This window comes from Virgisporangium aurantiacum, from assembly GCF_016863635.1.
In the GTDB taxonomy this organism is placed as follows: Bacteria; Actinomycetota; Actinomycetes; order Mycobacteriales; family Micromonosporaceae; genus Virgisporangium; species Virgisporangium aurantiacum.
In genome coordinates, this window is the sequence record NZ_BOPG01000033.1 from 229,850 (window position 1) to 286,324 (window position 56,475).

52 protein-coding genes (2 of these 52 only partly in view) are annotated in these 56,475 nt (G+C 72.5%); 31 read left to right on the forward strand and 21 right to left on the reverse strand.

Features of this window, described 5'->3' with window-relative positions; genetic code table 11:
• On the reverse strand, positions 1–298 hold the start of the coding sequence (locus Vau01_RS26680; protein WP_203997632.1) for an Lrp/AsnC family transcriptional regulator. 659 nt of this gene lie to the left of the window's left edge; the window shows 298 of its 957 coding nt (coding positions 1–298); the start codon lies at positions 296–298; the stop codon falls past the left edge of the window.
• Between the two features lie 86 nt (positions 299–384).
• On the opposite strand from Vau01_RS26680, the gene Vau01_RS26685 reads away from it, so the two are divergent.
• Together Vau01_RS26685 and Vau01_RS26690 are read left to right on the forward strand one after the other, a co-directional pair.
• Positions 385–1,782, forward strand: a complete 1,398-nt coding sequence (locus Vau01_RS26685; protein WP_203997635.1) for an MFS transporter — start codon at positions 385–387, stop codon at positions 1,780–1,782.
• A gap of 17 nt (positions 1,783–1,799) precedes the next feature.
• Positions 1,800–2,543 (forward strand): SDR family oxidoreductase, encoded by a 744-nt coding sequence (locus tag Vau01_RS26690; RefSeq protein WP_203997637.1) that lies wholly within the window; start codon positions 1,800–1,802, stop codon positions 2,541–2,543.
• Here the strand turns inward: Vau01_RS26690 and Vau01_RS26695 are convergent.
• A complete protein-coding gene (locus Vau01_RS26695) occupies positions 2,540–2,917 on the reverse strand; it encodes a VOC family protein (RefSeq protein ID WP_203997639.1) in 378 nt (125 codons plus the stop codon). The genes Vau01_RS26690 and Vau01_RS26695 overlap by 4 nt on opposite strands.
• A 53-nt stretch (positions 2,918–2,970) precedes the next feature.
• Between Vau01_RS26695 and Vau01_RS26700 the strand changes: the two genes are divergently transcribed.
• Positions 2,971–4,218, forward strand: coding sequence for a M48 family metallopeptidase (locus Vau01_RS26700; RefSeq protein WP_203997642.1), 1,248 nt, complete (start codon positions 2,971–2,973; stop codon positions 4,216–4,218).
• Here Vau01_RS26700 and Vau01_RS26705 read toward each other — a convergent pair.
• Complete coding sequence (locus Vau01_RS26705) at positions 4,157–4,933, reverse strand: class I SAM-dependent methyltransferase (protein WP_203997645.1); 777 nt, start codon at positions 4,931–4,933, stop codon at positions 4,157–4,159. The two genes, Vau01_RS26700 and Vau01_RS26705, sit on opposite strands and share 62 nt — an antisense overlap.
• A gap of 5 nt (positions 4,934–4,938) precedes the next feature.
• Positions 4,939–5,997: a hypothetical protein gene (locus Vau01_RS26710; protein ID WP_203997647.1), complete on the reverse strand. Its 1,059-nt coding sequence runs from the start codon at positions 5,995–5,997 to the stop codon at positions 4,939–4,941.
• A 207-nt stretch (positions 5,998–6,204) separates the two neighbouring features.
• On the opposite strand from Vau01_RS26710, the gene Vau01_RS26715 reads away from it, so the two are divergent.
• Together Vau01_RS26715 and Vau01_RS26720 are read left to right on the forward strand one after the other, a co-directional pair.
• On the forward strand, positions 6,205–7,017 hold the full coding sequence (locus tag Vau01_RS26715) for an SAM-dependent methyltransferase (protein ID WP_203997649.1): 813 nt from the start codon (positions 6,205–6,207) through the stop codon (positions 7,015–7,017).
• The gene (locus Vau01_RS26720) at positions 7,014–8,765 is read left to right on the forward strand and encodes a putative bifunctional diguanylate cyclase/phosphodiesterase (protein ID WP_203997652.1); all 1,752 of its coding nucleotides are present in this window, start codon (positions 7,014–7,016) and stop codon (positions 8,763–8,765) included. The genes Vau01_RS26715 and Vau01_RS26720 overlap by 4 nt, the downstream gene beginning before the upstream one ends.
• Here the strand turns inward: Vau01_RS26720 and Vau01_RS26725 are convergent.
• Positions 8,647–10,134: a serine hydrolase domain-containing protein gene (locus Vau01_RS26725; RefSeq protein ID WP_203997655.1), complete on the reverse strand. Its 1,488-nt coding sequence runs from the start codon at positions 10,132–10,134 to the stop codon at positions 8,647–8,649. The two genes, Vau01_RS26720 and Vau01_RS26725, sit on opposite strands and share 119 nt — an antisense overlap.
• Positions 10,135–10,213: 79 nt before the next feature.
• On the opposite strand from Vau01_RS26725, the gene Vau01_RS26730 reads away from it, so the two are divergent.
• The 4 genes from Vau01_RS26730 to Vau01_RS26745 all read left to right on the forward strand — a co-directional run bounded on the left by Vau01_RS26730 (position 10,214) and on the right by Vau01_RS26745 (position 13,591).
• Positions 10,214–10,849, forward strand: a complete 636-nt coding sequence (locus tag Vau01_RS26730) for a TetR/AcrR family transcriptional regulator (RefSeq protein WP_203997658.1) — start codon at positions 10,214–10,216, stop codon at positions 10,847–10,849.
• 73 nt (positions 10,850–10,922) lie between these two features.
• Positions 10,923–12,116 carry a tryptophan synthase subunit beta gene (gene trpB, locus Vau01_RS26735; RefSeq protein WP_203997661.1) on the forward strand — a complete coding sequence of 398 codons (1,194 nt, stop codon included), beginning with the start codon at positions 10,923–10,925 and terminating at the stop codon, positions 12,114–12,116.
• The gene (trpA, locus tag Vau01_RS26740) at positions 12,113–12,835 is read left to right on the forward strand and encodes a tryptophan synthase subunit alpha (protein WP_239151867.1); all 723 of its coding nucleotides are present in this window, start codon (positions 12,113–12,115) and stop codon (positions 12,833–12,835) included. Before trpB ends, trpA begins: the two co-directional genes overlap by 4 nt.
• An 18-nt stretch (positions 12,836–12,853) precedes the next feature.
• Positions 12,854–13,591, forward strand: a complete 738-nt coding sequence (locus Vau01_RS26745; protein WP_203997664.1) for a GntR family transcriptional regulator — start codon at positions 12,854–12,856, stop codon at positions 13,589–13,591.
• Here Vau01_RS26745 and Vau01_RS26750 read toward each other — a convergent pair.
• Positions 13,586–16,402 carry an AfsR/SARP family transcriptional regulator gene (locus Vau01_RS26750; RefSeq protein ID WP_203997667.1) on the reverse strand — a complete coding sequence of 939 codons (2,817 nt, stop codon included), beginning with the start codon at positions 16,400–16,402 and terminating at the stop codon, positions 13,586–13,588. The genes Vau01_RS26745 and Vau01_RS26750 overlap by 6 nt on opposite strands.
• Before the next feature lie 291 nt (positions 16,403–16,693).
• On the opposite strand from Vau01_RS26750, the gene Vau01_RS26755 reads away from it, so the two are divergent.
• From Vau01_RS26755 to Vau01_RS26785, 7 genes are all read left to right on the forward strand, one after another.
• Positions 16,694–18,541: an AfsR/SARP family transcriptional regulator gene (locus Vau01_RS26755; RefSeq protein ID WP_203997670.1), complete on the forward strand. Its 1,848-nt coding sequence runs from the start codon at positions 16,694–16,696 to the stop codon at positions 18,539–18,541.
• A 53-nt stretch (positions 18,542–18,594) separates the two neighbouring features.
• Positions 18,595–18,807, forward strand: coding sequence for a hypothetical protein (locus Vau01_RS26760; RefSeq protein WP_203997673.1), 213 nt, complete (start codon positions 18,595–18,597; stop codon positions 18,805–18,807).
• Positions 18,808–18,906: 99 nt separating this feature from the next.
• Complete coding sequence (locus Vau01_RS26765) at positions 18,907–19,116, forward strand: hypothetical protein (protein ID WP_203997676.1); 210 nt, start codon at positions 18,907–18,909, stop codon at positions 19,114–19,116.
• Positions 19,117–19,142: 26 nt separating this feature from the next.
• Positions 19,143–19,685, forward strand: coding sequence for a TlpA family protein disulfide reductase (locus tag Vau01_RS26770; RefSeq protein ID WP_203997679.1), 543 nt, complete (start codon positions 19,143–19,145; stop codon positions 19,683–19,685).
• The gene (locus Vau01_RS26775; protein WP_203997682.1) at positions 19,682–21,514 is read left to right on the forward strand and encodes an ABC transporter ATP-binding protein; all 1,833 of its coding nucleotides are present in this window, start codon (positions 19,682–19,684) and stop codon (positions 21,512–21,514) included. The genes Vau01_RS26770 and Vau01_RS26775 overlap by 4 nt, the downstream gene beginning before the upstream one ends.
• Complete coding sequence (locus tag Vau01_RS26780; protein ID WP_203997685.1) at positions 21,511–21,933, forward strand: S26 family signal peptidase; 423 nt, start codon at positions 21,511–21,513, stop codon at positions 21,931–21,933. The genes Vau01_RS26775 and Vau01_RS26780 overlap by 4 nt, the downstream gene beginning before the upstream one ends.
• Positions 21,934–22,156: 223 nt before the next feature.
• Entirely contained in the window at positions 22,157–24,049 is a 1,893-nt protein-coding gene (locus Vau01_RS26785) for a rhamnogalacturonan lyase (protein WP_203997687.1), read from the forward strand.
• A 78-nt stretch (positions 24,050–24,127) separates the two neighbouring features.
• Here the strand turns inward: Vau01_RS26785 and ku are convergent, their stop codons facing one another.
• Together ku and Vau01_RS26795 are read right to left on the reverse strand one after the other, a co-directional pair.
• The gene (ku, locus tag Vau01_RS26790; protein ID WP_203997690.1) at positions 24,128–24,994 is read right to left on the reverse strand and encodes a non-homologous end joining protein Ku; all 867 of its coding nucleotides are present in this window, start codon (positions 24,992–24,994) and stop codon (positions 24,128–24,130) included.
• A 9-nt stretch (positions 24,995–25,003) separates the two neighbouring features.
• Positions 25,004–25,825, reverse strand: coding sequence for a MerR family transcriptional regulator (locus Vau01_RS26795; protein ID WP_203997693.1), 822 nt, complete (start codon positions 25,823–25,825; stop codon positions 25,004–25,006).
• Positions 25,826–25,842: 17 nt separating this feature from the next.
• Here Vau01_RS26795 and Vau01_RS26800 point away from each other — a divergent pair, with 17 nt between their 5' ends.
• Positions 25,843–26,502, forward strand: a complete 660-nt coding sequence (locus Vau01_RS26800; protein WP_203997696.1) for a class I SAM-dependent methyltransferase — start codon at positions 25,843–25,845, stop codon at positions 26,500–26,502.
• Here Vau01_RS26800 and Vau01_RS26805 read toward each other — a convergent pair.
• A complete protein-coding gene (locus Vau01_RS26805) occupies positions 26,459–27,268 on the reverse strand; it encodes an MBL fold metallo-hydrolase (protein ID WP_203997699.1) in 810 nt (269 codons plus the stop codon). The genes Vau01_RS26800 and Vau01_RS26805 overlap by 44 nt on opposite strands.
• Positions 27,265–27,861 (reverse strand): hypothetical protein, encoded by a 597-nt coding sequence (locus Vau01_RS26810; RefSeq protein ID WP_203997702.1) that lies wholly within the window; start codon positions 27,859–27,861, stop codon positions 27,265–27,267. Before Vau01_RS26810 ends, Vau01_RS26805 begins: the two co-directional genes overlap by 4 nt.
• Positions 27,862–28,238: 377 nt before the next feature.
• Here Vau01_RS26810 and Vau01_RS26815 point away from each other — a divergent pair, with 377 nt between their 5' ends.
• Positions 28,239–29,093, forward strand: a complete 855-nt coding sequence (locus Vau01_RS26815) for a poly-gamma-glutamate hydrolase family protein (RefSeq protein WP_203997705.1) — start codon at positions 28,239–28,241, stop codon at positions 29,091–29,093.
• Positions 29,094–29,100: 7 nt separating this feature from the next.
• Positions 29,101–29,712: a TetR/AcrR family transcriptional regulator gene (locus tag Vau01_RS26820; protein ID WP_203997708.1), complete on the forward strand. Its 612-nt coding sequence runs from the start codon at positions 29,101–29,103 to the stop codon at positions 29,710–29,712.
• Between the two features lie 9 nt (positions 29,713–29,721).
• On the opposite strand, the gene Vau01_RS26825 is transcribed toward Vau01_RS26820, so the two are convergent.
• From Vau01_RS26825 to Vau01_RS26835, 3 genes are all read right to left on the reverse strand, one after another.
• A complete protein-coding gene (locus tag Vau01_RS26825; protein WP_203997710.1) occupies positions 29,722–30,819 on the reverse strand; it encodes a Gfo/Idh/MocA family protein in 1,098 nt (365 codons plus the stop codon).
• Positions 30,816–31,550, reverse strand: coding sequence for a sugar phosphate isomerase/epimerase family protein (locus tag Vau01_RS26830; RefSeq protein ID WP_203997713.1), 735 nt, complete (start codon positions 31,548–31,550; stop codon positions 30,816–30,818). Before Vau01_RS26830 ends, Vau01_RS26825 begins: the two co-directional genes overlap by 4 nt.
• Before the next feature lie 72 nt (positions 31,551–31,622).
• Positions 31,623–33,947: a transglutaminase TgpA family protein gene (locus Vau01_RS26835; protein ID WP_203997716.1), complete on the reverse strand. Its 2,325-nt coding sequence runs from the start codon at positions 33,945–33,947 to the stop codon at positions 31,623–31,625.
• Between the two features lie 153 nt (positions 33,948–34,100).
• On the opposite strand from Vau01_RS26835, the gene Vau01_RS26840 reads away from it, so the two are divergent.
• Positions 34,101–34,397 (forward strand): GlsB/YeaQ/YmgE family stress response membrane protein, encoded by a 297-nt coding sequence (locus Vau01_RS26840; RefSeq protein WP_203997719.1) that lies wholly within the window; start codon positions 34,101–34,103, stop codon positions 34,395–34,397.
• Positions 34,398–34,453: 56 nt separating this feature from the next.
• Here the strand turns inward: Vau01_RS26840 and Vau01_RS26845 are convergent, their stop codons facing one another.
• Together Vau01_RS26845 and Vau01_RS26850 are read right to left on the reverse strand one after the other, a co-directional pair.
• The gene (locus Vau01_RS26845; RefSeq protein ID WP_203997723.1) at positions 34,454–35,128 is read right to left on the reverse strand and encodes a DUF4386 domain-containing protein; all 675 of its coding nucleotides are present in this window, start codon (positions 35,126–35,128) and stop codon (positions 34,454–34,456) included.
• Positions 35,125–36,072: an NAD(P)-dependent alcohol dehydrogenase gene (locus Vau01_RS26850; protein ID WP_203997726.1), complete on the reverse strand. Its 948-nt coding sequence runs from the start codon at positions 36,070–36,072 to the stop codon at positions 35,125–35,127. The genes Vau01_RS26845 and Vau01_RS26850 overlap by 4 nt, the downstream gene beginning before the upstream one ends.
• Before the next feature lie 143 nt (positions 36,073–36,215).
• On the opposite strand from Vau01_RS26850, the gene Vau01_RS26855 reads away from it, so the two are divergent.
• Together Vau01_RS26855 and Vau01_RS26860 are read left to right on the forward strand one after the other, a co-directional pair.
• Positions 36,216–37,346 carry a sensor histidine kinase gene (locus tag Vau01_RS26855; RefSeq protein WP_203997728.1) on the forward strand — a complete coding sequence of 377 codons (1,131 nt, stop codon included), beginning with the start codon at positions 36,216–36,218 and terminating at the stop codon, positions 37,344–37,346.
• On the forward strand, positions 37,343–38,008 hold the full coding sequence (locus Vau01_RS26860) for a response regulator transcription factor (RefSeq protein ID WP_203997731.1): 666 nt from the start codon (positions 37,343–37,345) through the stop codon (positions 38,006–38,008). Before Vau01_RS26855 ends, Vau01_RS26860 begins: the two co-directional genes overlap by 4 nt.
• Here the strand turns inward: Vau01_RS26860 and Vau01_RS26865 are convergent.
• Entirely contained in the window at positions 38,005–40,737 is a 2,733-nt protein-coding gene (locus Vau01_RS26865) for an AfsR/SARP family transcriptional regulator (RefSeq protein ID WP_203997733.1), read from the reverse strand. The genes Vau01_RS26860 and Vau01_RS26865 overlap by 4 nt on opposite strands.
• Positions 40,738–40,914: 177 nt before the next feature.
• Between Vau01_RS26865 and Vau01_RS26870 the strand changes: the two genes are divergently transcribed.
• Positions 40,915–42,708, forward strand: a complete 1,794-nt coding sequence (locus Vau01_RS26870) for a carboxypeptidase-like regulatory domain-containing protein (protein ID WP_203997736.1) — start codon at positions 40,915–40,917, stop codon at positions 42,706–42,708.
• Positions 42,709–42,760: 52 nt separating this feature from the next.
• Entirely contained in the window at positions 42,761–43,288 is a 528-nt protein-coding gene (locus tag Vau01_RS26875; RefSeq protein ID WP_203997739.1) for a GrpB family protein, read from the forward strand.
• Here Vau01_RS26875 and Vau01_RS26880 read toward each other — a convergent pair whose 3' ends face one another.
• Positions 43,289–44,875 carry a glycoside hydrolase family 43 protein gene (locus Vau01_RS26880; RefSeq protein WP_203997742.1) on the reverse strand — a complete coding sequence of 529 codons (1,587 nt, stop codon included), beginning with the start codon at positions 44,873–44,875 and terminating at the stop codon, positions 43,289–43,291.
• A 208-nt stretch (positions 44,876–45,083) separates the two neighbouring features.
• Between Vau01_RS26880 and Vau01_RS26885 the strand changes: the two genes are divergently transcribed.
• The 6 genes from Vau01_RS26885 (at position 45,084) to Vau01_RS26910 (ending at position 51,096) form a co-directional block, all read left to right on the forward strand.
• On the forward strand, positions 45,084–46,382 hold the full coding sequence (locus Vau01_RS26885; protein WP_203997745.1) for an extracellular solute-binding protein: 1,299 nt from the start codon (positions 45,084–45,086) through the stop codon (positions 46,380–46,382).
• Positions 46,383–46,384: 2 nt separating this feature from the next.
• Positions 46,385–47,284, forward strand: coding sequence for a carbohydrate ABC transporter permease (locus Vau01_RS26890; protein ID WP_203997748.1), 900 nt, complete (start codon positions 46,385–46,387; stop codon positions 47,282–47,284).
• Between the two features lie 61 nt (positions 47,285–47,345).
• Positions 47,346–48,239, forward strand: a complete 894-nt coding sequence (locus tag Vau01_RS26895) for a carbohydrate ABC transporter permease (RefSeq protein WP_203997751.1) — start codon at positions 47,346–47,348, stop codon at positions 48,237–48,239.
• Between the two features lie 76 nt (positions 48,240–48,315).
• Positions 48,316–49,338, forward strand: a complete 1,023-nt coding sequence (locus Vau01_RS26900; protein WP_203997754.1) for a LacI family DNA-binding transcriptional regulator — start codon at positions 48,316–48,318, stop codon at positions 49,336–49,338.
• Positions 49,335–49,763, forward strand: a complete 429-nt coding sequence (locus Vau01_RS26905) for a GNAT family N-acetyltransferase (RefSeq protein WP_203997758.1) — start codon at positions 49,335–49,337, stop codon at positions 49,761–49,763. The genes Vau01_RS26900 and Vau01_RS26905 overlap by 4 nt, the downstream gene beginning before the upstream one ends.
• Positions 49,764–49,896: 133 nt before the next feature.
• Positions 49,897–51,096 (forward strand): Hsp70 family protein, encoded by a 1,200-nt coding sequence (locus Vau01_RS26910; protein WP_203997761.1) that lies wholly within the window; start codon positions 49,897–49,899, stop codon positions 51,094–51,096.
• A 206-nt stretch (positions 51,097–51,302) separates the two neighbouring features.
• On the opposite strand, the gene Vau01_RS26915 is transcribed toward Vau01_RS26910, so the two are convergent.
• Positions 51,303–52,802, reverse strand: a complete 1,500-nt coding sequence (locus Vau01_RS26915) for a diguanylate cyclase domain-containing protein (RefSeq protein WP_203997776.1) — start codon at positions 52,800–52,802, stop codon at positions 51,303–51,305.
• 67 nt (positions 52,803–52,869) lie between these two features.
• A complete protein-coding gene (locus Vau01_RS26920) occupies positions 52,870–53,907 on the reverse strand; it encodes an EamA family transporter (protein WP_203997779.1) in 1,038 nt (345 codons plus the stop codon).
• 83 nt (positions 53,908–53,990) lie between these two features.
• Here Vau01_RS26920 and Vau01_RS26925 point away from each other — a divergent pair, with 83 nt between their 5' ends.
• Positions 53,991–54,866, forward strand: coding sequence for a LysR family transcriptional regulator (locus tag Vau01_RS26925; protein WP_203997782.1), 876 nt, complete (start codon positions 53,991–53,993; stop codon positions 54,864–54,866).
• Here Vau01_RS26925 and Vau01_RS26930 read toward each other — a convergent pair.
• Together Vau01_RS26930 and Vau01_RS26935 are read right to left on the reverse strand one after the other, a co-directional pair.
• Positions 54,863–55,741 carry a Sco1979 family transcriptional regulator gene (locus tag Vau01_RS26930; RefSeq protein ID WP_373320318.1) on the reverse strand — a complete coding sequence of 293 codons (879 nt, stop codon included), beginning with the start codon at positions 55,739–55,741 and terminating at the stop codon, positions 54,863–54,865. The genes Vau01_RS26925 and Vau01_RS26930 overlap by 4 nt on opposite strands.
• Positions 55,742–55,874: 133 nt before the next feature.
• Positions 55,875–56,475, reverse strand: the 3' portion of a protein-coding gene (locus Vau01_RS26935) for an amidohydrolase family protein (protein ID WP_239151868.1). 269 nt of this gene lie beyond the right edge of the window; only the last 601 of its 870 coding nucleotides appear in the window; its start codon lies beyond the right edge, outside the window; it ends in the stop codon at positions 55,875–55,877.

The window sequence follows — 56,475 nt, forward strand, 5'->3', positions numbered from 1 at the left end:
CGGTGCCGGCCGACATGATGCTGACCCACGTGGTGTCCGGCCGGCGGGCCAGCGCGGCGGCGATCGGTTCGGCGGCGCCGGGCGCGGTGTGCAGGCGGATGATCCACCTCTCGTAGCCGAGCCGGATCGGGTCGGGTCGGGCCACCACCCGGACGCCGGCGCGCTCGCGCAGGGTCCGGTAGCGCCGGGCCACGGTCTGGTCGGAGACGCCCAGCACGGCGGCCATCTCCCGGAAACCGGCCCGCCCGTGCACCCGGAGGGCGTGGATGATGCGCCGGTCGAGCATGTCGATTTCCACCGCCCCAGCGTAGGCCGATGTCGAGATCCGCCGCTTAGGACCGGCGTCCATGGCGTCGGTGCCGGGCGCGACGCACCGTGGCGGTCATGCGTAAATGGTCACCGCTGATCGCGGTGTGTCTGGGAACCTTCCTGCTGCTCGTCGACGTCACGATCGTGGTGGTGGCGCTGCCGGCGCTCGCCGACGACCTCGACAGCTCGTTCGCCGACCTGCAGTGGGTGCTCGACGGCTACGCGCTCGCGCTGGCCGCCCTGCTGCTCGGCGCCGGGTCGCTCGCCGACCGCTACGGCCGGCGCCGCGCCTATCTCGTCGGGGTCGCGCTGTTCGGCGCGGCGTCGCTGGCCTGCGCCCTGGCGCCGAACGCGCCGTTCCTCATCGGGGCGCGGGTGGTGCAGGGCGTCGGCGGCGCGGCGATGTTCGCGACGACGGCCGCGATCCTCAACGTCACCTATTCCGGCCGCGACCGCGGCGTCGCGTTCGGCGTGTGGGGCGCGGTGAACGGCGCCGCGGCGGCGGCCGGCCCGATCGTCGGCGGGCTGCTCACCGAACACTTCGACTGGCGCTGGATCTTCCTCGTCAACCTGCCGGTCTGCGCGGCGGCGGCGTGGTACGCGGTGCGCGGCCTCACGGAATCGAAGGCGCCGCACCAGAAGAGCTTCGACCTGCCCGGCACGCTGACGTTCACGCTCGCCGCCGGCGCCGTCGTGTACGGGCTCATCCGCGCGACCGGCGACGGTTGGACCGACCGCTGGACGCTCACGTCGTTCGCCGTCGGCGTCGCCGCCTCCGTCGCTTTCGTCGTGGTGGAACGGCTTTCGGCGCACCCGATGCTCGACCTCGACCTGTTCCGCGGCGCGTCGTTCCGCGCGCTGATCCTCGCCGCGCTGCTCGCGCAGGCCGCCGCGTTCGCGTACCTGCCCTACACAACCGTGTGGCTGCAACAGGTTCTCGGGCACGGACCGGTCGACGCCGGTCTCCTCGGCGCGCTGCCGATGAGCGGCGCGGCGCTCGTCGTGGGCGCGCTCGCCGGCGGACCGTTGCAGCGGATCGCACCGAGAATCACCGTCGGGGTCGGGCTGGTTCTCATCGGCGCCGGCGCCGCGGCACAGGCGAATCTGGACGCGCACAGCGGCGGCGCCGCACTCATCCCCGGCCTGATCCTCACCGGCGTGGGGGTCGGCGCCGTGCTGCCGAACCTCGCGTCGGCGGTGCTGGCGGCGGTGCCGCGCGAGCGCAGCGGCATGGCCAGCGGCGCGCTGAACACGTTCCGCCAGTTGGGTTTCGCGCTCGGGGTCGCCGTGTTCGGTGCGCTGTTCCAGCATCAGGTCGACGAGCACGGCGGCGACGTGCGGGCCGGCTTCGCCGCCGGACTGAACGCCGCGCTGTGGTTGGCCGCGGCGCTGGCGTTGGTGGCGGCGGCGCTGGTGCTGGTGTCGGTGCGGCGGAACGCCGGGTCTGATCTCCGCCAGACAGCACCGCACTGACCGGCCAGGATTGCCTTATGAGCACAGCACTTCAGGACAAGGTGGCCCTGGTCACCGGCGGCAGCCGCGGGATTGGCGCGGCCATCGCGCTCCGGCTGGCGGCCGACGGCGCCGACGTGGCCTTCACCTACCAAAGCAATCACGACCGTGCGGCCGGCGTCGTCGAGAAGATCAAGGATTCGGGACGCCGGGCGGTCGCGATCGTCGCCGACAGCGCCGACCCGGTGGCCGTCCGCGCCGCGGTCGAGCAGGCGGTCGGTGCACTGGGCCGCCTGGACGTGCTGGTCAACAACGCCGGCGTCGGCATACTGAAGCCGTTCACCGACGCCGGCGTCGACGAGTTCGACCGCACGATGGCCGTCAACGTGCGGGCCGCGTTCGTCGCCGCGCAGGCGGCGGTGCCGCACATGTCGGCCGGTGGCCGGATCGTCAACATCGGCAGCAACGTCGCCGACCGCACGGTGTTTCCGGGTTTCTCCATGTACGCGACGAGCAAGGCGGCGCTGGTCGGCCTCACCAAGGCGCTGGGCCGGGAACTCGGCCCGCGGGCCATCACCGTGAACCTCGTGCAGCCGGGCGCCACCGACACCGACCTGAACCCGGCCGACGGCCCCGACGCACCGGCGCAGGTCGCCCTGACGGCGCTGGGCCGCTACGCGTCGCCGGCCGAGGTCGCCGCCATGGTGGCGTATCTGGCCGGCCCGGAGGCCGCGTACGTCACCGGCGCCGCCCTCACCGTCGACGGCGGGTTCAACGTCTAACCGTGGTGGACGGCCTCCACGTTGTGGCCGTCGGGGTCGCGGAGGAACACGCCGTAGTAGCCCGGGTGGTACTCCGGCCACTCCCGGGGAGCGTGCAGCACCTCGACGCCCGCCGCCACGGCGGCCGCGTGCACCGCGTCGACGGCGGCGCGGTCGGGCGCGGTGAACGCGACGTGCAACTCCCGGGTCTCGGCGCCGGCGGTGGGTCCGAGCCAGAAGTCGGGCTTCCCGTCGGCCAACGACAGCCCGACGACGAAGGTGTCGCCGGCCGGAAACCGCAGCGCCTCCCGAAACCCCAGCGGCGCGAAGACCCGCAGGTAGAACTCGACCGAGGCGGGCACGTCGGCAACCTGAATCCCCAGATGATCGATCATGCCCCGAACCTAACCCACCCCCTGAGCCCGGGCAGGCGATAGGCTTCCGCGGCGTGTCAACTAGTGCGGTGTGCGGGCGGTGCGGCGCGTCCATGGTTTCGCTGCACGGGGCGGAGCCGTGGTGCGCGGCGTGCGGGAACGGGCTCGAGCGGTTCGACCCGGAGGAGAACGAGGTCATCGGCTGGCGGTGGCTCGACCGCGGGCTCTACTCGCTCGCCTTCCGGGAAACGCACGAGGAGTTCGAGCTTCTCGCGAACCGGCCCGTCCCGGCGAAGGGCCCGGCCGGCACCCGGATCGGCGTGCTGGCGATCTCGGTGGCGTTGCACCTCACCGTGCTGGCGTGTCTCGTCGGCGGGCTCTGGTTGTGCGTCCAGGATTTTCCGTCCTTCTGGCTTCTTCCCGGCGGGATTCTGGTGCTGATCGCGATCGAGCTGCGGCCGCGGTTCGGCCGGATGCAGGGCAAGGCGGTCACGCGGAGCGAGGCACCGGCGCTCTACGCGTTGGTCGACCGGGTCGCGGCGGCGGTCGGCGCGCCGCCGCCGCACGCCATCGTCGTCGACGAGGACTTCAACGCCAGCGCGGGCACGGTCGGCATTCGCCGGCGGCGGGTGCTCACGCTCGGGCTGCCGTTGTGGGGGGCGCTCGATCCGCAGGGGCGGGTGGCGCTGCTCGGGCACGAACTCGGCCACTTCGTCAACGGCGACGTGCGGCGGACGCTGCTCACCCAGCCGGTCTACACCACCCTGCCGGCGGTGATGCACTTCCTCTCGCCGTCGCGCGGGTCCGGGGCCGAGGGGATCGTCTCCTGGCTCGGTGGCTGGGTGTGGCGGGTGGTGGCCGCGGCGCTGCGGTGGGTGGTCCAGGTCGCCTGGCTGACGCTGCTGCGGCTGGCCCAGCGCGACGCCCAGCGCGCCGAGTACCTCGCCGACTCGATGGCCGCGACCGTCGCCGGTTCCGACGCCGCCCTCCGCGTGCTCGACGTCCTCCAGCTCGACGAGCCGGTGCTGGTCGAACTGCGCCGGGCGGCGCGCCGCAAGGAGTCCGCGTCGGTGTGGCCGGCGCTCGCGGCCCGCGCGGTCGCCGACGCCGCCGACACGATGCCGCTGCGGCGTCAGCTCAGCATCCGCGCCGACGTCTCGCTCACGGCGTCGCACCCGCCGACCGCGCTCCGGTCGCGGCTCCTCGGCACGCGGCCGCCGCTCGGGGCCGAAGTTCCATTGGACGCCCACACAGCGGGCCTCATCGAGGCCGAACTCGCCACCCGCTACGAGAACTGCGTGCGGTCGCTGGCGCTCCAGTGAGCACGGTCGCCCGGTGCACCCGCGTGACGTGCGGCATCGGGAAGTGGTCCCGCCCGGCCAGGTCGGGCGTGGTGGTGAGGCGGCGCACGGCGTCGAGCAGGGTACGGCGGTCGGCCGCCGAACCGACCAGGTACGGCGAACGGGTCATGGTGAGGTTCACCAGGCCGTCGGGCGTCATGCGGATGTCGTGCCGGAACCCGGCGGTCGCGACCGGGCCGAACAGCGGGCCGAGGTCGACGGCCGGGCGGCCGGCCGTCACGGCGTCGGCGCCGTCGATGATCTCGACGAACCGCACCGTCCAGGGCACGCCGAGGTCGGCGTCGTTCCACAGCGCGGCGAACACGCCCTCGGGACGCAGGACGCGCGCGATCTCCGCGGGCGCCCGCTCGGGATCGAACCAGTGGAACGCCTGCCCGGCCACCACCGCGTCGACGGACGCGGCCGGCAGGGGGACCGCTTCGGCCGTCCCCGTCAGAACCTCGACGCCCGGGCTGGCCTCGGCCAGGCGGTGCCGCATGCGGTCGTCGGGTTCGACGGCGACCACGTCGTGCCCGAGGTCGCGGAGCAGGCGGCTCAGGATCCCGGTGCCGGCGCCCAGATCGGCGACGCGCAGCGGGCGCCGGCCCAGCGCCCAGCGCACCGCGTCCGGCGCGTAGCCGGGCCGGTAGGCGTCGTACCGCTCGGCCTCCGAGCCGAACGAACGGGCGTGCTCCATGACCCTCAGTCCACCATCAGAACCGAGAACTCCGAATCGGCGGGCAGGTCGGTGGTGCGGTCGAAACAGTTGACCGTCGCGTCGCCGGGTCCCCACCACGCGATGTGGCAGTAGGTCGACGGGTTGCCGCGGGACCCGGCGGTGGCGTGCCCGCCGCCCATGGCGAGCCCGGGGAACGTCACCCGGTAGTTTCCGATGCCCCAGCGGGTGAAGCCGGTGGCGCCGCCCGCGTTCCGGTACCCGGCGAGGTACCACGACGTGAGGTCGTCGCTGAAGTACGAGTAGTGCGCGTTCGCCGACGCCGCACCGGTACCGAGCGCGCTGACGCCGTGGGCGTAGGTCACCACGAACCGGGTGTCGACGGGCGCACCGGCCGCGTCGTGGCAGAAGACCGCGATCGGCGTGGGCGTCTCGTCGTTCTCGCCGTGCACCTCGCACCGCGCCGGCCCGCGGCCGTACGCCGTCACCTGGTACACGCCGTCGTGGTGGTCGACCGGGTAATGGCTGTCGACAGTGCCGACGATCATCATGTAGACGCCCACCGACTGCCGCCACACCTGCGGGGTGCCGCCGGTGGAGTCGTACCACGACTTCGGCTCGTACGGCACGCCCAGCGGCGGTGACGCCTTGCTGGCGAACAGGTACGCCAGCGTGCCCGGCAGCCCGGTGCGGTTGGTGAAGCCGGCGACGAACCGCGTGTCGGCCGCCGTACCCGCGGCGTCGAAGCAGTGGACGTCGACGACCTGATCGCTCCCGCCGGACCGCCATCCGGCGACGGTGCAGATCGCGGTGTTGCCCGACCCGTACGGCCGCGCGTGCGCGACCCCGCCGCTGCCGGCCATGCCCTCGAACGTCAGCCGGTACACGCCCGCCGACGGCCGGTGGACGGTGATGTCGCCGCCGGTCGAGTTGTGCCTCCATGCGTGCCCGACGGTGTAGTCCACAGTGGAGGGTTGGTCGACCCACACGTAGCCGTCGACCGCGCCCGGCCCGGCGAAGGCGGGGACCGGCGCGAACAGGATCACGAGCAGCGCCGCCGCGAGCGCAATCGGGTACCGCCTCATGGGCGGCAGCGTGCGGCCGGAGGGGGAGCCGGAGCCCGGGTGTGTCATCCACCCGACACCGGCCCTGGCCGATCGGTCGACCGCGACTCTCCGTGATTCTTTGCTGACAATTCCCAGCTCAGGCCACTCGAATGGGTATCGAGGGTCCAACGTCGGACAAGTTCATTGATAATGGTCAGCGGTCACTGGTTAGGAAGGATCACGGTTATGCAGCCGTCGCCACCCGCTCCTGAGGATCTTGACATCGACACCGAGCGGCCAACCGCCGCCCGCGCCTACGACTACCTGCTCGGCGGCGACCACAACTTCGCCTCCGACCGGGAGATGATCCGCCAGGCCATGGAGTTCATGCCTGACCTGCCCATCCAGGCACAGGCGAACCGGGCCTTCCTGCACCGCGCGGTGACCTACCTGGCCGGCGCCGGCGTGCGGCAGTTCCTCGACATCGGCTCCGGCATCCCCACCCGGGGCAATGTGCACGAGGTCGCCCAGCTGGCGGCACCCGACGCGAAGGTCGTCTACGTCGACATCGATCCGGTGGCGGTCAGTCACGGCCGTCAGCTGCTGGCGGGTGATCCCCACACGACCGTCATCCAGGAGGACGCGCGTAACGCCGCCGAGATCATCAACCACCCCGACGTCCGGTCGCTGCTCGACTTCACCCGCCCGGTCGCCGTGCTCATGGTGGCGCTGCTGCACGTCATCCCGGACAGCGACGATCCGTACGGCATGGTGACGACGGTGCGGTCGGTCCTGGCGCCCGGCAGCTACCTGGCCATCGCGCACGGCACCGGCGACGGCCGGAAGGACGCCGAGCGGCTGGTCGAGATCTCCCGCCAGACCCCCACCACGATGACGCTGCGCGACCGCGCCGGCGTCCTGCGCTTCTTCGACGGCTTCGAGCTGGTCGAGCCGGGGCTGGTCTGGGCGCCGGAGTGGCGGCCCGAGTCGCCCGACGACGTTCCCGCCGAGCCCGCGCGCACCAGCAGCAACTACGTCGGCGTCGGGCGCCTGACATGAGTGATGCGGGCTCGGGCCTCGACGCGTTCGTCCGGGCCTGGGCACGGGAGATCATCGGCACCTCGTACGTGCCGATGACGCGCGCGCAGACCGTCGATTTCCTGCGGGGGCGGGCCGACCTGCTGGTCGGGTCGCTCACCGCCGAGACGTTCGACGCCGGCGCCGGCTACGCCGTGGGCACGACGCTGGCGCGCGCCGATTTCACCGCGCCGGAGGCGTTGGGGCGGACGATCGCGCTGATGAAGGCGCGGTTCCTCGCCGACGTCGGCCTGAGCACCGCTGTGCCGACCGACGCGGACTCCGCCGCGGAGGCCGATCGGCGGCTCGCGGCGTTGATCGGCGCGCTGGCCGAGGGGTTCGCCCGGGCCGTGCGCGACCGCACCCTCGACGCGCAGGACGACATGCGCCGCGCGGCCCTCCGGGCGAAGGCGGCGGCCGAGCGCGCGGTGCGCGACAGCGAGGCACGCGTGCTGCACGCCGCGCTGCACGACCAGCTGACCGGGCTGCCCAACCGGGCCCTGTTCACCCAGGAACTGGCCCGCACGCTCGCCGCCCCGCCGGCGCCGCGGCTGGCCGTCTGCTTCGTCGGGCTCGACCGGTTCAAGCTCATCAACGGGACGTTCGGACCGGCGGTCGGCGACCGCGTGCTGGTCCTCGTCGCGGAGCAGTTGCGGGCGCTGGCCGACGAGCACGACTGCCTCGTTGCGCGCATCGGCGGCGACGAGTTCGCTTTCCTCGTCCCCGATACGACCTGTACCGACGACGCGCTGAAGTTCGCCGACCGCGCGTTGCGGCGCATCGCCGAACCGGTGTGTCTCGACGGCCGCGACGTGCCGCTGTCGGCGAGCGCCGGTGTGCTGGAACGGTCGGCCGACGGCGGTGATCCCGAGGACGTGATGCGGGCGGTGGGCGTCACCCTGCAGTGGGCCAAGGCCGACGGCCGGGCCCGGTGCGCGCAGTTCGACCCCGACCGCAACACCGGCGACGTCGCCCGGTACGCGCTGTCGGCGGCGATGCCGGCCGGGCTGCGCAACGACGAGTTCGTGCTGTTCTACCAACCGCTGGTCGAGCTGGTTTCCGGGCAACCGGTCGGGATGGAGGCGCTGGCGCGCTGGCGGCATCCGGTGCGGGGCCTGTTGAGCCCCAACGAGTTCATCGGGCTGGCCGAGGACAGCGGGCTGATCGTCGGCCTCGGCCTGCGGTTGCTGGAGAAGGCGTGCCGGCAGGCCGAGGCGTGGCGGTGGCGGGGTCCGGGCGCGCCGTTCGTGAGCGTGAACCTTGCGGTGCAACAGATCCGGGACCCGGGGCTGGTCGCACAGGTCGCCGATGTGCTCGACCGGGTGGGCCTGCCGCCCGAACTGCTGCAACTGGAGATCACCGAGAGCGCCGTGATGAGCATCGACGACCACTCGCTCGGCACGCTGCGTGCGTTGCGGCGCCTCGGTGTCCGGCTGGTCATCGACGACTTCGGTACCGGCTACGCCAACCTGTCGTACCTGTGCGACCTTCCGGTCGACGGGCTCAAGCTCGCCGCCACGTTCATGCAGGGGCTCGACGACGACCCGGACTGCAAGCGGTCGGCGTTGCTGGACGCGATGGTGGCGGTCGGGCACCGGGTCGGGCTGTCCGTCACCGCGGAGGGCGTGGAGACGCCGGCTCAGGCCGACCGGCTGCGTCGGCTGGGGTGCGACCTGGCGCAGGGGTGGCTGTTCGGCCGGCCGGTTCCGCCGGAGGAGCTGTTCTCCTGACGTAGCCCGACGCGGCCCGGCCGGCCCGGATCAGCCCGAGCGCACCGGCCAGCCCGGCCACGGCGACGGTCGTCCAGCCGAGGTCGGGCGTCCACAGGAGCACCTGCCGGAGACCCGCGCCGAACGCGGCCGGCACCGCGAAGAGCATGGCGGCCACGAGCGCGCCGCAGCCGAGGGACCAGGCGATGTTCGACCCGCCTCTTCCCGTGACAGCCAGGCCGATACCGGCGAGCAGCGCCACGGCCACGACCACCAGCGCGACCAGGACGATCGTGAGCAGCCCGTCGGCCTCGCCCGGGTCCGGCCGCCCGCCGCGCAGGATCGTGGCGACGTCGAACGCCGCGGCGGCCAGCGCCGGATCGAGCGCCGGACTGTACACATTGGACAGTACGACCACCCCGGTGCGGGTCGCCGGCATCAGCACGACGTGGCTGAAGTAGCCGGGCGTGGCACCCGCGTGCCACACCAGCCGCGTGCCGTCGTCGGCAGCGGTGTCGCGCCACCCGAAGCCGTAGGTGCCCGGGTGGGTGTCGACCCGGCCGGTGTGCATCTCGTCCAGGCTCTCCGTCGACAGGATCCCGCCGCCGTCCCACTGGGCCGCGACGAACCGGGCGGCGTCGTCGACGCTCGCGGCCAGGTAGCCGTACGGGGCGCCGGACATGTCGTACGGCGGGTCGAACGCTCGCGGTCGCCCGAACCACATCCGGTGCCCCGGCGGCAGGTTGATGGCGGCGGCCTCCGCCGCCGTGGCCGCCGACCGTCGCATGCCCAGCGGGTCGAGCACGTGCTCCCGGAGGTAGGCGCCGAACGGCTGCCCGCTGACCGCCGCGACGATCGCACCGAGCACCGCGTAGTTCGCGTCGCTGTACCCGTGCCGGCCCGCCGGTCCGAGGTCGAGCCCGGCCAGGTCGCGGACGGTCCGGTCGAGCCCGCCGGGTGAGTTGTCGAACCGGTCGGTGAGGCCGCGGGTCGCGATCTCGGGCAGTCCGCTGGTGTGCGTGAGCAGTTGCCGCACGGTGACGCGGGCGGCGGCCGTCTCGTCGCGCAGCCGGAACCACGGCAGGTACCGCCGGGCCGGCGCGTCGAGGTCGACCCGCTTGGCCTCGACGAGTTGCATCACCGCCAGCGCCGTGACCGGCTTCGACACCGAGCCGAGCAGGAAAGGCGTCTGTCCGGTGACGGCCGCACCGGCACCGTCGCGTCCGATGGTCTGGGTGTGGATCACCTGTCCGTCGCGGACGATCGCCGCCGCCAGGCCGGGAATGTGATTCCGCGCGGCGTGCCGGCGCAGGTAATCGGCGATGGCATCGGTCTCCGCCTGGGCCGGCGCCGCCGGTATCAGGACCACCGCTCCGACCACCAATGACATCAACCACCGCATGACCATCCCCCATAACCGTATCGCCGTATGGTTATGGAGGTATACCGTACCGCGATATGGTTACGCAATGCCGAGGATCGCCGACCATGACGCCCGCCGCCGCCAGGTCGCCGCCGCGGTCGCCGACCTCGTCGCGAGCGACGGGCTCGACGGGGTCACCGTCGCCCGGACCGCCGCGACGGCCGGCATCTCGGTCGGCCTGGTGCAGCACTACTTCAAGTCCAAGGACGACATGCTGCTGTTCGCGTTCACCCACGTCCGCGACCGGATCGACGCACGGGTCGCGGAGGGCGTGGCGGCCGGCGTGCGGTCCGGCGCCCGGATCGAGCACGTGCTGCTCGACGCGCTGGGCGAACTCCTCCCGCTCGACGAGCGCCGCCACCGCGAATGCCGGGTCACGCTCGCGTTCGCCGGCCGCACCGTCGACAACCCGCGCCTCGCCGAGGCGCTGAACGCCGGCGCCGAGGGCGTGCGGGCCCGGCTGGCCGAGGCGATCCACAACGGCAAGGAGTGCGGCGAGGTCCCGGTGGAGACCGACGACCGCCTGGAGGCCGTCCGCTTACTGTCCCTTGTGGACGGTCTGGCGCTGCACGCCTTCACCGGCCCCGGATCGGTGTCACCGGACGCGGCCAGGGCCGCGCTCGCCCGTCACCTCGGCACCCTGTTCCCGGGCCCCTGCCACCACCCCCGCCCGGCGAAATAGGCCTGGCGCGGCGGTCGCCGCTGTGCTTCACTCTGTTCAAACAGTTCTAGAACTCTTCGAGGAGATATAGAACATGAGCGAGGTCCAGATCCGGCCGCGTGCCGGGCTGATGAGCGAGCCGACCGGGCGCGGGCGGTTCGGCGAGTTCGGCGGCGGCTACGTGCCCGAGTCGCTGGTGCCGGTCTGCCGGGAGGTGGCGGAGGCGTTCCGCGACGCGTGGGCGGATCCCGGTTTCCGGGGCACGCTGGACACGTTGCTGGCCGTGCACGCCGGCCGGCCCACCCCGCTGACGCCGGCCTGGCGCCTGTCCGCCGAACTCGGCATAACCCTGCTGCTCAAGCGGGAAGACCTGACCCACACCGGCTCCCACAAGATCAACAACGTGCTGGGGCAGGCGTTGCTGGCCCGGCGGATGGGCCGCACCCGGCTCATCGCCGAGACGGGCGCCGGCCAGCACGGCGTCGCCACGGCGACGGCCGCCGCGCTGCTCGGCCTGCGGGCAACCGTGTTCATGGGCGAACGCGACGTCGAGCGGCAGGCGCTCAACGTGTTCCGGATGACGGTGCTGGGCGCCGAGGTGGTGCCGGTCACCACCGGTAGCCGCACGCTCAAGGACGCCACCAGCCAGGCGATGCGCCACTGGGTCGGCGTCACCGACGATTCGTACTACTGCGTGGGTTCGGTCGTGGGCCCGCATCCCTATCCGTGGATGGTGCGCGAGTTCCAGCGGGTCATTGGCGACGAGGCGCGAAGGCAGTGCGCGGCGGAACTGGCCAGCGGGGTGCCCGACCACGTGGTGGCGTGCGTCGGCGGCGGCTCCAACGCGGCGGGCACGTTCGCCGGGTTCGTCGACACGTCGGCCCGGCTGGTCGGCGTCGAGGCTCTGGGCGGCGCCGGCGCGAGCCTCGGGAAGGTCGGCGTGCTCCACGGCGCGCGTTCGCTGTTCCTGCAGAACGACGACGGCCAGATCAGCGAGGCGCACTCGGTGGCCGCCGGGCTCGACTATCCGGGCGTCGGGCCGGAACACGCCTACCTGCGCGACCTCGGCCGGGCCCGGTACGAGACGGTCACCGACGCCGCCGCGGTCGACGCCGCGGTGCGGCTGGCCCGGGCCGAGGGCATCATTCCGGCGCTGGAGTCGGCGCACGCCGTCGCCTGGGTGATCCGCGCCGCCGAGAGCGGCGAACTACCCGCGGGGACGACCGTGCTGCTGACCCTGTCCGGGCGCGGCGACAAGGACACCACGGCGTTGATGGAGTTGATGTGACCATCTTCCGGTCCACCGGCCGCAAGCTTCTGATGCCGTACCTCACCGGGTTCGTCACCGACGACTGGACCGACCACCTGCGCGCGTTCGCCGACGCGGGCGCCGACGCGATCGAGGTCGGCCTGCCGTTCTCCGACCCGACCCTCGACGGCGCCACCGTCCAGGAGGCCAACGAGGCCGCGCTGGCGCGGGGCGCGACCGCATCCGCGATCCTCGCCGAGCTGGCCCGGCTCGCCGCCGACCTCCCGCCGTTGGTCATCAGCACGTACGCCAACCTCGCGCTGCGGCTGGCGCCCGCCGATCTCGCCGCCGCGGGCATCGCCGGCCTGATCGTCCCCGACCTGCCGCTCGACGAGATCGACCAGCTCGACGGCATCGACCTGGCCCTGCTCGTGGCGCCGTCGACGCCCGACGGGCGGCTGGCGGAGATCTGCCGCCGCAGCCGCGGCTTCGTCTACGCCGTGTCGGTCATGGGGACCACCGGCGAGCGGACGGAACTGGCCGCCACCGCCACCGCCCTGGTCGAGCGGATCCGGCCGGTGACCACCCTCCCGGTGCTGGTCGGCTTCGGCGTCTCGACGCCCGGGCACGCGGCCGAGGCCGCCCGCAGCGCCGACGGCGTCATCGTCGGCGCGGCGGTGCTGCGCCGCGTCCTCGATGGGGCGACGCCGTCCGAGATCGGGGCATACCTCGCTAAGATGCGCCTCGCACTGGATTAGCTGAGGAGGACGGCCACCGTGACGAGGTACCGGGGCATCGCCGCTGACCTCGCCGCGAAGATCCGGGCCGGTGACTACGCACCGGGCGAGGCGCTGCCGGCCCAACGCGACCTGAGCGCCTCGTACGGGGTCACGTTGATGACGCTGCGGCAGGCGCTGCGGCAACTGAGCGACGACGGGCTGATCGTCCAGCAGCCCGGCCGTGGAACGTTCGTCGCGCCGCCACACCTGGCCTACCGGTCGGGTGCCCTCCAGAGCCTCGCCGACGACCTGCGGAAACAGGGCCACGACGTCCGCACCACCGTGCTGGCGCGCACGGTGCGCCGGGCGCCGGCGACCATCGTCACCCAGCTCCGGATCCGCCCCGGAGACGCCGCCCTGCGGCTGGAACGCCTGCGCGAGTTCGCCGGTCGCCCGGCGGTCCACCAGGTCTCCTGGATCCGCCAGCCGCACGCCGACCGGATCCGCGACCGCGACTTCGGGGCCGTCTCCCTGTACGGCGCCCTCGCCGACGCCGGCGTGGTCGTGGCCCGGGCCACGGAGACGATCCGTCCGGGCGTCCTGACGCAGGCCACCGCCCGCCATCTGCAGGAGCCGCCCGGCGCCCCGGTGCTCACCAGCGACCGCGTCACCTACACGCTCGACGGCACCGCGCTGGTCGCCGACCGCGCGACGATCCTCGGCAGCATGATGGAGATCCGCACGGAACGCGCCGCCACCGGGCTGACGCTGAACTGGGGCGCGCCCCGGTCATAGCGCGCGAAGCTTGGCGCGGACGTCGCCGGCCTCCGGCAGGTCGCTCTCCTCGATCGAGTCCAATGCCTGCTGCCAGGCCAGGCGGGCGGCGTCGGGATCGCCCATGGCGCGGTGCGCGTCGCCGAGATGGTCGAGCAGAGCGAACTCGAACGACCGGTTGCGCGCCTCGGCCGTCCGGCACAGGTGCAGCGCCCGGTGGAAGCAGGCGGCGGCCTCCCGGTGGTCGCCGAGGCCGTTGTGCGCGACCCCGATGCTGTCGAGCGTGCCGGCCTGGCTGTGCGGGTCGCCGACCTCCTCGGCGATCGCGAGCGCCTTCCGGCAGCCGGCCAGGGCCTGCTCGTACTCGCCCAGTTGGGCGTGCGACCAGCCGGCCAAGTTCAGCGCGTGGGCGTACCCGATCCGGTGCCCGGTGGACTCGTAGGCGTGCGCGGCCAGGCCGGCGTGCTCGATCGCGGCCCGGTGCTCGCCCTGCTGCTGCAGGCTCATGGCCAGGTTGTTGTGGACGCTGGCCAGCCCCACCTGATCGCCGAGGTCGGCGTACAACGACATGGCGTGCCGCAGGTGCCGATGGGCGTCCGGGAACCGGCCGAGTTCCTGGAAGGCCAGCGCGATGCTGCGGCGCACCCGGGCCTGGGTCGCGACGTCGCCCAGCCGTTCAGCCGCGTCGAGCGCCACGGCCTGCGTGGTGACGCGGTCGACCCGGTGCCCGAGCCGCTGGAGGTACTCGGTCAGCGTCCACGCCAGTTGCCACGTGTGCGCGTCCAGGCGCGACCGGTTGGCCTGCTCGACCGCGGCGACGAGCACCCGGTGCTCCGCGGTGAACCAGGCGAGCGCGTCGTCGGCGGTGTCGACGCGGGCGAGGTCCAGGCCGGCCGGTGCCGGTGGGAGCGTGATCCGGTCCCGGTGCGGGTTGACCGCCCGGGCCGCGGCGTGGGCGCTGTACAGGTAGTGATCGAGCAGCCGGCGCAGCGCCGCCCGGCGGTCGTCGGCCGGGTCGTCGGCGTCGGCGAGTTCGGCCGCGAAGGCGCGGAGCAGGTCGTGGAAGGCGTACCGGCCGGGGGTCCGCTGCGTCACCAGTTGGGTCCGCGTCAGCTCGCCCAGGAGCTGCCGGGCGTGCGCGGCGGTGGTGCCGGCCAGGCTCGCGGCGGCGGCGAGCGAGATGTCGGGCCCCGCGGGGACGCTCAGCAGCCGGAAGAGCCGCTTCGCGTCGGCGGTCAGCGTCCGGTACGACCACGAGAACACCTGCCGCACGCCCGGCGCGACGGTGCCGTCGTCGAGCCCGTCGAGCCCGGTGTCGCGCAGTTCGCGGGCCAGCGCGGTCAGGGACGCGTCCGGGTAGCTCGCCGCGCGCGCCGCGACGATCGCGAGCGCCAGCGGCAGTCCGGCGCAGCGGGCGACGATGTCGTCGACGGCGGCGGCCTCCCGCGCGGTCCGGTCGCGACCGAGGCGCCGTGCCAGCAGTTCCCGCGGTTCGTCGCCGGACATGAGGTCGAGGCTCAGCGGGGCCGCGCCCTCGGCGGCGACCAGTCCCAGCAACGGGTCGCGGCTGGTGATCAGCGCGGCGCACCCCGGCGAGCTGGGCAGCAGCGGCCGGACCTGCTCCTCGTCGCGCGCGTTGTCGAGCAGGATCAGCATCCGCCGTCCGGCGAGCGTGCTGCGGTAGAGCGCGGCCTGCGCGTCGAGGTCGGTCGGAACGCGGTGCGGCGCGACGCCGAGCGCGTCGAGCAGATTCCGGATCGCCTCGGCAGGTTCCGCCGCGAGGCCGAGTGGACCGAATCCGCGGAGCTGGACGTACAACTGCCCGTCCGGGAACCGCTCGGCCGCCCGGTGGGCCCAGTGCAACGCCAGCGTCGTCTTGCCGACGCCGGCCGTTCCGCTGATGACGGCGATCGCGGCGGTCGCGGCGGTCGCCGAACCCGCGTCCTGGTGTAGCGCCGCGTCCAGCCGGTGGAGCTGGTCGGTGCGGCCGACGAAGTGCCGGGTCACGGCCGGAAGCTGCGCCGGCCGGACCGCCCCGCCGGTGACGGTGACGGCGTCGGTGTCGTCGGCTTTCGCGACCGCCTCTGTGGGCGGTTCGCTGCGGAGGATGGCCTCGTAACGGTGCCGCAGCTCGGCTCCCGGATCGACGCCGAGCTCCTCGGCCAGCGTCGACGCCACCTGCCGGTACACGGCCAGCGCGTCGGCCTGGCGGCCGGCCCGGTACAGCGCGAGCATCAACGCCGCCGCCAGGCGCTCGCGGAGCGGGTACCCGGCGACCAGGCCCGTCAGTTCGGCGATCAGCCCGTGGTCGATCCCGCACTCCAGCTCGCACTCGACGCACTGCTCCAGCGCCGTCAGCCGCAGCTCGTCGAGCCGTTCCGCCGCGCGGGCCACCGCGTCACCGTCGAGGCCGGCGAACGCGGTCCCGCGCCACAGGGACAGCGCCGCGCGGAGGGACCGCGCGGCGTCGGCCGGTGCGTTCCCGCCGGCGAGCCGTCGCCCCTCGGCCAACAACGCCTCGAACCGGCGCAGGTCCAGTTGATGGTCCTCGACGCACAGCCGGTACCCGCCGGACTCGCTGCGGATCACACCGGCGCCGCCGTGCCCGGTGAACGTTCGCCGGAGCAGGGATACCGCCGTGTGCACCTGCCGCCGGGCCGTCTCCGGCGGATCGTCCCACACCGACGCGACGAGCTCGGTGGTCGGAACCGTCGTGTTCGCCCGGAGCAGCAGGGTGGCGAGGATGGTCTGCTGCCGTCGCCCGCCTATCGCAACGGATCGGCCGCGGGCCCGGACCTCCAGCGGACCGAGGACCAGGAACTCCAACGGCACGGCTCAATATAACAATCGCCATCGATTGGCAAGCGATCCGGCGATGCACTTTCGAGGCTTGTCGAGAACCGTGCGGGTCGACACTGGGCACCAGGACGACTGTCTGCCCGGTCCACGAATCGGGGATCGGGTGTCGTGATGCGGGGATCACAACGGGGGGTCAGTCATGTTCGTCCACAGTGGTGTGCGTGAACGACGGGGTTGCGTTCACGCCCGTTTGGCCGCCGCTCTTCCCGTCCTCGATTGACCCGATCCCCGTCTGTTGGCCGGGGCGGGACGGGCGGCGGCCGGATGGACCTGCGGCTGCTCGGTCCGGTGGAGGCGTACAACCGCCGCGGTGAACGTCTCGCGCTCGGGCCGCCGCAGCGCCGCGCCGTGCTCGCGGTCCTGGCCATCGACGCCAACCGGGTGGTCTCCACGGAGCGGCTGACCCGCCTGGTCTGGTCCGGCCAGCCGCCGCGGTCGGCGCGCAACGCCTTGCAGGTCAACGTCTCCCACCTGCGGCGGCTGCTCGCCGAGCACACCGACGCCGGTTCGGTGGCGACCCGTTCGTCGGGGTACGTGCTCGAGACCGATCCGCACAGCGTCGACCTGCACCGCTTCCGGTCCCTTGTGGACAGTGCGGCGGCCGCGTCCGACGACGCCGTGCGGGTCGACCGGCTCACCGCGGCCCTGCACCTCTGGCGCGGTGACCCGCTGTCCGACCTGCCCGGTGGCGACGCCGCGTACCTGTGCACCGGACTGCTGGAGCGGCGGTGGGTCGCCGTCGAGGACCGCGTCGCCGCGCAACTGCGGCTGGGCCGGCTGCGGACGGTCCTGGCGGAGCTGCCGGCGCTGATCGCCGAGGCGCCCCTCCGGGAACGGCTGGCGGGGCAGTACATGACCGCGCTGGTGCGCAGCGGCCGGTCCGCCGACGCCGTCGCGTGCTACCACGCCCTGCGCGAGCGGACCCTCGACGGGCTCGGTGTGGAGCCGGGCGCCGCGCTCCAGCGTCTGCTGATCCGGATCCTCCGCGCCGAACCGCTCGCGGAGCCCGGCCCGGAGCCTGGCCCGGAGCAAGGCCCGGCGCCCGGCCCGGCTCCGGCGCCGGAATCGGTGACCGGCGTGAGGCCGGCCCAACTGCCGGGTACGCCGACCCGCCTGATCGGATGCGCCGCCGAGTCGGACGCCCTGGACGGACTGCGGACCGAGGCCGGTCGCGGCGAACGGTCGGTCGTCGCCGCGCTGGTCGGACCGGGCGGCATCGGCAAGACCACGCTGGCCCTCGGCTGGGCGTGGCGCAACCTCGGCGCCTTTCCGGACGGCCAGCTCTTCGTCGACCTGCACGGCTACGGACCCGGCGATCCCGTCCCGCCGGACACCGCGCTCGTCGGGTTCCTGCGCGCGCTCGGCGTCACCGACGCGCACGTGCCGCACTCGCCGGCCGAGCGCGCCGCGCTCTACCGGTCCCGGCTCGCCGGCCGGCGGATGCTGGTGGTGATCGACAACGCGCGGTCCTCGGCGCAGGTCCGGCCGCTGCTGCCGGGTGCGCCGGGCTGCCTGACCATCGTCACCAGCCGCAACCGCCTGGACGGGCTGGCGGTCCGGGACGGCGCCCGGGTGCTGACGGTGCCGGCGTTCACCGACGAGCAGGCGCTGGCGCTGCTCGCGGACGCGGCCGGCGGGGAGCGGCTCGCCGCCGAACCCGGGCCGGCCCGGCGGCTCGCCCGGCTGTGCGGGTTCCTGCCGCTCGCGCTGCGGATCGCCGGGGTCCGGCTGGCCGCCGCGCCGACCGCGACGGTCACCGATCTCGCCGGCGAACTCGCCGACACCCGGCGGCGGTTGGCCGGCCTGTCGGTGGAGGACGACGACAGCGCGGTCGGGTCGACGCTGGCCGCCTCGTACCGCGTCCTGCCGGCCGGGGCGGCGCGGCTGCTGCGGGCTCTGGGCGGCGTCCGCGGCACGGATTTCGGCACGGATTTCGGCCCGCCCGCGGCGGCCGCGCTCACCGGTGTGACGACCGACGAGGCGCGGCTGCTGCTCGACGAACTGGCCGCCGAGCACCTCGTGACGGAGACGGGCGAGGGCCGGTACACCATGCCCGACCTGGTCCGGCTGAGCGTCCGCGACGGTAAGAGTTCGCTAAGCGACGGCACCTAGCGTCGGCGACGGCGGCGCACCGGGCGCCGCCGACAGAACCGGGGAAGGTACACATGACCCAATTGCTGGACAAGCTGCTCGGCCTGACCGCGAAGAAGGAGACGGTCAGCGCGAGCTGTCCGCCGGACACCTGGCTGGACGGCTGCTGGCACGTCTACTCCGGGGACGGGACTTTCCTCAGGCGCGAACGCAGGTGGGGCCACACCACCCCGCAGTGCGGGGCGTACTACACGTACGACAGCGCCTGCCTGTACTGCTGGCAATGACGCGGCGGCGGGCGATAAGCGTTCGCTAAGCGGGGGTGCCTAGCGTCGGCGGCGGCAGCGCGGGACCCGCCGCCGCCGACCGAAACCGGGAGGACGCACATGACCGAACTGCTGGACAAGCTGCTGGGCCTGGCCGCGACGAAGGAGACCGTCAGCGCGGCCTGCCCGCCGGACACCTGGCTCCACAGCTGCGAGAGCCTCGAACGGGACGGCCGGGTCGTCTGGGCCAAGTGGGTGTGGGCGCACCAGACCCCGCAGTGCGGCGTCACCTACACCACCAACTGGAACACCACGGCCTGCCCGGGCTGATCCGCCGGGCGCCGAGAGGAGACCGCATGCTGACCGGACTGACCGCCTCGGTGGTGCTGCTGGCACTGCTCACGGCCGTCAACCTCGCACTCGTCCTGCGCCTGGGCAAGCTGTTCCGGGAGCACACCGATTCGCAGGCGGCCGGCCCGGCGCCCACCGACTTCCCGGTCGGTGGCGAGCCGCCGGAGTTCACCGCCACCACGGTCGACGGTGCCGCGCTCACCGCCGCCGACCTGGCCGGCGGCCCGGTGCTGGTCGCGTTCCTGTCCACGACCTGCGTACCGTGCCACGACAGCCTGCCGCGGCTGGGGGAGACCGCCGGCGAGCTGGCCCGGGTCCACAATGGACGGACGATCGCCGTCGTGTCGTCGCCGCCGCACGTGGACCACGCCAGGATGCTCGCCGGGTTGCCGGCCGAGGCCGACGTGGTCACCTACACCGACTATCGGACGCCGGTGCACGAGGCGTTCAACGTCACCGCCTACCCCACGTACGTCATGTTCTCCGACGGCGTCGCGGTCTCGGTCTCGACCGACGTGCCGGCGGTCCCGGCCGCGGTGCCGGTGTGAAGCCCACCGCCACGCGTTGGCCCGGCTACCGGGAGACGGCCCGCCGGGCCGCCGATGTGGTGCGGCTCGGCGTCGTCGCGCATCCCTGGTGTGCGGCGGCCACGCTGGTCACCGGCGTGGTGGCCGGGGTGGCGACCGTGGCCACCGCCTGGTTGACCAAGCTGCTGCTCGACCGGCTGGCCACCGGCGGCGACCGGACCGCCGCGGTCTGGCTCGCGATCGCGCTCGCCGGGGTGGGTGCCATGGCGCTGGCGCTCCAGCACGTCGGTCAGTACGCCGCCCAGGTGCTCCAGCGCGCGGTCTCGGCCACCGTGCAGCGCCGGCTGTTCGCGGCGGTGTGCCGGTTCGTCGGGCTGCGGCCGCTGGAGGAACCGCGCCGGTACGACCAGTTGCGACTCGCCGAACACGCGGGCGAGCAGGCACCGCGGACCGTGACCAACGGCGCGGTGGGGCTGATCCGCTCGGTGGTCCAGGTGACCGGGTTCGTCACCGCGTTGTGGGTGCTGTGGCCGCCGATCCTGCTGTTCGCCGTCGCGGCCGCGGTGCCCGCTCTCGTCGCCGACCTGCGACTGGCCGGCGAACGCGCGGCGCTGCTCGAACACACCTCGCAGTCGGTGCGTCGTCGGCTGTTCTACCGCACGCTGCTCACCGACGCGTCCGCCGCACAGGAGATCCGGCTCTTCGGGACCGGCGACTTCCTGTTCCGCCGGATGGACGCGGTCACCCGTGCGGCGAACGACGCGGAGAACCGCCACGACGCGCGGCAGGTACGGATGATCGGCGGGCTGGGCCTGCTCGGCGCGCTGGCCGCCGGCGCGGGCCTGGTCGTGGCCGTCCTGCGCGCGGCGGCCGGCGACCTGAGCACCGGCGACGTGGTGCTCGTGGTGGCGGCCCTCGCCGGGGTGCAGACCGGCCTGACGGGCGTCGCGTCCGATCTGGCCGCGGGGTACGAGGCGCTGCTGACGTTCGGCAACTACCGCGCGGTGACGACCGCCCCGTCCGACCTGCCCACCGGTACCGCGCCGGCACCGCGGTTGAGCGGCGGCGTGGAGTTCCGCGACGTCTGGTTCCGCTATGCCGCCGACGGACCATGGGTGCTCCGCGGCGTGAGTTTCACCATCGCCCGCGGCAGTTCGGTCGGCCTCGTCGGCGAGAACGGTGCCGGCAAGAGCACCCTGGTGAAGCTGCTCTGCCGGTTCTACGACCCGGATCGCGGACAGATCCTCTGGGACGGCGTCGACATCCGCACGATCGATTCGGCCGCGCTGCGTGGCCGGATCGGCGCGGTGTTCCAGGACTTCACGCGCTACGACCTGACCGTGGCGGAGAACATCGCGCTCGGCTCGCTGGACGCGCTCGACGACCGCGACCGCATCACGCGCGCCGCGCGCCTGGTCGACCTCGACCGCCACCTGAGCACGCTGCCGCACGGGTACGACTCGCTGCTGAGCCGGGTCTTCTTCGTCGACGAGGAGGACGCGGCCGGCGGTGGCACGCTGCTGTCCGGCGGGCAGTGGCAGCGGCTGGCGGTGGCGCGGTCACTCGTCCGGGACGGCGCCGACCTGCTGATCCTCGACGAGGCCAGTGCGGGCCTGGACGCCAACGCCGAGCACCACCTGCACCGGGCCCTGCGCGAGCACTCCCGCGACCGGACCAACCTGCTCGTGTCCCACCGCCTCAGCACGATGCGCGACGCCGACCGGATCCTGGTACTCGACGGCGGGCACCTCGTCGAGCAGGGCGACCACGACGCCCTGATGGCCGCCGACGGCGTGTACGCGCGGCTGTTCACGCTCCAGGCCAGCGGCTACCAGGAACTGGTGGCATGATTCCGGCCGCCGTCGCGGTGCTCGTGGCGGTCGCGGTCGGGGTACTGGCCGTCCGCCGGCGGTACCTGCTCGTGACGGTCAGCGGTGCGAGCATGGCACCGACGTTGCGACCGGGTGAGCGGGTCCTCGTCGTCCGGCGGCGCTGGCGCCCGGCCGACCGCGGGGCGATCGTGGTTCTCGCCGCCCCGCCCACGGCGACGCACGGCCCGACGCTGAGCCGGTGGCGGGTCAAGCGCGTGGTGGCCGGCCCCGGCGATCCGGTGCCACCGGAGGTCGCCGGCCGTCTCGGTCTACCGGCCGGCAGCCTGGTGCCGCCGGCCCACCTGATGGTCATGGGCGACAACCCCCACAGCGAAGACAGCCGAACGTGGGGACCGGTCCCGCTCCACTCCGTCATCGGCCTGCTCCGGCAACATTGACCTGCGCCGCTTCTTCGACCACGTGAACACGTGGTCGGTGGGGGTGTCCGCTTTGGTCGGATTCAATGAGCGGGGAAGCGCGTCGCGGCGCTGAGGTGGTGGCGTGGCGGGGGCGGAGGAGATTGACCTGTGCCGATGTTTCCGTTACATTTCCGTGGCTAGGAAAGCGCTTTCCTCCCCGAAGTGCTCGGACCCGTGTGGAGAGGCTAAGGGCGGTGTCGGAATGAAACGTATCAACAGGGTCTTCGTGGTCGCGGCGGTCATGACCGTGGCGGTCGGAGCCGTCGCGGCGGGTGGACCGGCGGCGGCGGAGACCGTGGGCACGGGAAGCGCGGGCGCGGCGAGCGCTGGTGGCGGTGGCGCAGCAGCGGCGCAGCCGTTCGCCGTGCCGGCTGACGGGACCACCGAACGGCTCGACCGTGGCCTGATCAGTATCCGCAACGAGCGCGGCAACTTCGTCTCCTGGCGGTCGCTGACCTCGGACGCCCCCGGCACCGCGTTCAATGTCTACCGCAACGGATCCCGGGTCAACGCCGCCCCGATCACCACCGCCACCAGCTACCTCGACGCGGGCGGGCCCAAGGATGCGACCTACACGGTGCGTCCGGTCGTCGGGGGCGCGGAACAGGCCACGACAATGGCCGACACGCCCGTGACGCCGTTCGCCACCAGCCAGGACGTGCCGCTGCAGATCCCGCCGGGCGGCACCACACCGAGCGGCGAGGCGTACACGTACGTCGCGAACGACGCGAGTGTCGGCGACCTCGACGGCGACGGCCAGTACGAGATCGTGCTGAAGTGGGACCCGACCAACGCCAAGGACAACTCGCAGTCGGGCTACACGGGCAACGTCTACCTTGACGCGTACAAGCTCAACGGCACCCGGCTCTGGCGCATCGACCTCGGTCGCAACATTCGCGCCGGCGCGCACTACACGCAGTTCCAGGTCTTCGACTACGACGGCGACGGGCGCTCCGAGGTCGCGGTGAAGACCGCCGACGGGACGCGCAGCGGCACCGGCCAGGTGATCGGCTCGTCGAGCGCCGACTACCGCAACAGCTCCGGCTACGTCCTCAGTGGACCGGAGTTCCTGTCGGTCTTCCGGGGGACGGACGGAGCGGTGCTCGCCACCGCCGACTTCGTGCCCGCGCGGGGCACTGTGAGCAGTTGGGGCGACAGCTACGGTAACCGCGTCGACCGGTTCCTCGCCGGAACGGCCTATGTGGACGGTTCGCGGCCGAGCATCATCATGGCCCGCGGCTACTACACGCGCAGCGTCGTCTCCGCGTGGGACTTCCGCAACGGCGCCCTCACCAGACGGTGGACGTTCGACTCCAACTCGTCCACCAACGGCAGCGCGTGGACCGGCAAGGGCAACCACCAGCTGTCGGTGGCCGACGTCGACGGTGACGGCCGCGACGAGATCATGTACGGCTCGATGGCCATCGACGACAACGGCAACGGCCTGTGGCAGAACAGCACCCACCACGGCGACGCGTACCACGTCGGCGACTTCATCCCGTCGCGGGCCGGGCTCGAGGTGTTCAAGCCGTCGGAGAGCACCAGCGAGGTGGCGCACTGGATGGGCGACGCGCGCACCGGTCAGATCATCTGGAGCGCGCCGAGTTGCGGCTGTGACAACGGACGCGGCGTCGCCGCCGACATCTGGTCCGGCAACGCCGGGGCCGAGGTGTGGTCGTCGGCGGTCGCCGGACTGCGCAGCGCCACCAACGGAAACCAGGTGGCGAGCCGCAAGCCGGGCTCGACCAACTTCGTCATCTGGTGGGACGGCGACGCCCAGCGCGAACTCCTCGACGGCACCCACATCGACAAGTACGGCACCGGCGGCGACACCCGCCTGCTGACCGGTTCCGGTGTCGCGTCGAACAACGGCACCAAGTCGACGCCCGCGCTGTCGGCCGACATCCTCGGCGACTGGCGCGAGGAGGTCATCTGGCGCACGACCGACAACCGGGCGCTGCGCATCTACTCCACGACCGACTCGACCTCGATCGCGCGGCCCTCGCTGATGCAGAACCGCCAGTACCGGGTCGCGATCGCGTGGCAGAACACCGCCTACAACCAGCCGCCGCACCCCAGCTTCGCGACCCCGTAACGCGAAGCCGGGCCACCCCCAGCCGACCCCGGTGCCGTCCGTCAGGCGCCGGGGTCGGCGCCCGCCCGAAGGCAGCCGCTATGCCGCCTTCTTCGCCGTCTTTTTCGCCGTCTTTTTGGCGGGAGCCTTCTTCGTAGGAGACTTCTTTTTCGGGGCCGCCTTGCGTTTCGAGGCGGCCTCGACGCTCGCCCGCAACGCCTCCAACAGGTCGACGGCCTTCGTCGCCGTCGGCGCCTCCTCGGCGACCGTGACCTCCTTGCCCTTCGCCTTCGCGGCGATCAGCTTGGTGACCCGGTCGGTGTACGTGTCGCGGAAGGCGGCCGGCTTCCACTTCGCGGTCATCGAGTCGATCAGCTGGACGGCGATCGCCCGTTCCTTCGGCTTCGCCTTCGCCCGCGACGGAACGCTGTCGAGCACCTTGGCGGGGGTGCGGATCTCGTCGGCGAAGAACATCGTCTCCAGCACGAGCACGTCGCCGTCGGCGCGGATCGCGGCCAGGTACTCCTTGCCGCGCATCACCAGCGTGCCGATCGCCACCCGGTCGGCGTCGGCCATCGCGTCGCGCAGCAGGGCGTAGGTGTTGACGGTCTCGTCGCTGCCCGGCCCGAGGTAGTAGGACTTCTGGTAGTACATCGGGTCGATCTCGGCCCGGTCGACGAACGTGTGGATCTCCAGGCTGCGCGAGCGGCCCGGTGCCACCGAGTCGAGTTCGTCGGCGTCGAGCATCACGTAGTTGCCGTCGGAGACCTCGGCGCCCTTGACGACGTCGCCGTACTCGACCTCCTTGCCGGTGCGCTCGTTGACCCGCTTGTTGCGGATCCGGTCGCCGGTGCCCTTCTCGAACTGGTGGAAGGACACGTCGTGGTCCTTCGTCGCCGAGTACACCTTCACCGGTACCGACACCAACCCGAAGCTGACCACACCGGTCCAGATCGAACGCGCCATGAACCCGTACTACCCGTCCGCGGCCCGCACAATCACGGGTTCCTGCACCTCGGTGCGCCAGGTGTCGGGATCGCCGGTGCCGTAGACGTGGTAGATCTCGCGGCTGTACCCGGCCGACCGGTAGCCGTGCGCGTCGATCCACGTGGTGAGGGAATGGGCGGTGGGAACGATGTTCGCCATCGGGCCACGGTGGACGATCGTGGCGGCCTCGATCGGCGGCAGGTCCACCATCTCGCACCCGTCGACCGACACTCCCGGTGCGACCGGCACCGCGGCGTGCACGACGATCCCGTCACCGTCGGGCGGGTCGGAATAGAACGCGATCGGTGGGCCGGCCGCCGCCGCCTCGGCCGGGCCCCGCAACCGCTCGTACAGCGGGAGGATCACCGGTCCGATGTGCTCCGGTCCGAATCCCGGGGCCAGGTCGCTCAGCGCGGCGACGCGCACGGCCGGCACCGCCGTGACGGTCACCTCGTCGCTGGGCGCCGCCCCCTCCATCCCGATCACCAGGAGTCGCGCCTCCACGCGGGCCAGCCGCTCGGCGTCCGATGCGATCTGTTCCTGCAGTTGCGCGCGCCGCAGCCGCAGCATTCCGCGCAGCTCGGCCACGCTCACCTGTTCGTCGAGGACCGCCGTCACCTGCTCCAGCGTGAATCCCAGCTCCTTCAGGGCGATCGCGCGGTGCAGCCGCGGCAGTTGCGCCGCGTCGTAGTAGCGGTAACCGGTGGACGGGTCGACGCGCGCCGGGCGCAGCAGGCCGATCGCGTCGTAGTGGCGCAGCATGCGCACCGACACGCGGCCGTGCCGGGCGAAGTCCCCGATGCTCAACATGGCGCTAAGGTCGCTCGATGACGTTTCTGGACGCCATCCGTGACTCGTACGACACCGTCGCCGCCGATTACGTGAAGATCATCGAGGGACCGCAACGGCTCGACCCGATCAGCCGGGCGATGCTGACCGGGTTCGCCGAACTGCTGCTCGCCGCCGACCGGGGTCCGGTGGCCGACCTCGGCTGCGGGCCCGGCTGGTTCACGAATCTCCTCGCCGACAAGGGGCTCGACGCGTTCGGCGTCGACCTGTCGCCGGGCATGATCGAGCAGGCCCGGCAGGCGTTCCCGCACCTGCGGTTCGAGGTCGGCTCGATGACCGCGCTCGACATCCCCGACGCCACGCTGGGCGGAGCGCTCGCGTTCTACTCGACGCATCACACGCCGCCGGAGCACCTGCCGGTGGTGTACGCGGAGTTCCACCGGGTGCTGGCGCCCGGCGGCCTGCTGATGCTGGGCGGCCACGTCGGCGACGACCTGCACTACAGCCCGACGCAGGCGTACGGCGGCAACCCGGTGTCGTACGAGTCGCACCTCGTGCCGGCCGACCGGATCGCGGACCTGTTGGCGGCGGCCGGGTTCACCGTCACCGCGCGGTTGGACCAGCCGCACGACGGCGAGCGGCGCCACGCGATCCTCATCGCGGAGAAGCCGGCGGAGCCGGCAGCGGCCACGGCGTGAACGGCTCGCCGAGGTGCGGGGTGGCCAGCGTGCCGACGTGCGTGCCCAGCCGGGCCACGCGGCTCGCCCGCGCCTCGGCGGCGTCGATCTCGTGCGCGTAGGCGAGCGTCGGGTCGACCAACTGGATCGCATGCACCAGGAGGTCGCCGGTGAAGAGCACGTGGTCGGCCAGCAGCACCGACTGGTGGCCGGGGGTGTGGCCGGGGGTGGCGACGATGCGTACGTGCGGCGCCACGTCCCGGTCACCGTCCACCATGGACAGTTGACCGGTGTGCCGGAGCGGCGCGAGCAACTCGTCCTCCAGCGCCGGGTTGAGCGTCGCGACCGCCTCGATGTCGGCGCGGGGGACCAGGTAGGTGGCGTTCGCGAAGTACGGCTTGCCCTCGTCGACCGCCCAGCCGACGTGGTCGGTGTGCAGGTGCGTCACGATCACGGTGTCGACGTCGGCCGGCGCGATGCCGGCCGCGGCGAGTTCGGCCGGGAGGTTGCCCGGCACCGGCGCCCACGAACGGGCGGGTGCGCCGGCACCGCCGATGCCGGCGTCGATCAGGATCGTGCGGCCCTCGTCGGTACGGAGGGCGTAGCACCGGAATTGCAGCCGCCACTCACCGTTCTCGTCGACGGACAGCGGGTCGAGGCGGTCGGCGTCGGCCCACTGCTCGGCGGTGGCGGCCGGGAACGCGTCGGCGCGCGGGCTGAAGAACGGGCCGACGGCGTCGGTGAGCGCGGTGACGGTGATCGCACCGACCTGCCGGTTCGCGGTCATTGCTGCTTCACCAACTCGATGCGGTAGGTGTCGCCGGACTGCACGAACTTGTCGCCGCTGCACGTGTACGTGTCGGGGTCGATGCTGCCCGACACCGGAACCGGGGAGCCCTTGGCCACGCCGTCGACCTTGACCGTCGACGCTCCGGAGCCCGCCACGTCGGTGTAGTAGATCCGGTTGCCCTGCGGGTGGTACTTGAACGTGATCTTCCCGTTGGTGGTGCGCTCGTACGTCTTGCCACCGGCCGTGCCGGTCGCGACGATGCCGGCCGTCATGTCGAGTTCGCCGGTGCCGTCGGCCCGGAACCGCTGGGTGGCCCCCGACGCGCTCATGTTCACCGCCACGCCCTCGAACGTGAAGACGTAGTTCGACTGCTGCTCCACCCAGACGCCGACCACGCACGGGTCACCGGCCCCCGACGAGCTCGCCGTCGGCGTCGAGCCGGTGGTGGTCGTGGGCTTCGTCGGCTCGTCGTCGCCGTTGGCGACCACGAGCGCGATCGCCGCGCCGCCGCCGATGAGCAGGATGAGGACGCCCATCACGATGCCGATGACCAGCCCGGTGTTCGACCGCCCCGGCGGCTGTGGTCCCAACTGCGGGGGTCCCAACTGCGGGGGAGCGAACTGCTGGGGTGGGTACTGCTGAGGAGGGTATTGCTGGGGCGGGTACTGCTGGGGAGGGTGCTGCTGAGGCGGATACTGCTGCTGCGGGTCGTACTGGCCGTACGCTGGCTGTTGATACTGCGGATACTGCTCGTAGGACTGCGGCTGCGGCTCCGTGCCACGGAACGTGCCGCATCCTGTGCAGTACCCGATCGGGTTAACGGTCGTGCTGCCGCACGTCGTACACGGTTGCATTTCGCCGCCCCGGTTCAGCCTCGGTCCCGTCCCACTCCCTGTGACGGTAACCGATGCGGTCCGGTTCCCGAACGCGCGACCGGGTACCGTTGACCTGGCGTTTATGTTGATCGATGGATCGACGGGGGGTCACCGTGCCGTACCTGAGCAGACGGGGCATTCTGGCGGCGATGACCGGAGCCGCGGTCGGCCCCGCAGCGGTCGGCTCGGCAGCGGTCGGCTCGACGGCCGCCCAGGCGGGCGCGGGCCGGCGGGTGGCCGCCGGGGACCTCTACCCGTCGAACACCGCGCTGTACGCCGATCCGGCGCTGGTCGAGGGCACCGACTACGGCCGGCGGTACCGGCGGCACGCCCGGTACGACGACAGCGAGACCACCGTCACCCAGTACTCCGTCACCGTCGTGCTGGCGCTGCACGGCGGCGGGATCGAGCCCGGCACGTCCGAACTGTGCCACGCGATCGCCGGATACCACCCGGCGGACCTCGCGCCCGTCGGCGGCCAGATCTACGACCTGTGGACGTTCGAGGGAATCCGGTCGACGAACAACGGCGACCTCCACGTCACCTCGACGCACTGCGACGATCCGGTCGCGCTGTCGCTGTGCGCCGGCGCGCACCGCGCGGTCTCCCTGCACGGCTGCACCACGACGCAGGCCGGGCTGCCGGCCGGCACCGCCGCCGTGCTCGTCGGCGGCCGCGACACCACGCTCAAGAGTGCCCTGCTCACGGCCTATGCCGGGGTCGGCATCGTGGCGATCGACGCCGCGGGCACGCCCGCGCTGGCCGGCACCGAGCCGTCGAACATCGTCAATCGGACGCTCACCGGGGCCGGCGCCCAACTGGAGTTGACCACCCCGATGCGCGAGGCGATGTTCACGACGAACACCCGGCCCCGGCGTCGGTACACCACCACGGCCGCGTTCTGGCGGTTCGTCGAGGCGACCCGGGCGGCGCTGGCTGGGGCATGATGGGCGGATGCGGACCGTGACCCCGCCCGGCGACCGCCGGGGCTACTCCAAGGGCCGGATCCGCCGCGAGGACATCATCGCCGCCGCCCGCGCCGTGTACGCCGAGGCCGGCTACCACGGGTCGTCGCTGCGCGAGATCGCCAAGCGTGCCGGGATCACCCACGCCGGCCTCCTGTACTACTTCCCCACCAAGGAGGCGCTGCTCGCCGCGGTGCTCGAACGCCGCGACGCGGAAGACGCCGAGCGCCAGCACCTCGGCGCCCCACCCGGCCTCGACGTGCTGCGCAAACTGGTGGCGCTGGCCGAGCACAACGTGCGGCACCCCGGAATCGTCGACCTGTACGTCCGCCTGGCCGCCGAAGCGGTCGGGCGCGAACACCCCGCCCACGCGTACTTCGAACGCCACTACCGCGAAGCCCGCGACCTGACGGTCCGCTCGTTCCGCGCCCTGGCCGAACGCGGCGAACTCCGTACCGGTGTCGACCCCGAAATGGCAGCCCTCGGGTTCATCGCCCTGATGGACGGCCTCCAGGTCCAATGGCTGACCATGCCCGACGAGGTGGACCCGGTGGCCGCCCTGAGGGCCCACCTCCGAACGCTCCTGACCGTCGACCTGTAGCCGCCGCCGCTACAGGGTGCGGGCGTACGGGTCCCAGTCGGCGGGCAGCGGCGGGGGGACGTCCGTGGTGGACTCGACCACCACCGGCTGGCCGGCCGTGTACGCGTCTTCGATCGAGAGCATCACGTCGAGCACGTGGTACGCGAAGGCGCCCGACGCCCGCTCCGGCACCCCGGCCCGGATCGACCGCACCAGCTCCAGTACGCCCGTTCCGCGCGACGCCGTGTGCCCGGAGTGCGGCACCTCCTCCGCCTCCTTCTCGCCGAGGAGATGCAGCAGCGTGGCGCCCTCGAACATGTTGGGGTCGGGCACCACGGCGCTGCCCAGCGTGCCGGCGACCTCCAGGGTCGTGCGCCGTAGCGCCGAGTCGAACGTCAGCACGATCTGGGCCGAGCCGCCGCGTTCGAACTCCAACAGCGCGGCGACCGTCGTCGGCACCGTCACCTCGAACTCGGTGCCGGCGCGCGGGCCGGAGCCGATGACCCGGGTGTCGCGGGCCTTGCTCCCGGTGGCGGTGACCCGGTGCACCGGCCCGAGCAGCGAGACCAGCCCGCTCAGGTAGTACGGGCCGATGTCCAGCAGCGGGCCGCCGCCCTCCTGGAACAGGAACTCGGGCGCCGGGTGCCAGCTCTCCGGACCCGGTGACTGGAACAGCGCCAGCCCGGTGCGGGGCTCGCCGATGCGTCCCGCCTCGATCGTGCGGCGGGCGGTCTGGAACGCGGCGCCGAGCACGGTGTCGGGGGCGCTGGCCACCCGCAGGCCCTTGTCGCGGGCGAGATCGAGCAGCTTGCGGGCCGACGCGCGGTCGAGCGCGATCGGCTTCTCGGTCCAGACGTGCTTGCCCGCCTCCAGGATCGCCAGCCCGACCTGCACGTGTGCCGCCGGGATCGTGAGGTTGACGACCACCTCGACGTCGGGCCGGGCGAGCAGGTCGGCGACCGACCCCGAATTGGGCACGTCGTACGCCGCCGCCTGCGTCGCCGCGCGCTCCAGGTCGAGGTCGGCGACCATCACCACCGAGACGTCGGGAAAGCTGGTCAGGTTCTCCAGGTACGTGCTGCTGATCACACCGGCACCGATGATGCCGACGCCGACGGGTCCGGTCATCGCGACACTCCGGAGACGTACGCGTAGCTGGCGGCGAGGCCGTCGAAGATGTCACCGGCGTAGCCGTCGAACTCCAGCACCCACAGCGCGTCGGGCGCCGCGGCCAGGATCTCGGCGACCGGTGCCCGGCCCTGCCCGGCCGGCAACTGCGCCGACGGCTCCGTGGTGAGGTCGCCGTCCTTGACGTGGATCGCGCGCACCTTCGAACCCAGCGTGCGCAGCAGCGCCGGGGTGTCGGCGCCGCCGACCGTGGACCAGTACGTGTCGACCTGCAGCACCACCTGCGGGTCGAGCAGGCTGGCGAACTCCTCCAGCGCGCTGTGCCCGCCGAGGTGCGACTGCAGTTCCCACCAGTGGTTGTGGTACCCCACGGTGATGCCGTGAGAGGCGGCCACCTTCGCCGCGGCGTTAAGCGCCTCGGCTGTCGCCGCGACGTCGTCGAGGGTCTGCCAGTGCTCTTCCCGCACGGCGGGGTCGATCACGATGCCGATGCCGCACTCGGCGGCGGCGGCGAACACCGCGCTCTGGTCGACGCCCACCAGCTTGGCGTGCGTGGTCGGCGCCGTCAGGCCGGCGGCGGGCAGGCCGGTGCGCAGGGCGGCGACGTTGTCGGTGAGGCCGTACGGTTCCACCTGCGTGAACCCGATCCCGGCGAGCCGGGCGAGGGTGCCGTCGGGATCGGCCGCGAACGCCTCCCGGACCGAATACAACTGCACGGAAAGTTTGCTCATGAGGCCTCCCAGGGCACGTGCGGGGCGGCGGTTTGCCCAGGTCCAATTTCTACCACCTGGTTAAAATTCGCGCTAGGAACGTCTCAACAACGCAGATTTCCACCGCGCCAGCACCGACGGCGGCACCAGCGCGGCGAGCATCCTCGTCCGGCGGGTCGACCGCTCCCGCAGTCCGGTGCGCAACTGGAGCAGGGCGGTGGCCAGGTCGGCGTCGGTCACCGGGAACCGGGCGTACGCCGCCCGCTCCTCGGCCCGGGCCAGCGTCAGCACGCCGGCGGTCGCGGCCGGCGCGAGCGTGCCCCCGCGCACCAACCGCTCGCCGATGGCGCGGCACGACAGCGTCGACCCGGCCGTGTCGGCCGGCACCCGGTAGTCGATGAGGAGGTCGAGCATCTCCTCCCACGCCTCGTGGGCGGCCCGCCGCGGCGCGCGCAGCCCGGCCAGGGTCGCCCGCGGCCGGCGGCCCCGCCGCAGCAGATCGCGGTGCAGGCGGGGCAGGCTGAGCAGCAGCAACACGATCAGCAGCGCGGTCGCGAGCACGAACGGCCAGCGGGCGGCCGCGTCGGCGCCACCCGCGCCCGGGCCGCCGGCGGCCGGCGGCGGCGCGGTGGGCGTCCCATTGCCGGTGGACGGATCGGGGCCGCCGCCGCCCGACGCGGCCGGTTGCGGAACGGCTCCCTCGTCGGGCGCCGGTGTCGAGGCCGGCGCCCACCCGGGGTACACCGCGCCGGTCACCGAGGTCGGCGGCGTCGCGTCGAACGGGACCCAGCCGTAGCCCTCGAAGTAGACCTCGGTCCACGCGTGCAGGTTGAGGTTGGACACCGTGTAGGTGTTGCCGGTGCGCTTGTCGCCGCGGGTGAAGCCGAACGCGACCCGGGCCGGTATGCCGGCCGCCCGCACCAGCCAGGCCAGCGCGGCGGCGTACTGCTCGCAGTAGCCGGTGCGGCCGGTCGTGATGAAGTTGACCATCGCGCTGCCGCTGTTCCCCTGCCGCGTGTACCGGTCGTACCGGAACCCGTTGGCCGGGCTGAAGAAGCCGAAGAGCGCCATCACCCGGTCGTACTGGGTCGGCTTGCCGCGAACGAGGTCCGCGGCCCGCTGCCGCACCTCGGGCACGTCGGGCACCTTCGTGAACCGCTGTACCTCCGGATGGGTCGTGGGCAGGGACGCCGCGTTGCGCAGAGCGGCCGGCGTGTAGTCGAACCGGGTGTAGGTCAGCCGGTACCGGTTGCCGGCCGCGGCGGACCGGAGCGAGTAGACGACGCTGGTCTCGCCGTCCCAGATCCACGGTCCGCGCTCGCCGTTGATCTCGGCCGGCTGCAGGAAGATCGGCAGCAGTCGCTCACTGAACGTGCGCACGGTGATCTCGGCCGTGAACCGCTGACCGGAGATGCCCGGCGCGAACACCGGCTGCGCCGCCATCTCGGCCAGCGGGCGCCGCTGCGCCGGTGCGCGGCTGACGAACCCGTCGGGGGTGACCTCGTCGGCCACCCCGAACCGGAGGTAGTGCGGTTCGGGGTCGTTGGTGTTGACGTCGACCATCGGGAACTCGCCCGACTGCCGCAGCGTCCCGGACAGGAACGAGAACAGGTTCACCGTGCCGGTGCCGGCCCGCCGCGAATCGGACCCGCCCTGGCTGCCGCGGGTGAGGTCGACGTGGTCGACCAGGCCGTCGCCGAGGCTGGGCACCCCGATCGGAAGGACCACCGCGACCGCGACACCGGCCGCGGCCATCCGCCGGGCCGCGGCCGCGAGGGGTGACGGCGTCCAGGTGTCCGCGTCGGCATCGCCGCTCGGGTAGGACCGCCCGTACCGGCGGATCCGGTCGGTGTTGTCGGCCGCGAGCAGCCAGAGGAAAGCGAGCGCCGCGCAGACGAACGACACCACCTCGGCGACCTCGTGATCGGATCCGATCACCACCGCGTGCACGGCCGCCATCGGCACGCCGGCGATCAGCGTCCACCCCGCCACGACGACCGCGATGTCGATCGCGAGCAGCACCCCGCCGACGCCGAGCGCGGCGAGGAAGTGCAGGGACGGGTCGTCGCCCACCGGGATGCCGGTGTCCCGGGCCGCGATGCCGGCCTCGCGCAGCAACGAACTGAACCGCACCAGCGTGGCCGGTGACGGGAGGAACCCGAACCAGGCGTGATCGCGCGCGAACAGAGAGGTGAGGCACAGCAGGTAGACGGCGATCATTCCGAGCGTGCCGGTGAGTTGCGGCGTGCGCAGCGCGCGCAGCGCGAGCGCGGTGGCCGTCATCGCGAGCACGACGGCGAGGACGCCGATCATCCATTCCCAGCTGCGGAAGACGAACTGCAGGGGCACCGCCGCGAGCAGGGTGACCACTGCTGACAGCAGGGTGGCACGCAGATCCCGTCTGCTGCCGAACTGCACCCCGCAACTCCCGCGACCGCGTTGATCAAACCTGGCCTATTGGCGCGAGTGTACGCGTACGCCGCAGCGTCGATGGGGCACGTGTTTGGTCGGCGGCGGGGTCGGGCACAACCACTTCGTCACGGAGAACCCAGATTTTCAGGGGGAGATGTCATGACCGTCACCGGTATCATCACGGCCCTTATCGTCGGGCTCGTCGTCGGTGCGCTCGGACGGCTGGTGGTCCCCGGCCGGCAGCGCATCGGTATCGGCGTCACCATTCTCGTCGGCATCGTCGCCGCGCTGCTCGGCACCGCGCTGGCGCGCGCTCTCGGCATCGCGACCACCACCGCCGGTATCGACTGGATCGAGATCATGTTCCAGGTCGCCCTGGCCGCCGTCGGTGTGGTGCTGGTCGCCAACCTGATGGGCCGCAACAGCCGGCGCCGCCGCCGGTACGTGCGCCGGTAAGTCATCCGGATCGCTGAACGGCCGCCGGCGCGCACGCGCGGGCGGCCGTTTCGCTGTCAGGCCGGCGTGCCGGCGGGCTGCCGCCGGCCGATGATGAGCCAGCCGCAGAGCGCGAGCTCCGCCACCGCGGCCGGCAGCAGCACGAGCGCCTCGCCGGCACCGCCGTAGTCGAGCGCCATCAGCGCCGCGAAGCTGTTGGCGAGATAGCACACCGACGCCACGGCCAGGAGCACGCCCAGCACGCGGGGGAAGGCCACCGTCCGCAGCATCAGGTAGCCGAGCACGAGCAGGTGCAGGCCGAAGAACACCAGGCCGGTCGCGAAGAAGTAGTCGTGCGACTCCAGGAACAGCAGCGCGAGCGCGTCGCGGTTGGCACCGTCGAACGAGTCGAGCACGCGCAGCGCGATCAGGTTCGTCACCAGGTTGACGCCGGTGATCGCCGAGTGCATCAGGCGCAGGAACGCGGCGAGCAGCGCGAGCGGCTGGTTCACCGGCCGGAGCAGCACGTAGAACGCCACGGCGAGCACCACGTCGCACAGCACCACGACGAGTTCACCGACGGATCCGAGGCGCAGCAACCATTCCGAACCGGTGACGGCGTCGGCGGTCGCACCGGAGTCGCCCGGCGTGATGAGCTTCGAGCGGACGTACACCAGGGAGAGCGGCGCCAGCACGAAGACGACGAGGTACAGCCAGCCGGCGAGCCTCGCATACCGCGTCTCCGTGCTCACAGTGAGATCACCAGCTTGGCCCGCGCGTGCCCGGTCGACAGGTGGGTCAGCGCCTCGGGAACCGCCGCGAGCGGGTAGCAGCGCTCGATCTCCGGCGCGAGCGCGCCGTCGGCGAGCATCCCGGCCAGCGACTCCAGGTCCTCGCGATTGGTGTTCGCGAGGAACAGCACCATCCGGCGGTCGCGCAGCCGCATGACGACCTGGCCGGCCAGCGGCCCGAGCCAGCGGTTGGTCCTGGGGCCGCCGACGAACACCAGCGTGCCGTCCGGCCGCAGGGCGCGCCGCCGCTCGGCGAACGACCGGGTGCCGGCGCCGTCGAAGATCAGGTCGTAGCGCGTCCCGTCGGCGACGAAGTCCTCGGTGGTGTAGTCGATCACCCGGTCGGCGCCCAGTTTCCGCGCCGTGGCCACGTTCGCGGTGCTGCACACGGCGGTGACCGTCGCGCCGTGGAACCGGGCCACCTGCACCGCGAACGTGCCCACCGCGCCCGACGCGCCGTTGATCAGCACCTGCTGCCCCGGCTTGATGCGGCCCTTGTCCCGCAGGCCCTGCAGCGCGGTGAGGCCCGCGATGGGGGTGGCGGCGGCCTGTTCGAACGTCACCGTCGACGGTTTCCGGGCCAGCCGGTCGGCCGGCACGCTGACGTAGTCCGCGAACGAGCCCCGGTGCGTCGCACCGAACACGTCGTCACCCGGTCGCCACGCCGTCACGCCGGCGCCGACCGACTCCACCGTGCCGGCGAGGTCGGCGCCGGGGATCGGATTCCGTAGCCGGATGGTGCGGGTCATGTACGGCGTGCCGGTCATGAAGTGCCAGTCGTAGGAGTTCACGGACGCCGCGCGCACCCGTACCAGCACCTCGCCGTCCCGGACCGGTGGCGGCGCGACCTCCCGCAGCTCCAGCCCGTCCGGCCGGCAGTACCCGTCCTGCACGATCGCTCTCATGCGTCTCAGCCTGGCCATCGCATCGACGCCGCACGTCGGGCCGACGGCGTCAATCCGACTGCTCCCGTGGTGGTAGTGCCGCCCGTCGATCTGCTCCCGCGGGAGTAGGGAGTTCCGGCGGCCGGGTTCGCTATCGTTCGGGCATGACGTCGGCACGCGGGCCCTCGGGCCCCGGTGTCGCGGTCCTGATCGCGCTGGTGCAGGCGGTCGGCACCGCGATCGCGAGCCGTGGCGGATCCGGGCCGGGCGTCGTCGGCTACGCGCTCCTGGTGGTCAGCGGGCTCGCCCTGTCCGACCGGCACCGCCTGCCGCGGGTCACCGCCGTGGTCGTGGCCGCGTTGACCGTCACCTATCACCTGCTCGGCAATCCGGTCGGCGTCACCACGGTCCTCGCGGCGGTGTTCGCCGCCGGCGCCTGCTTCGCCGAGGGCCGCTCGCTGGCGGCCTGGGCGGTCGCGGCCGCGTCGTTCGGCGCGGTCGTTCTGGTGGACGGTGTGCGCGGCGGCGCCGCACTCACGCTGGCCGCGTGGCTGCTGGGGGCCGGGATCCTGCTGCAGGTCCTGGTCATGATGGGCGGCCTGGCCGGGCAGATGATGACGGAGCAGCGGCGCCTGCACGAGGAGCGGCAGCGCCGGCAGGCCAGCGACGAACGGCTGCGCATCGCCCAGGAACTGCACGACGTGCTCGGTCACCACCTGTCGCTGATCAACGTGCGGGCCGGTGTGGGCCTGCACCTGATGGGCCGGCAACCGGAGCAGGCACAGGCGGCGCTCGACGCGATCCAGCAGACGAGTGCCGAGGCGCTGCGCGAGGTGCAGTCGGTGCTCACCGTCCTGTATCCGAGCGGCCAGGCCGCGCCGCGCGAGCCGGCGCCGGGTCTCGACCGCCTCGACGACCTCACCGTCGACGCCGGCATCCCGGTGCACACAACGGTTTCCGGTGACGAGCGGCCGGTACCGGCCGAGATCGGCCGCGCGGTGTACCGGATCGTGCAGGAGGCGTTGACGAACGTGCGCAGGCATGCCGGAAGCGGCGCGACCGCCACGATCCTGGTCGACTACGGGCCGCAGGCGCTGACCGTGCGGGTCGACGACGACGGTGGCGGCCGGCCCGTGCCGGCGACGGAACCGGTGGACGGCAACGGGATCACCGGGATGCGCGAGCGCACCACCGCGCTCGGCGGCACGGTGGACGCGCGCCGGACCGACACCGGCGGCTGGCGCGTGGACGCGCGGTTCCCGCTGCCGGCAGCGATGTCCGAGGCGACCGCGTGACGATCCGGGTGGTGCTCGCCGACGACCAGACGCTCGTGCGCGCCGGCTTCCGCGCGCTGCTCGACGCCGAGCCCGACATCGAGGTGGTGGGCGAGGCAAACGACGGCGCGCACGCCGTCCGGCTGGCCCGGCAGACGCGTCCGGACGTGGTCCTGATGGACATCCGCATGCCGGGCGTCGACGGTCTCGTCGCGACCCGCGAGATCGCCGGCGACCCGGACCTCGCCGGCGTGCGGATCGTCGTGCTGACCACGTTCGAACTCGACGAGTACGTCGCCGAGGCGCTGCGCTCCGGCGCGGCCGGGTTCCTCGTCAAGAGCACGGTCCCGGCGGAGCTGATCCGCGGCATCCGGGTGGTGGCGGCCGGCGACGGGCTGCTGTCGCCCAGCGTCACCCGCCGCGTCATCGAGCAGTTCGCCAGGCGCACAGCGAGCCCGGTGCCGCCGCGCCGGCTGGCCGAACTCACCGACCGCGAGCGCGAGGTGGTGGCGCTGGCCGGCGCCGGGCTGTCCAACGAGGAGATCGCGGGCCGGCTCGTGGTCAGCCCGGCCACCGCGAAGACCCACGTGTCCCGCGCGATGGTCAAGCTCGGCGTGCGGGACCGGGCGCAGCTCGTCGTCTTCGCCTACGAGGCGGGCCTGGTCCGGCCGGGCTGGCTCTAGGCGAGCTTCGCGCGTACCGACACCGCGTCGGGATGGCCGAGTTCGTCGAGGATCCGCAGCGCCGCCCGCCAGGCGTCGGCCGCCGCGCCGTCGGATTCGGTCGCGTTCCGGGCGTCGCCGAGGTGCACCAGCGTGTACGCCTCGTGGTAGCGGTCGCCCATGTCGCGGAACATCGTGCTGGCCCGTTCGTAGCACTGCACCGCGCGCCCGTGGTCGCCGATGTGGTGGTACACGTAGCCGAGGCTGTCCAGCGCCGACGCCTGCCCGTACCGGTTGCCGATCTCGCGGTGCAGCGTCACCGACTCCTCGCAGTAGGAGAGCGCCTCGTCGAGGTCACCGATCTTCAGCCGCGACCAGCCGATCGAGTTGAGCACGCTGGCCTGCCCGGCGCGGCGCCCGGCCCGGCGGTACAGCTCGAGCGCGAGCTCGTCGTGCCGCAGCGCCTCGGCGTCGTCGCCGCGCAGGTCGCAGATGCCGCCGAGGATCCGGTGCACGTAGGCCTGCCCGGCCGCGTCACCGAGGTCGTCGAACAGCCGCAGCGCCCGCGCCAGGTTTTCCTCGGCGTCGGGATAGCGGCCGGTGCGGGTGCACGCCCGGGACAGCCCGATGAGCGCGTTCGCCAGCGCCACCGGGTCGGCGAGCCGGCGGGCCGCCGCGACCGCGATCTCGTGCGCGGCGGCCAGTTCCGGCCAGTTTCCCTGCCGGTCGAGGTGGTCGGCGACGGTCCAGGCGAGCTGCCACGCGTGCCGGTCGAATCCGTGACCCGCGGCGAGCCGCACCGACGCGAGCAGCGCCGGCCCGTCGGCCTCCAGGTCGACCCCGTCCGTGATCGTGCCCGGCCGGGGGGCGCCGATCGCGATCGGGTCGCGGTGCGGGTTCAGCCGCACCGCGGCGGCGTGCGCGCCGTGCAGGTAGTGGTCCAGCAACCGCTCGACGGCGGCCCGGCGGTCGGTGTCGGGGTCGCGCGTCGTGCCCAGTTCGGCGCCGTAGTCGCGGAGCAGGTCGTGGATCGCGAACCGGCCCAGCACCGGCTCGGTCACCATGGTCGCGCGGGTCAGCTCGGTGAGCAGCGACCGGGCCGCCGGCACGGAGACACCCGCGAGGCTCGCGGCCGCGGCGGCGGTGAAATCGGGACCGGGATGTAGCGCCAGCAACCGGAACAGCCGCGCCTCGGTGGGCGGCAACGCCCGGTACGACCACGAGAACGCGGCCCGCACGTCGGTGTCCGGCCCGCCGAACCCGAACGCGTCCAGCCCCTCGTCGAGCTGCTCGGCCAACGCGGCGAGCGGGAACCCGTTGCGCGTCACCACGCGGGCCGCGACCACCGCGAGGGCCAGCGGGAGCCCGGCACAGCGCGCGACGATCGCCTCGGCCGCCTCCGGCTCGGCGCGCACGCGGTCGGCGCCGACGCGTCCCGTGAAGAGCTTTTTCGCGTCGGCGGCCGGCAACGCGTCGAGGGCGAAGAGCCGCGCGCCTTCCTTCGCCACCAGGCCGTAGAGGCGGTTGCGGCTGGTCACCACGGCAATGCAACCGGTGGACGCGGGGAGCAGCGGCCGCACCTGGTCGGCGTCGCGGGCGTTGTCGAGCACCACGAGCATCCGCCGGCCGGCGGTGAGGCTGCGGTAGAGCCCGACCCGGGCGTCCAGCCCGACCGGGATCCGCGGCACCGGCACCCGCATCGACTCCAGCAGCGCCCGCAGCGCCTCCGCGCCGGGCATGGCCGGTTGCCCGGGATCGAAGCCGCGCAGGTTGACGTACAGCTGGCCGTCCGGGAACCGGTCGGCGACCCGGTGCGCCCAGTGCACGGCGAGCGTCGTCTTGCCGATGCCGGCCGGCCCGTCGATCGCCGCGATGGTGTCGGTGCCGTCGAGCAGGGTGTCCAGCTCGTCGAGCAGCGCCGCCCGGCCGACGAACACCGGCACGTCGCCGGGCACCTGGCGCGGCACCGGCTCGTCGCGCGGCTTGTCCACCGCTTCCTTGTCCACAGCCTCTTTGCGCAGGATCCGCTCCCGGAGCTGCACGAGCTTGGGACCGGGGTCGAGGCCCAGCTCGTCCAACAGCCGTTCGCGCAACTGGTCGAACACGAGCAGCGCCTCGCGCGGCCGGTCGGCCAGGTACAGGGCGGTCATCAGCTGCCCGGCGAGCTGCTCGTGCCACGGGTGCCGGGCGACCAGCTCGGTCAGTTCGCCCACCACGGCGCGCGCCCGGCCGAGCCGGATCTCCAGCTCCGCCCAGCGCAGTTGGATCGCCGTGCGACGCTCGTCGAGCTTGCGGGCCGCCACGGCGAGCACCGGCGAGTCGAGCCCGTCGAGGGCCGCGCCCCGCCACAACCCGAGCGCCGTCGCCAACCGCGCCGCGGCGGCCTCCTCGTCGCCGGCGGTCACCAGCTCCTCGGCGTCGCGCACCGTGCGTTCGAACGCGTCGACGTCCACCTCCCAGCCGCCGGCCGGGATGCGGTAGCCGCCACCCTGTGTCTCGATCACCCCGAACGGGTCGGGCAGCAGCCGGCGCAGCGTGGCGACCCGGTTCTGCACCTGCACGCGGGCGCTGGCCGGCGCGGCGTCTCCCCAGATCACCCCGACCAGCCGGTCGATGGTGAGGACACTGCCCCGCTCCAGCAACAACGCGGCGAGCAGTGCCTGGGTCCGCGGTCCGCCGATCGCGACCGCCTCGTCGCCGACCGTGACGGCGAGCGGTCCGAGCAGCTTGAAGGTCAGGTTTCCGGGCATGCGGCACCTCCACCAGGCCGAGCCGCCCCCCGCAGCCACCGATCTACAAGGGAAAATAGCCCATTGACGATAAGTAGTGGAGCCCTGACTTATCACAGACAGATCAATGCGCGGTTTCCCACTACCCTGACCGCGACTCGAGGGGGAGGGGACATCTCAATGTGGACAGTGAAACGGGTGCTCGCGTCCGTTGCCGCCGTCGTGGCGGTCGTGGCGGGGGGAGCGACACCGGCGTCGGCGGCCGCCGTCAGCCTGACCGGCACGGTCGTCGACACCACCACCGGCGCGCCGTTGGCGGCGTGCGTCACGCTGGTCGGTGAGTCCGGCGCCGTGATCGACGGCGGCTGTACCGATGCCGACGGCCGGTACTCGGTGCTCGACGTGCCGCAGGCGCCCTACAAGGTGAAGGCGACCGCGCCGGGTTACGCCGACCAGTGGGCGCACAACAAGTCGAGCGCGGAGACGGCGGACGCGCTGTTCCTGTGGTCGTACATGACCACCACCGCCAACTTCCGGCTGTACCACGCGCCGGGCGTCATCAGCGGGCAGATCACCACCGCGAGCGGGGCCGCCTTCGCGGGGGCGCAGGTGCGCGCGGTGCCCGACCCGAGCACCGCCATGTACAGCGGGATCCCCGGCTTCACCGACGCGAACGGCAACTACAGCATCACCGTGCCACCCGGCCGGTACCGGCTCTCGTTCTGGCACAGTGCGTACGAGTACCGCTGGGCGCAGGGTCAGACCGACGCGGCCCTGGCGACCGTCTACGACGTCGCCGACGGCGGCGCGGTGCGGGTCGACGACCACTTCGGGCCGACGGGCGCGGTCGAGGTGACGATGGTCGACGCCACCTCCGGTGCGCCGGTGCTCCGTGGCTGCGCCAGGGTGCCGCCCGGCGCGCCGTCGTCGGTCTGCACCACCACCGGCGTGATCCGGATCGAGGACGTCCAGCCGGGCCAGACGACGGTCGAGGTGCGGCCCGACGTGACCCACCAGCCGAAGTACGTGGGCGTCACCGTCGTGGCGGAAGAAACCACCGCGGTGACCGTCCCGTTGCAGGGGGCCCGGTCGGTGGTGACCTCCGCCGTCGACGCGAAGACCGGCGCACCGCTGGCCGGGGTGTGCGTGCGCGCCGCCGTGCCGGGCTCGCCGGTGTCACAGGGCAACCCGGTCGCCTGCAGCGAAGCCGACGGCCGGCTCGCGTGGCGCATCGAGGGCCCGTTCCTGGCGCCGACGTTCGACCTGCTCGCCTCGACCGCCGACAACTCCTACGGCACCCAGTGGGTGGGGGAGACCGGTGGCACCGGCGACCGTCGCCGGGCCCGCACGGTCGTCACGTCGGCCGACGGGGCGGTCGTGCTGCCGCCGATCCGCATGGACCGGCCCGGCACCATCGCCGGCAAGGTGACCGCCAAGGGCACCGGCACGCCGGTGGCCGGCGTGTGCGCCCACCCGTACGCGACGGTGCGGGGCTCCGCGCCGGACAGCGGCGCGAACTGCACCGACGCGCAGGGCCGGTACGAGATCCGGGGCCTCGGCCCATACCAGTGGCCGGTCGAGTTCGCGGCGCCGGCGCCGTACGCGCTGCAGTGGTCGGGCGGCGCGTCGAACCGGATCGACGCCGACCACGTCAAGGTGCGTGCGGGCAGGACGGCGACCGAGAATGCCCGCCTGCTGCCCGGTGCGACGCTCGCCGGCCAGGTGAACGCCGCCACCGGCACGCCGACCTACGGCTCGGTCACCGTGTACAACGCCCGCTCGGGCGACGTGCTCGCCACCGTCACCTCCGACTTCAACGGCCAGACCTCCGCCATCGCCGGCCTGGCCCCGCAGCAGGTGAAGATCAGGGTGGCCATACCGGGCGCGCCCGGCCCGTGCTGGTACGACCGCCAGTCCACGTTCGAGACCGCCACCCGCTTCCCGATCCCGCCCGGTTCCACGCAGACCGTGACGCTCACCGCCTGCGCGTGACGCACCGCCGGAGCAACCTGGCGGGTACCCGGGTATCCGCTAGGTTGCTCCGGTGGGAGTCGACGTACGTGACTACGACCCGGCGTGGCCGGGGCTGGCGGTTGCCGCTACCGACGAGGTGACACTGGCGCTCGGTGACGCCGTCGTCGCGATCGAGCACATCGGGAGCACGGCCGTGCCGGGGCTCGCCGCCAAGCCCGTCATCGATCTGATGGCCGCGGTGCGCGACCTGCGCGACGTGACCGACCGCGAATCCGCCCTCACGGCGCTCGGCTACCGCGCGGTCGACACCGGCATGCCGGGCCGCCTGTTCTACCGCCGCGACGGCCGGCCGGTCGCCTGCCACTTCCACGTCGTGCCGGCCGACACCTGGCCGGAGCGCAACGAACGGATCCTCCGCGACCACCTGCTGCAGAACCCGGAGGATCTGGCCCGCTACGCGCAACTGAAGCGCGACCTGTCCGGCGCCGGCCTCGACGGTGACTCCTACACCAGATCGAAGACCCCGCTGATCCAGCAGATGATGGACGCCGCCCGGCGGAAGCGGGGCCTGCCGCCCGTGCCGGTCTGGGAGGAGTAGTCAGGTCACCCGGTAGGTCGCCGAGTCGAAGTCGGCGTAGCCGCCGTCGGCGCCGAGGTCCTGCACCCACAGGCCGACGAACGCGCCCGTGAAGCCCCACGCCTCCGGTTCGCCGTCGACGATCACGGCGGCGTGCTCGTCGGACAGGATCGTGGCGTCGAGCTTCGCCGGCAGTTCCTGCCACTCGCCCGCCGGCAGGGCGTACGCGAACCGCAGGTCCGGCCCGTCGAACGTGACGCGCAGCCGCAACCGCCCGACGCCGTCGACGTCGACCCGGCACTCGGGGTGCTGCGTGATCCGCCCCGAGTCGGCGGTGAGCACCTCCAGCACGGCGCGCCCGTCGTCGTCGGCGGTGACGTAGGCGTAGTGCCAGTTCCGCGTGTTGTAGTACGCGGCGACGCCGGCGAGTTGCCGGTAGGTGGCCGGCGCGAACTCCAGCTCGGTCTCGAACGAGCAGGTGCGCGCGGTGACCCGCCGGGCCACGAGGCTCGGGCGCTGCCGGCCGACCGGCGACTGTCCACCGTGGACCCGCAGGTGCGATTCCCGCGCGCCGAGGTCGACCCAGTCGGGGGTCGCGGGGCGGCGCAGCGTCGACCACTCCGGGCCGAGCGCGGGGGCGTCGAAGTCGTCGTGGTCGGTGCTGGTCTCCGGGGCACCCTCGGCGGGTGACGGGGGAAGCACGGTCTCCGCGGGTACGCCGCCGTCGACCCGCGGCCAGCCGCCTTCCGGCCACTCGACGGCCTGGATGGCCGTCTCCCGGCCGAGGACGCACGGGCCCAGCGGCGAGTACGGCCGGGCGACGAGGTGCGCCAGGTACCAGCGACCGTCCGGTGTGGACACCAGGCAGCCATGCCCGGCCTTCTGCAGCGCCAGTTCCGGCCGCCCGTAGGAGGTGAGCATCGGGCCGGACGGGTCGACCTCGTACGGACCGAGCAACGACCGCGACCGGGCCACCGTGATCTGGTGCTCCCAGCTGGTGCCACCCTCGGCGGTGACGAGGTAGTACCACCCGTCGCGCCGGTAGATGTGCGGGCCCTCGGTGACGCCGACCGCGGTGCCGTCGAAGATCATGCGTTCCGGGCCGACCAGGCTGCGGGTCTCGCGGTCGAAGCGCTGGATCTGGATGCCGGCGAACCGGTTGCGGCCGGGCCGCCAGTCGGCGGTCATCGAGAGCATCCAGGTGGACTCGCCCTCGTGGTACAGCGACGAGTCGAAGCCGCGGGCGTGCAGCACCACCGGGTCGCTCCACGGTCCGGCGAGGTCGGGCGCGGTGATGAGGTAGTTCTGCGGATCCCAGTAGCCGCTGGCGAAGCTGGCCACGTCGGTGTACAGCAGGTACCACGTACCGTCCACATAGGACAGGTCGGGCGCCCAGACGCCGCAGGAGTCGTCGGCGTTCGTGAGGTCGAGCAACCGTTTCTCCGTGAGCACCCCGCCGAGCGTGGTCCAGTTCACCAGATCGGTCGAATGGTGCACGCGCACACCGGGATACCACTCGAACGTCGACGTCGCGATGTAGTAGTCGGCACCCACCCGAAGGATCGACGGGTCCGGGTTGAACCCCGGCAGCACCGGATTCCGGATCATAAATCCTCCAGGTCTTTCGAAAATTATCGGTGACCGATCGGTCGTGGCATCACAGTAGCGCCATGTATCGCTGTGCGGGAGGCCTTGACCGAGCCCTCATCGGCGTCGTAACGTGCCCGACACCGATTTACTTTCTTTCGGAAATCTTTCGAGAAGATCACCCCCCACCCACTTCAAGGTCGCCCCTCACCCTCTGGAAGGGACGCTCATGGCCACCCACTCCCGCGCCTCCCGTCGATCACTCCTCCGCGCCGCCGGCCTCGGTGCCGGCCTGGCCGCCGGTGCCCCGTTGCTCGCCGCCTGTGGCGACGACGACGAGGGCGGCGAAACCGGCGGCAACCAGACGATCACCTGGTGGCACATCTCGAACACCGACCCGATGCTCACGATCTGGGCGAACCTCGCGAAGGAGTTCGAGACCGCCAACCCCGGCGTCAAGGTCGAGATCACACCGCTGGAGAACGAGGCCTTCAAGGCCAAGCTTCTCCCCGCCACCCAGGCCGGCAACCCGCCGGACCTCTTCCACTCGTGGGGCGGTGGCGTCCTGCAGCAGCAGGTCGATGCCAGCCTGGTGAAGGAGATCAAGGGCGACTGGCTCAAGACCATCTCGAACAACGGCTCGAAGCTGTACCAGATCGGCGGCAAGCAGTACGGCGTCCCGTTCGACGTCGGCATGGTCGGCTTCTGGTACAACAAGGACCTTTTCGCGAAGGCGAACATCAGCGCGCCGCCCACCACCTGGGCGGAGCTCCTGGAGGTGGTCAAGAAGATCAAGGCGGCCGGCGTCGTGCCGATCGCGCTGGCCGGCGGCGAGAAGTGGCCGGCCCACTTCTACTGGTCGTACCTCGCGATCCGGCAGGCCGGCGTCGCCGGCATGGCCGACGCCGCCAAGACCGGCGCGTTCGACCGGCCCGACTTCGTCACCGCGGGCGAGAAGATGAAGCAACTCATCGACCTCGACCCGTTCCAGCCCGGCCACCTCGGCGCCAAGTACTCCGCGAACGACGGCCAGGCGGCGATCATGGGTAACGGCCAGGCGGCGATGGAGCTGATGGGCCAGTGGGCGCCGCCGACCCAGGCCGCCTACTCCTCCACCAAGAAGGGAATCGGCGACAAGCTCGGGTTCTTCCCGTTCCCCGCGCTCGACGGCGGCAAGGGCAAGCCCGACGAGGTGTTCGGTGGCGGCAACGGGTTCGCGGTCGGGCGCAACGCCCCGTCGAAGACAATGGACTTCGTGAAGTTCCTGCTGACACCCGAGAGCCAGCGCAAGGCCGTCGAGGGCGGCGGCATCCTGCCGGTGACCCAGGGTGCGGAGGACGCGCTGAAGGATCCCAACCTCAAGAAGGTGCAGGAGACGGCCGCCAAGGCGACCGGCTTCCAGCTCTACCTCGACCAGGCGTACCCGCCCGCGGTCGGGCAGACCGTCAACGACAGCGTGGCGGCACTGGTCGCCAAGCAGATGAGTCCGCAACAGGTGGCGGAGGCCATCGCGAAGGCTGCCAAGTGAGGATGCGCCGTCATCGGGCCGTGCTGGCGCTGTTCATGGCGCCGGCACTGGTCCTCTTCGTCGGCCTGGTGCTCGGTCCGATCGTGCTGGGCATTTACACCAGCCTGTTCAAGTGGAACGGGTTCGGCGGGCTGCCCACCAACTTCATCGGCCTGGCGAACTTCACCCGCCTCCTGTCCGACGAGGTGTTCATCGGCGACCTGGAACGGGGGCTGATCCTCATCGTGCTGTCGGTGGGGGTGCAGCTCCCGTTCTCGCTCGCCCTGGCGCTGCTGGTGAACCAGAAGATCCGGATGCGCAGCGTCTACCGGGTGGTGTTCTTCGCCCCGTACGTGCTGAGCGAGGTCATCACCGGTGTGCTGTTCACGATGATCCTGTCGCCGAACAGCGGCCTGGTGAACGAACTGCTGGCCGTGGTGGGCATCGAGGGACAGATCTGGCTCGGCGACCCGTCACGGGTCCTCTTTGCCCTGTTCTTCGTGATCAGCTGGAAGTACTTCGGCTTCCACATGATCCTCTACCTGGCGGCGCGGCAGAGCATCCCGCCGGAACTCGACGACGCCGCGCGCACCGACGGCGCGGGGCCGTGGCAGGTGTTCCGCCACATCACGCTGCCGCTGATGGGTCCGACGATCCGGATCAGCATCTTCCTGTCGATCATCGGCACGATCCAACTGTTCGACATGGTGTGGGTGCTCACCGGCGGCGGGCCGGTGCACGCCTCGGAGACGATGGCCGTCACCATGTTCCAGCACGGGTTCCGCCGGTTCGAGGTCGGCTACGCGAGCGCGATCAGCGTGGCCATGTTCCTCATCAGCCTGGTGTTCGCCCTGCTGTACCAGCGGTTCGTGCTGCGGCGCGACATGGAGGGCGCGATGACTGTCATGGGAGCCGCACGATGACTGCTGGAGCGAAGCGGAAGCTGGCATCGTGCAGATCTCTTCCGGGATTTCGGAGACACAGATGACGGATCTGAAGGAACGCAGTGCTCCGTCGCGTCCCATAGAGAAAAACGCGCGGCCCGGCGCCAGACCCCGGGCCTGGCTGCGCCATCTCCCCCTGCATGTCGCCTCGATCGTCATCGGCCTGACGATCGTGGTGCCGGTGCTGTTCGGCGTGCTCGGCGGCTTCAAGGACAACGGGCAGCTGACCACCAACCCGTTCGGGCTGCCGAAGCCGTGGGTGTGGGTCAACTACACGGAGATCCTGACGTCGTCGGGGTTCTGGCGGCCGATGCTGAACAGCATCGTGATCGCGGTCGCCACCACGGTTCTGGTGGTGGGTGTGTCGGCGCTGGCCGCGTTCGTGTTCGCCCGGTTCTCGTTCCGCGGCCGGGAACTGCTCTTCACGGTGTTCACGATCGGGCTCATGTTCCCGTTCGCGGTGGCGATCCTGCCGCTGTACATCCTGCTGCGCGAGATGGACCTGCTCGACAATCCGCTCGGCGTCATCCTGCCGCAGGTCGCGTTCGGGCTTCCGGTGACGATCATCATCCTGCGCGGGTTCTTCCGCGAGATACCGGGCGAGATCGAGGAGTCGGCGACGATCGACGGGTGCACGCCGTTCGGGTTCTTCTGGCGGATCCTGCTGCCGATGGCCCGGCCGGCGCTGGCCACCGTCTCGGTGCTCGCGGTGGTGGCGAGCTGGAACAACTTCATGTTGCCGCTGGTGGTTTTCAACGACTCCAACAGCTGGACGCTTCCGTTGGGCGTCCAGCAGTTCCAGGGTCAGTACGCGGCCGACACGGCCCGGATCCTGGCGTACGTGGTGCTCGCCATGGTGCCGTCGCTGGCGTTCTACGCGGTCGCGGAGCGCCACCTGATCGGTGGACTCACGTCCGGGGCGACGAAGGGATAGGTCCCAAGAATCAGGTAGCGAAAGTTTCGAGTTACACTCCGCCTTGTTATCAGGCGCAATCGGGAGGACTCACCAGATGAACGACCGCCGCGCCACGATGGCCGAGGTCGCGGCCGCCGCGGGAGTATCGGTACCCACGGTGTCGAAGGTCGTCAACGGTCGCCCCGATGTTTCGCCGGCCACCCGCCGGCGCGTCGAAGAGGTGTTGCGCGTCCGCAACTACAGCCCGCCCCGGGCGCGCACGCGCGACCGCGTCGGGCTGATCGACCTCGTGTTCATCGACCTCGGTAGCCCGTGGGCGATGGAGATCCTGGCCGGGGTCGAGGAGGTGGCCCACCGCGCCGACACCGGCGTGGTCGTCTCCGCGGTGCACGGCCGCAAGCGCACCCGGCCCGACCGGCGCTGGCTCGAACAACTCGCGGCCCGCCGCTCGGACGGCGTGCTGCTGGTTCTCTCCGAGCTGTCGTCGGCCCAGCAGGCGCAGCTCGACGAGCTCGGTATCCCGGTGGTCATCGTCGACCCGGCCGGGGCGCCGGCACCCGGCGTGCCGTCGGTCGGCGCCACCAACTGGGCCGGCGGGGTCGCCGCCACCGAGCACCTGATCGGGTTGGGGCACAAGCGGGTTGCGGTGATCGGCGGGCCCACCGACGTGCTGTGCAGCCGCGCCCGCGTCGACGGGTACCGGGCCGCGATGAACGCGGCCGGGCTGAAGATCCCGGCCGGATACGTGCGCACCGGCGACTTCCTCAGCCCGACCGGCTACCGCGAGACGCAGGTGCTGCTGAGCCAGGCCAAACCGCCGACGGCCATCTTCGTGTGCGCCGACCAGATGGCGCTGGGCGCCTACGAGGCGCTGTACGAGCGCGGCCTGCGGGTGCCCGACGACATCAGCATCGTCGGCTTCGACGACCTGGAGGAGGCGCGCTGGGGCATCCCGCCGCTGACCACGGTGCGCCAGCCGCTGCTGGAGATGGCCGGCATGGGCACCAGGATGCTGCTCACGCTCATCAACGGCGAGGAGCTCGACACGCTGCGGGTCGAACTGTCGACGAGCCTGGTGGTGCGGTCGAGCACCGCCGCCGCGGGCGAGTCGGCATGACGGTTTCGGTGGAGGTCGTCGATGCGGTCGACGCCTCGCTCGTGGACGCCGTGGGCCGGCTCGTTCCGCAGCTCTCCACGGCGCCGCCGCCCGACGAGGAGGCGCTGCGGCGGCTGGTCGACACGCCCGGCGTCTCGCTGTTGGTGGCCCGCGCCGGCGACCGCATCGTCGGCATGCTGACGCTCGCGACGTTCCCGACGCCCACCCGGCTCCGGGCCGTCATCGAAGACGTCGTGGTCGACGGCGCGGCCCGCGGACAGGGTGCCGGTGCGGCGCTGCTGCGGGAGGCGGCCCGGCTCGCCGGCGAGGCGGGCGCTTTGGATGTGGATCTCACGTCGCGGCCCGTGCGGGCGGCGGCCAACCGGCTGTACCGCTCGTTCGGGTTCGAGCTCCGGGACACCAACGCCTACCGCTTGGCCTTGTAGGGATACGCGATCCGGCCCTCCCCGGCTCCCGGTCGCCGACTTGATATTTCTCACTGGACGGTGGGGAAACGGGTTGGTCCGTGCCCACGTGTCCGTTACCAAGCGCCTGCACGGATCCCGGAGGGGTTGGGCTGTGGCTCTGACCGATGTCCTGTCCATCGACCTGGGCACGTCCACCACGGCCGCGGTCCTGCGACGGGCCGACGGCAGCACCCGCACCGTCGAGTTCGACGGCGAACCGCTGCTGCCGTCCGGGGTCTGCGCGATGTCGAACGGGCGGCTGGCCACCGGTCGCGACGCCCGGAACCTCGCCGACACCCACCCCTTCGAGCCCGCGCCGAAGCGCCACATCGGCTCGTCGGCGCCGGTGCCCCTGGGACACCGCGACTACGCCGCCGACGAACTGGTGGCCGCCGTGCTCGGCCGGGTGCTGGACGAGGTGGGGCACACCCCGGGCCGGGTGGTGCTCACGTTTCCCGCCAGCTGGGGCCCCGACCGGCGGATGGTGCTGGTCGAGGCGGCCCGCCGGCTGGGCGTCACCGATCCGATGCTGCTGCCGGAACCGATCGCCGCGGCCCGGTTCATCAACACCGTGCATCCGTGCGCGGTGCCGGTCGGCCGCACGACCGTGATCTACGACCTGGGCGCCGGCACCTTCGACGCGACCGTGCTCCGCCGAACCCCGCACGGCTTCACCCAGTTGGCCACGGAGGAACTGCCCGACGCCGGCGGCCAGGACATCGACGCCGCGATCGTCGCGCACCTCACGGGCGAGGTCTCCGGTGGCGGGCTCTTATGGGACCGCGTGCGCGCGGCCAAGGAACGCCTGTCCCGCGAAACGGCGACCACCGTGAAGTTGCCGCAGTTTGACCGGGCCGAATCGCACGACGGCTCTGTGCCGCCCGACGGCGCCACGCCGCTCGATGGCGCTGTGCCGGTCGACGGCGCCGTGCCGGTCGACAGCGCCGTGCCGCTCACCCGGCGGCAGGTCGAGGCGATCGCCCGGCCGATCCTCGAACGCACCGTGGCCGCCACCCGGGCCGCGCTGGTGGCCGCCGGCCCACCGGCAACCCGGCTGGCCGCGGTCGTCATGATCGGCGGCGCGAGCCGGATCCCGCTGGCCGCCCTGTTGCTGCACAGCGCGTTCGGGGTGGCGCCGGTGCTCGTCGACCAGCCCGACCTGGTGGTGGCCCGGGGCGCCGCACTGCCCGGGTCACGCCCCGCACCGGTCCCCGCGGAACCGGAAGACCCGTCCCGCGGCGGCCCCTGGCTCTCCCGGCTGACCCGAGCGGTCACCCGCCCCAGCACCCCCCGCAACCCACCCCCACCGTGACCGGGCGCCCGTCCCCACGAGTCGATCTTGCAGTTGTGGTGGCTCATAAACAGGGCCAAACGCGGGCGAACACGGCACCACAACTGCAAGATCGTCGCCCGGGGACGCCCCTCGGTTGTCGATCTTGCAGTTGTGTCCGCCCTTTCGCCGGAATTCGCCTGTTTTTCGGTGAGCACAACTGCAAGATCGACGGGCGGGCCGGGACGTCAGCGCCAGGCGGGGGCGTTGGTCAGGTGGACCTCGTACGAGTGGGCGCCGCGGCGCTTTGCCCGGTACATCGCGGCGTCGGCGCGGCTGAGGAGGCTGGTCGCGTCCGGGCAGCGGTCGTCGGTCACCGCGATGCCGATGCTCGCCCGGACCCGCAGGGTGTGGTGGTCGTCGTAGCCGACGGGTCGGTCCATCTCCATCAGGATGCGGTCGGCGACGGCCACCGCCCGGTCGATGGTGTCGACGCCGGGCAGGATGATCCCGAACTCGTCGCCGCCGAGGCGACCACACACGGCCGCGTCGCCGCCGGGGCGGCCGCGCACGGCCGCGACCCCGCCGGGGCGGCCACACACATCAGAGCCGAGCACGCTGCGTTGCAGCATGCCGGCGGCGGCGATGATCGCCGCGTCACCGGCGCCGTGGCCGAGGGTGTCGTTGATGCCCTTCAGCCCGTCCAGGTCGACGAACAGTACGGCGGTGGGGCCGGCGGCGAACACCTCGTGCAACTCGCGCAGGAACGCGGCCCGGTTGGCGAGCCCGGTGAGCGCGTCGTGGTTGGCGTCGAAGTTGAGCCGGTCGACGGCGGCGCGCCGCTCGGTGATGTCGCGGAGGTTCGCCACCAGCCCGTCGACGGCCGGGTTGTCGATGAGGTTCCGCACCGTCGACTCGACCCACCGCTGCTGGCCGTCGGCGTGCCGGACCCGCACCTCGACCCGGTGCTGGCCGCCCGGATCGGCCAGCGCCGCGGCCAGGTTCGCCTGCGCCACGGGCAGGTCGGCCGGCAGGATCCACTCGCGGAACCGGCCGCCCAGCAGGTCGTCGGGCTCCACGCCGATGAGGTTTCGCACGCCCGGGCTGACGTACTTGACCGTCCCGTGGGTGTCGATCAGCGCGATGACGTCACACGCGTCCTGCACGAGGGCGCGGAACCGCTCGCCGCTGACGCGTACCTCGCGCTCGGCGGCCTCGCGCTGCTCGGCGAGCACGCCGATGATCCGGATCAGCGCCACCGACACGAAGGCGCCGAACGCGCCGGCCACCTGGGCCAGCCCGGGATCCAGGTAGCTGTGCACCCACCCGGCCGCGACCGCGGCCTGACCCGCGGCGAGGCTGAGCACCGTGCCGGCCAGGGCCGGCCGCCAGACGCGCGCGGCCGACACCCGCATCTGCAGCACCGTGACGCCCACGAACGCGAACGACAGCAGCGGACCCCAGCCGATCAGGTAGAAGGTCGCGGTCACCGTCGCGAGCATGAGCGCGAGCCGCAGCACCGGCCGCCGCGCCAGGTCGCCGCCGGCCAGCCGGAGCTGCACGGCCGGTTGTTCGAGCACCGCGGCCAGCACGATGAACGGCACCGCCAACCAGAACACCGGCCCGGCCCGGCCGAGCGCGTGCAGGAGGAACCCGGCGCCGAGGAAGCTCAACCCCTCCAGGCTGGGCCCGAGGAGACGGCCGGCCGTGGCGAGACGCGGCGGCAGCCCGCCCCGGCTCCCGGCCATCCGTCCCTCCCGCCCCGGTTCGCCCAAGACGGTCGGCGGGCGGTCCCGTGACGGACCATTCGGCGGGCTAGCCGGAGATCTGAGCGCTTTCGCCGGTGACGTCCGGCTTCGGGACGCCGGCCCGCTCGGCGCCCGGCGTGCGGACGGCGGCGCCCGGCGTGCGGACGGCGGCGCGTTCGGCGGACGGCGTGCGGACGGCGGCGGACGGCGTGCGGACGCCGGCCCGCTCGGCGTCCGGCTTGCGGGCGCCGGTGCGTTCGGCGCCGATGCCGGCGGCCACCACGAACGCCACCCCGATCACCGGGGCCACGCCCGGCACCTGGTGCAGCGCGATCAGCCCGATCGCCAGCGCGAACGCCGGTTCCAGCGCCATCAGCGTGCCGAACGCCGACGTCGTGAGCCGTTGCAGCGCCAGCATCTCCAGCAGGAACGGCACCACGGGCAGCAGGATCGCCAGCCCCAGGCCGATGAGCAGGAGGTCCCAGCTCATCCGTCCGATCGCCGACGGGCCGGCCACCGCGGTCGCGACCAGGCCGGCCACCGGCATCGAGATGCCCAGCCCGCGCACGCCGCTGACCTCGTCGCCGACGAACTGGGTGAGCAGGATGTAGCCGGCCCAGCAGCACGCCGCGCCGAGCGCGCACGCGATGCCGACCAGGTCGGCTCCGCCGTGCCACGGCTCGGTGAGCAGCAGCACGCCGACCGCGGCCAGCGCCGGCCACACCTTGCGACCACCCGTGCCGCGCGCGATCGCGACCCCGAGCGGCCCGAGGAACTCCAGCGCGCTCGCCGTCCCCAGCGGCAGCCGCGCGACGGCGGCCATGAACAGCATCGTCACGCTGGCCGTCACGACGCCGAGGGCCACCGACCCGAGCAGCCCCCGCCGGCTGAACATCGACGGCCGCGGCCGCACCAGGATCAGCAGCAGCACGCCGGCCCACGCCAGTCGCAGCCAGGCCGCGCCGCCGGTACCGATGCGGTCGATCAGACCCACCGAAACGGCGAGCCCGAGCTGCACGCAGAGCATCGCGACGATCGCCATGGAGGCGCCGGCGCGGGCGGACGTCGTGGTCCCGGTGGTCGGTGACGGCAAGGTCGTGGTCATGAGATTCATTAGACGGTGACGAATCGTCCGCGTCCACGTGTCATTCGTGGACGGATCGTTCATGAATCATGAATGATGGACCGATGGACGTGCGCCGCCTGCGGTTACTGCTCGAACTGTCCCGGCTGGGCTCCATGCGTGCCGTCGCCGATGAGTTGCACATCACCACCTCCACCGTGTCGCAGCAGCTCGCCGCCCTGGCCCGCGAGGCGGGCACGCCGCTCGTCGAGCCGGACGGCCGGCTGGTGCGGCTCACCCCCGCCGGCCGCCGGCTCGCCGAGCACGCGGTGACGATCCTGGCGGCGGTCGAGGCGGCCCGGCTCGACCTGGACCCGGGCGCCGAGCCGGCCGGCACGCTCCGCGTCGCCGGGTTCGCGACGGCGGTGCGCCGGTCGCTGCTGCCGGTCGTGGCCGATCTCGCGGTGCGGCACCCGGACGTGCGGGTGCACATCAACGAGTACGAACCGCTCGAGATGATCGACCTGCTGGCCAGCGACGACATCGACCTCGCGCTCACCTACGACTACAACCTGGCGCCGATCGCGTTCGACCGGACCGTGGAGTACACCCCGCTGTGGTCGACCGCGTGGAGCCTCGGCGTGCCGGCCGACCACCCGCCGCTGCGGGGCAGCCTGGCCGTGTTCGGCCACTACCGGAGCCACGACTGGATCGTCAACTCCCGCAACACCGCCGACGAGCAGGTCGTCCGGATCCTCGGGTCGATGGCGGGGTTCGAGCCGCGGGTCGTCCATCGGATCGACAGCCTCGAACTCGTCCAGGACCTGATCGCCGCGGGCCTGGGCGTGGGGCTGCTCCCGGCCGACCAGCCGACCCGGGCGGGCGTCGCCCTGCTCCCGCTCGCCGCCCCCGAGGTCGACCTGCGCTCGTACGCGGTGATCCGCCGGGGACGGGCCGACTGGCCACCGCTCGCGCTGGTTCTCCGCCTGCTGCCCGTCTAGATCTGGTTCAGGGCGTCGCGCAGGATGTCCGGCGTCCGGTCCGGCGGTTCGGCCTCGATGAACAGGCGGCCCACCGCGGCCAGGTACCGGTCGACGTCGTCCTGCTTGTCGAGGTAGATGGCGCTCGTCAGCTGCTCGATGTAGACCATGTCGGGCAGGTCGCGCAGCGGGAACCGCAGGATCGTGAACGCGCCGCCGGCCGCGGCGTGGCCGCCGCTCCAGAACGGCATCACCTGCAGCCGCACCTTGGGGTGCTCGGTGAGTTCGAGCAGTTCCTCCACCTGTTCCCGGAGCACCTCGCGGCCGCCGATCGGGCGCCGGAGCACGGCCTCGTCGATCACCGCCCACAGCCGGGGCGCGTCGGGGATGCCGAGGATCCGCTTCCGGGCCATCCGCAACTCGACGCGGCGGTCGAGTTCCCGCGCGTCCTTCTGGCTGTGCCCGAGCAGGATCACCGAGCGGGCGTACGCCTCGGTCTGCAGCAGACCGGGAACGAACTGCACCTCGTACGTGCGGATCAGCGTCGCCGCCTCTTCCAGCCCGAGGTAGTTCTGGAACCACGGCGGCAACAGGTCGGAGTACTGCGACCACCAGCCGGGCGCGTTCGCCGCGCGGGCCAGCGCCAGCATCTCGGCGAGCTCGACGGGGTCTTCGACGCCGTACAGCTTGAGCAGGTCGGCGACGTCGCGCTCCTTGAAGCCGACCCGGCCCAGCTCCATCCGGCTGATCTTGGATTCGGAGCCGCGGATCGTCCACCCGGCCTCGTCACGGGTAACACCGCGGACCTCGCGCAGGGCGCGAAGGCGCCCGCCGAGTTGCATCCTGCGAACGATCGGGCCGCCACCCGACTCGCCGCGGTGATGAGCTGCGCTCACCGGTGCCTCCGAAGCCCCCCTGCTCGTTCCCCCGTGAGCGGTTTCCACATTTCTGACACCAGTCGATCAGCCGGGTGGCAGCGATGCCCAGACAGATTACGGCCTCGCGAGGATCACGGCAAAGCGCGGTCGATCAGGCACCCTCGACGCGCAGGCCGTACGCCCGAACGGCGGTGGCGCCGAGGATCGCCCGCGCGTCCTGCTCCGGCACCGGCCCGAGCGCCTCGAGCAGCGCCGCGTGCACCTGGCCGTAGGTCGCGGCGAGCAGGCACACCGGCCAGTCGGAGCCGAACATCAGGCGCTCCGGGCCGAAGGCCGCCAGCGCCGCACCCACGTACGGGCGCAGGTCGCCGACCGTCCAGCCGCTCCAGTCGGCCTCGGTGACCAGCCCGCTGAGCTTCGCGTAGGCGTTCGGCGCCGCCGCGTACCCGGCGAGCGCGGCCGACCAGTCGTCGAGGTCGCCGGCCTTGATGGGCGGCTTGCCGAGGTGGTCGAGCACGAACCGCACGGCCGGCAGCGCGTGCGCCACCCGGGCCGCCGACCTGAGCTGGTCGGCCCGGATCACCAGATCGAAGGCCAACCCGGCGGCGCCGACGGCCGCGAGACCGCGGCGCACGTCGGCGCGGTCCAGGTAGTCGGTGGTTTCGGCTTGGACCTGCGCGCGGACGCCCACCAGCCGGTCGCCGCCGGGCAGCGCCCGGTACGCGGCGATCGTCGCCGCGACGTCGTCCGCC

Bases quoted from the DNA above. Each gene is read 5' to 3' on its own strand.
- Vau01_RS26770 (WP_203997679.1), top strand. From the start codon at position 19,143: ATGCTGACCGGACTGACCGCCTCGGTGGTGCTGCTGGCACTGCTCACG.
- Vau01_RS26830 (WP_203997713.1), bottom strand. From the start codon at position 31,550: ATGAGCAAACTTTCCGTGCAGTTGTATTCGGTCCGGGAGGCGTTCGCG.
- Vau01_RS26800 (WP_203997696.1), top strand. From the start codon at position 25,843: ATGACGTTTCTGGACGCCATCCGTGACTCGTACGACACCGTCGCCGCC.
- Vau01_RS26725 (WP_203997655.1), bottom strand. From the start codon at position 10,134: ATGTCATTGGTGGTCGGAGCGGTGGTCCTGATACCGGCGGCGCCGGCC.
- Vau01_RS26915 (WP_203997776.1), bottom strand. From the start codon at position 52,802: ATGGCCGGGAGCCGGGGCGGGCTGCCGCCGCGTCTCGCCACGGCCGGC.
- Vau01_RS26900 (WP_203997754.1), top strand. From the start codon at position 48,316: ATGAACGACCGCCGCGCCACGATGGCCGAGGTCGCGGCCGCCGCGGGA.
- Vau01_RS26690 (WP_203997637.1), top strand. From the start codon at position 1,800: ATGAGCACAGCACTTCAGGACAAGGTGGCCCTGGTCACCGGCGGCAGC.
- trpB (WP_203997661.1), top strand. From the start codon at position 10,923: ATGAGCGAGGTCCAGATCCGGCCGCGTGCCGGGCTGATGAGCGAGCCG.
- Vau01_RS26710 (WP_203997647.1), bottom strand. From the start codon at position 5,997: ATGAGGCGGTACCCGATTGCGCTCGCGGCGGCGCTGCTCGTGATCCTG.
- Vau01_RS26695 (WP_203997639.1), bottom strand. From the start codon at position 2,917: ATGATCGATCATCTGGGGATTCAGGTTGCCGACGTGCCCGCCTCGGTC.
- Vau01_RS26705 (WP_203997645.1), bottom strand. From the start codon at position 4,933: ATGGAGCACGCCCGTTCGTTCGGCTCGGAGGCCGAGCGGTACGACGCC.
- Vau01_RS26795 (WP_203997693.1), bottom strand. From the start codon at position 25,825: ATGTTGAGCATCGGGGACTTCGCCCGGCACGGCCGCGTGTCGGTGCGC.
- Vau01_RS26850 (WP_203997726.1), bottom strand. From the start codon at position 36,072: ATGAGAGCGATCGTGCAGGACGGGTACTGCCGGCCGGACGGGCTGGAG.
- Vau01_RS26890 (WP_203997748.1), top strand. From the start codon at position 46,385: ATGCGCCGTCATCGGGCCGTGCTGGCGCTGTTCATGGCGCCGGCACTG.
- Vau01_RS26715 (WP_203997649.1), top strand. From the start codon at position 6,205: ATGCAGCCGTCGCCACCCGCTCCTGAGGATCTTGACATCGACACCGAG.
- Vau01_RS26925 (WP_203997782.1), top strand. From the start codon at position 53,991: ATGGACGTGCGCCGCCTGCGGTTACTGCTCGAACTGTCCCGGCTGGGC.
- Vau01_RS26885 (WP_203997745.1), top strand. From the start codon at position 45,084: ATGGCCACCCACTCCCGCGCCTCCCGTCGATCACTCCTCCGCGCCGCC.
- Vau01_RS26765 (WP_203997676.1), top strand. From the start codon at position 18,907: ATGACCGAACTGCTGGACAAGCTGCTGGGCCTGGCCGCGACGAAGGAG.
- Vau01_RS26905 (WP_203997758.1), top strand. From the start codon at position 49,335: ATGACGGTTTCGGTGGAGGTCGTCGATGCGGTCGACGCCTCGCTCGTG.
- Vau01_RS26720 (WP_203997652.1), top strand. From the start codon at position 7,014: ATGAGTGATGCGGGCTCGGGCCTCGACGCGTTCGTCCGGGCCTGGGCA.
- Vau01_RS26825 (WP_203997710.1), bottom strand. From the start codon at position 30,819: ATGACCGGACCCGTCGGCGTCGGCATCATCGGTGCCGGTGTGATCAGC.
- Vau01_RS26730 (WP_203997658.1), top strand. From the start codon at position 10,214: ATGCCGAGGATCGCCGACCATGACGCCCGCCGCCGCCAGGTCGCCGCC.
- Vau01_RS26895 (WP_203997751.1), top strand. From the start codon at position 47,346: ATGACGGATCTGAAGGAACGCAGTGCTCCGTCGCGTCCCATAGAGAAA.
- Vau01_RS26780 (WP_203997685.1), top strand. From the start codon at position 21,511: ATGATTCCGGCCGCCGTCGCGGTGCTCGTGGCGGTCGCGGTCGGGGTA.
- Vau01_RS26820 (WP_203997708.1), top strand. From the start codon at position 29,101: ATGCGGACCGTGACCCCGCCCGGCGACCGCCGGGGCTACTCCAAGGGC.
- Vau01_RS26840 (WP_203997719.1), top strand. From the start codon at position 34,101: ATGACCGTCACCGGTATCATCACGGCCCTTATCGTCGGGCTCGTCGTC.
- Vau01_RS26685 (WP_203997635.1), top strand. From the start codon at position 385: ATGCGTAAATGGTCACCGCTGATCGCGGTGTGTCTGGGAACCTTCCTG.
- Vau01_RS26880 (WP_203997742.1), bottom strand. From the start codon at position 44,875: ATGATCCGGAATCCGGTGCTGCCGGGGTTCAACCCGGACCCGTCGATC.
- ku (WP_203997690.1), bottom strand. From the start codon at position 24,994: ATGGCGCGTTCGATCTGGACCGGTGTGGTCAGCTTCGGGTTGGTGTCG.
- Vau01_RS26805 (WP_203997699.1), bottom strand. From the start codon at position 27,268: ATGACCGCGAACCGGCAGGTCGGTGCGATCACCGTCACCGCGCTCACC.
- Vau01_RS26855 (WP_203997728.1), top strand. From the start codon at position 36,216: ATGACGTCGGCACGCGGGCCCTCGGGCCCCGGTGTCGCGGTCCTGATC.
- Vau01_RS26920 (WP_203997779.1), bottom strand. From the start codon at position 53,907: ATGACCACGACCTTGCCGTCACCGACCACCGGGACCACGACGTCCGCC.
- Vau01_RS26755 (WP_203997670.1), top strand. From the start codon at position 16,694: ATGGACCTGCGGCTGCTCGGTCCGGTGGAGGCGTACAACCGCCGCGGT.
- Vau01_RS26760 (WP_203997673.1), top strand. From the start codon at position 18,595: ATGACCCAATTGCTGGACAAGCTGCTCGGCCTGACCGCGAAGAAGGAG.
- Vau01_RS26865 (WP_203997733.1), bottom strand. From the start codon at position 40,737: ATGCCCGGAAACCTGACCTTCAAGCTGCTCGGACCGCTCGCCGTCACG.
- Vau01_RS26815 (WP_203997705.1), top strand. From the start codon at position 28,239: ATGGATCGACGGGGGGTCACCGTGCCGTACCTGAGCAGACGGGGCATT.
- Vau01_RS26785 (WP_203997687.1), top strand. From the start codon at position 22,157: ATGAAACGTATCAACAGGGTCTTCGTGGTCGCGGCGGTCATGACCGTG.